Below are 50828 nucleotides of genomic sequence, written 5' to 3' on the forward strand. Positions count from 1 at the left end.
ATCATAAAGTTCATAATTTTTAATGATTGAAAAAATTTCATTATTTTTGTTTTGAAAATTTAAAATATTTTCATTTTTTAGATTATCTGTAGAAACTTCAATTTTTTTTATTTTCCAAAGAATTTTTTTAATATCAACAATATTGTTATTAAAATAATCTGCATTACTTTCTGAAATACCAAGGGTCCTTGATTTATGGACTTGGTTTATTTTTTGTTGTGTAAACAAATCCACAAAAATATTTTCATTAACTAAAGCTTTTGCTAAAGTTAAGCTTGATAAACCTGCGCCCAATATACAAACTCTCATAATTTAATTTTAACAATAAAAATTAGATGATACAAAGTGATTAAATTGATTCACATATGGATATTAAAAAAACAGCTAATTTATTTATTAATTTTACCATAAAACGTATTATAGAAATTTTTGGTATAATAATCTTTACAGCTGGGATATTTTTGGCAATATCTTTAATAAGTTATTCCCCTGACGATCCTAATTTTGTTTTTTCTGATAATACAAAAATAAATAATATTCTTGGTTTTCAGGGTGCTATTGTTTCAGATTTATTTTTTCAATCTATTGGCCTTGTCTCCTACTTATTTTCATTAACTTTAATAATCACTGGTATCAATATATTAAGATCAAAGGATTTTTTTTTAGTTATAGAAAATATTTTTTTTACAATAATTTACTCATTATTTGGATCTTTTTTTTTAGAATATTTTTACTCAAATTCATTCACACTTTATATAAATGGTAATGGAGGATTTGTTGGTTCTTATTTAGAACGATCCTTTTTAACTTCAATAGTACAGATTAATGAAATAATATTTTATTATGTATTAATAATCTTAAATTTAATTTTATTTTTGATTAGTATAAATTTTCATCCCTTGAGATTTTATAAAACGATCAAAAAAGCATCTGGTTTATTCGTGACAATAAATAAAAAAAATTACACAAATAAAAATGAAATAATTAAAGAATACATACCTCAAGAGCAAATTAAAAATCTCATTCAGGAAGATTTACCTTTTATAAAAGCTGAAAATAAAAATGATAATAAAATTAAATTTAAATTACCCAGTTTTGAATTACTAACAACTCCTGACAAAAAAGATAAAACTAAGAAAGATAAAAATGAAACTCAGGATCCTGAATTTTTAGAAAAAATTTTATTAGACTTTGGCGTTGATGGTAATATTAAAAAAGTTAGCCATGGACCTGTTGTAACACTAAATGAATTTGAACCTGCGGCAGGTGTAAAAGTTTCAAAAATAATTAATTTATCAGATGATATAGCAAGAAATACTAGTTCTGAGTCAGCAAGAATTGCAACTATACCAGGTAGCAATACAATTGGCATTGAGCTACCAAATAACTCTAGAGAAAATGTTTTTTTAAGTGAAATTCTAAATCATTCTGATTTTAAAAAAAGAGAAGTTAAGTTACCAATAGCATTAGGGAAAAGTATCTCTGGCAACCCTATTATTGGAGACTTATCTTCAATGCCACACCTACTGATTGCTGGAACAACTGGTTCTGGAAAATCTGTGTGTATAAATACAATTATTCTTTCACTTCTTTATCGACATACGCCAGACAAATGTAAATTTATTTTAATTGATCCAAAAATGTTAGAATTATCTACTTACGAAGGAATTCCACATTTACTATGCCCTGTAATTACAGAGGCAAAAAAAGCAGCGTCAGTTTTGGGATGGGTAGTTAAAGAAATGGAAAGTAGATACAGATTGATGACCAAAGAGGGTGTTAGAAATATTGACGGTTACAACACAAAACATAAGCTTCCTATGCCTTATATTGTTGTAGTCGTTGATGAAATGTCAGATTTGATGCTTGTAGCAGGTAAAGAAATTGAAAATTACATTCAAAAGTTATCTCAAATGGCGAGGGCAGCAGGTATTCATATAATAATGGCAACTCAAAGACCAAGTGTAGATGTAATTACTGGAACAATTAAAGCAAATTTTCCAACAAGAATTTCTTTCCAAGTTACATCCAAAATAGATAGCAGAACTATTCTTGGTGAACAGGGTGCAGAACAATTGTTAGGTAAAGGAGATATGCTATATATGTCTTCTGCCAATAGGATAGTAAGAATTCACGCACCATTTGTTTCGGATAATGAAATTGAAAAAATTAACAATTTTTTGAGATCACAAGCAGAGCCTGATTATGTGGATGAAATACTAAATTTTGCAGATGAAAGAGAAATTGGAGATAATCAAAGTCAGGGTGAAAAAGATGAACTATACGAGCAAGCTTTAGATATTATAAGATCTGAAGGTAAAGCATCTACTTCATTTTTACAAAGAAAACTTCAAATCGGATATAATAGAGCAGCAAGAATTATCGATATGATGGAAGCAGATGGAATTGTAAGTAAAGCAAATCATGTTGGTAAAAGAGATGTACTTTAATGCTACGATATTTCTTAATTTTTTTTATATTTATTTTTAATTCTAACTCTAAAGCTGAATTTAAAAATAAAATAATCAAAAATTTAAAAATTACAAATAATCTAGATTTTAAATTTGAACAAAATATAAATGGAAAAATTGAAAATGGAAATTGTACAATTGAATATCCAAAGAAAATATTTTGTGAATATGCAAGAAGCAACAACAAAATTTTAGTATCAAATGGAAAGTCTTTAGTAGTAAAGACAAGAACAAGTTATTATAGATATCCACTTGAAAAAACTCCCCTAAATTTTATTCTTGATAAAAATTTTTTAATAAAAAAAATCAACGATCTTGAGGAAAGAATTATTGATAAAAAACTTATAAATTACACGATTCTAGATAAAGACACTGAACTTAAAATTTTTTTTGATGCTCAAAGCTATGATTTGGTTGGTTGGCAAAATACAGATATCTATCAAAATTTTAACATTACTTTTATATCGTCGATTAGAAAAAATAGAGTCCTCTCAAAAAATTTATTCAAAATTCCATCTCAAAACTAAATATTTAAAATTTCTGTTTTAAATATTTTCATCCCTCTTGAAATGTAATTATTCAAAGCATTTTTATGATCTAATGAACAAGTATGAACCCAAACACGATTTATATTATTTTGAAAAGATTTTTTTACGGCCTCTGACAATAAATAAGAGCCTAATTTTTTGTTTTGATATTCTTCTAATATTCCAAAATAAGCAATTTCAGTTTCTTTTTTTTCTAAATGAAAAATTAATTCAAAAAAGCCTACAAGATCATCCTTAAATTTAAACACATATGTTTTAACTTTTTCAGATGAAACATAACTAATCCATTTTTCTTCTGACCAAGACAATCTGTCTTTCCATTTGTGTTTTTTTCCAATTGTTTTATAAAAAAATTTATTTAATTGAAAATTATCTGGATCAATTAAACTTAAAGAATAATCTTCTGAGGGCTTATAACCTTCTTTAAGATCTTGAAGTGAGTTTATTTCTAAATAATTTCTTTTAACTTCCTTAGTCACTCAACCATTTTTCCTACTCGTTCACCTCCAAATAGATGAAAGTGTAAATGAGGTACTTCCTGTCCGCCATGATCACTGATATTTGCTAAAGCTCTGTAACCCTTACCTGCTTCTGTTGAAATACCAAGCTTTTTTGCAACTATATTAATGCCTTTTAATAATCCAACCATCTCTTCTGGAGAAGCATTAAGACTAAAATCATCTAAGTCAATATATTTCCCTTTAGGAATAACTAAAGCATGAATTTTTTTTTGTGGATTAATGTCATGAAATGACAAAACAAAATCATCTTCATAAATTTTATTACAAGGAATCTCACCACGTAAAATTTTTGCAAAAATATTATTATTGTCATAACTCATTTTTTTCTTTTTTCTAACTCTGACATTATATCTTCAATTTTTATATCATTTGCTTCAAGATACATTAGTAAGTGATAAAAAACATCTGCAGCTTCGTGAATTTTATTAGAATTTTCATCGACAGCCTCGATCAATTCATTAACTTCCTCTAAAACTTTTTCCTTGCTTAGTGATTTGTCAGTAAGCAGCTTATTAGTGTACGAACCTTCAACAGGTGAAGATTTTCTCTCTCGTGCAAGGTTGATTAAGTTTTCTAATGTGTTAAGCATATTAAATTCTAACAGGAATTCCTTTTGAATCCAAATACTCCTTAGCTTCTTTTACAGAATGTTTGCCATAGTGAAATATTGATGCTGCTAAAACTGCGCTTGCATTTCCTAATTTGATTCCATCTACTAAATGATCTAGATTTCCTACTCCGCCTGAAGCGATAACTGGAATATTTACTATAGAAGATATCTTAGACATAAGTTCTATATCATAACCAACTTGGGTGCCATCCCGATCCATAGAAGTAACTAGAAGCTCGCCTGCACCACTATCTTCCATTTTATTTGCAAATTCTATGGCATCAATTCTGGTATTGTTTCTTCCACCATGAGTAAATATTTCCCATTTGTCCCCATTTTTTTTAGCGTCTATTGCTACCACAATACATTGTGAGCCAAATTTTTTAGAGCTTTCTAATACTACCTCCGAATTTTGAACTGCGGCGGTATTGATTGATACTTTGTCTGCTCCACAATTTAAAAGTTTGTTTATATCATCAACACTTCTGACACCACCTCCTACTGTTAAAGGCACAAAACAGTTCTTAGAGGTTCTTTCAACTACATCATAAATAGTATCTCTATTTTCATTTGAAGCAGTAATATCTAAAAAGCAAATTTCATCTGCACCACCATCTGAATAAATTTTTGCTTGTTCGACGGGATCACCTGCATCCTGAAGATCAACAAAGTTAATTCCTTTTACAACACGTCCATTTTTCACGTCTAAACATGGTATAATTCTGTTTTTAAGCATCTAATTCCTTCACTAATTCGTCTAATTTAATATCACCATCATAGATAGCTTTTCCAACTATAATACCTTCTATGTTATTATTATTTAATTCTTTGGCCTTTTTAATGTCATTAATTGAAGAAACTCCGCCAGATATAATTACTGGGCAATTAGAAGTATCTGCAACCTTTGCTGTCTCTTCGAAATTGGGACTTTGCTTCATTCCATCTCTATTAATATCCGTATAAATCAATCTACTTGCACCAAAATCATTTACCTCTTTTAAATAATCTAGAGCTAATTTGTTTGAATTTTCTTTCCAACCAAAGACTGAAAGATATCCATTTTTAGCATCCAAACCTAATGCAATTTTATTTGGAAATTTTTCACAAGCTTCTTTTAAAAAATTTTTATCTTTTATAGCAGCGCTCCCTAAAATAACTTTTTCAACACCAGCATCAGTATATTTCTTAATACTTTCGAAGTTCCTTACTCCTCCACCAATTTCAATTTTAAGATCAAATTTAGCAACTATTTCGTGAATAATATCCAAATTAACTGTTTCACCAGTTAAAGCTCCATCTAAATCAACTATATGTAAGTTTTGAAAACCATGATCCTTATATTTACCCGCTTGTTCAACTGGAGATATTTCGTATTCAGTTTTGTTATCAAAATCTCCTTTAACTAACCTCACACACTTTTTATCTTTAATATCTATTGCTGGGAATATTTTCATTTATTTTTATAAATTTATAAAATTATCAATTATTTTAAGACCAATCTTGTCACTTTTTTCTGGATGAAATTGAGTTCCAAAGATGTTTTCTTTCTCAACTGAACAAACAATATTTGATGAATACTCTGTAGTTGCTGAAATTACACTTTTATCTTCTGGTACGAATTCATAACTATGAACAAAATACATGTGAGATTTATTTTCAATACCTTTAAAAATCTTACTATCTTTCGTCATACTAATTTCGTTCCAGCCAATATGGGGAAGTTTGTACTTTCCATTTTGATTATCAATTTTTGATACCTTGCCTGATATCCAGCCTAAACCATTAGTTTCTGTTTCTTCATATCCGATATCTGCAAACATTTGAAGTCCAACGCAAATTCCAAGAAGTGGTTTTTTATTGATATTGGTAAACTTGTTTAAAGTCTCTACCAGACCACTTATGTTATTAAGTGCATCAACACAACTTTTAAACGAACCCTGTCCTGGTAAAACTACTTTATCAGAAGATTTAATCTTACTTAAATCTGAAGTTACTTCAATATTTACCTTATTTTTAGCAACCTCTTTAAAAGAGTTTATTACCGAGCTTATATTGCCCGAATTATAATCAACAATTGTGACGTTCATTAAACTTATAATGAGCCTTTAGTTGATGGAATAGTTTTTTTGTTTCTTGGATCCATCTCTAATGCAGCTCTTAATGATCTTGCTAATGCTTTATAACAAGACTCAATTATGTGGTGACTATTATCACCATAAATATTTTCAACGTGCATTGTAATTCCAGCTGATTGAGAAAACGCTTGAAACCATTCTTTAAATAATTCTGTGTCCATCTCGCCAAGTTTCTCGACTTTTAATTTTACTTTCCAAATCAAATAAGGTCTATTTGAAACATCAATAGCAACTCTTGTTAATGTTTCATCCATTGGAATAACTGCGTGCGCATATCTTTTTATTCCTACAAATTTTTTAGCAGCTTTTTTTAAAGCCTCACCTATTGCAATACCTGTGTCTTCAGTAGTGTGGTGAAGATCAATATGAGTATCCCCTTTTGCTTTAACTTTTAAATCAATCAACGAATGCTTTGATAGCTGCTCAAGCATGTGATCTAAGAAACCTATACCAGTGTCAATTTGGTATTTACCTTTACCATCAATATTAACTTCAACATTGATGCTAGTTTCTTTTGTTTTTCGAGATACTTTTCCTTTTCTAGCCATATATTTTTAATGGTATACATACATAATCCCACTATATCAATATCAGTCTGAACACTTGAAGTATCAAAAATAGTTACCATTTATTAGGTATGACAACAATTGTACTAGTTAGAAAAAATAATGAAGTAGTAGTTGCTGGTGATGGACAAGTAAGTATGGGAAATACTGTTGTTAAGAGTACTGCTTCAAAAGTTAGAAAAATTGAAAAAAGAGATGTAGTGGCAGGATTTGCAGGATCAACTGCTGATGCTTTAACACTATTTGAAAGACTAGAAGGGAAATTAGAAAAACATGCTGGTAACTTGTCAAGAGCTGCCGTTGAATTAGCAAAGGATTGGAGAACTGATAAATATTTAAGAAGATTAGAAGCATTGATGGCTGTTGGAGATAAAGACAATAGCTATATTATTTCTGGAACAGGAGACGTGCTAGAGCCTGAAGGAGATGTAATTGGAATTGGTTCAGGTGGAAATTACGCCTTAGCAGCTGGGAAAGTTTTAATGGAAGGCAATATGTCTGCAGAAGAAGTTGCTAAAAAAGCAATCAAAGTTGCAGCCGATATATGTGTATTCACAAACGAGAATGTAAAAATAGAAAAAATTTAATGGATAATTCAAACGTAACACAGCTACACCCAAAGGATAAAAATCAAAAAGAAGAAGCATCTTTAGTAAGCTCTTTGTCTCCTCGGGAAATAGTTTCAGAACTAGATAGGTTTGTTGTTGGACAAAACAAAGCAAAAAAGGCCGTTGCGGTTGCTTTAAGAAATAGATGGAGAAGACAAGCTCTTAAAGGTGAAATGAAGAATGAAGTTCTTCCCAAAAATATTTTAATGATTGGACCAACTGGAGTTGGTAAAACTGAAATTTCAAGAAGACTATCAAAACTTGCAGAAGCTCCCTTTGTTAAAGTGGAAGCCACTAGATTTACAGAAGTTGGTTACGTCGGAAGAGATGTGGAACAAATCGTAAGAGATTTAATTGAAATAGCAATCTCAATGGAAAAAGTAAAAAAAAGAAAAGAAGTTTTTGCAAAAGCTCAAAAAGCTGCAGAGGAAAAAGTTTTAGATGCTTTGGTAGGAAAAAAAGCAAGTTTAGCAACAAGGGAAAGTTTCAGAAAAAGACTTAGAAATGGTGATTTGGATGATAACGAGATTGAAATAGCAGTTAGTGATACTGGTTCAGGTGGTGCATCTTTTGAAATCCCAGGCATGCCAGGTGCAAATGTTGGCATGATTAACATCGGTGAAATGATTGGAAAATCAATGGGCAATAAAGAGAAAAAGAAAAAAATGACAGTCAAAGAATCCCATGAAATTTTAATTAATGATGAATCTGATAAATTAATAGAACAGGATAAGATTATTAAAGCCGCAAAGCTATCAACTGAAAACAATGGAATAGTTTTTCTTGATGAAATTGATAAAATTTCAGCAAGAACTGACAGGGTAGGTGGAGATGTTTCTAGAGAAGGTGTGCAAAGAGATTTATTGCCTTTGATTGAAGGAACAACTGTTAATACTAAACACGGCCCAATTAAAACAGATCATATTTTATTTATTGCATCAGGTGCTTTCCAACTTGCAAAACCCTCTGATCTGCTTCCTGAATTACAAGGGAGATTGCCGATTAGGGTTGAACTTGAAGCTTTAACTAGTGAGGATTTTAAAAGAATATTAAGAGAACCTGATTTTAGTTTAATCAAACAGTATGTGGCTCTTTTAAAAACGGAAAATGTTGATCTTGAATTTTCAGATGATGGTATAGACGCTATCGCCAATATCGCATCAGAAGTAAATGCTACAGTAGAAAATATTGGAGCCAGAAGATTACATACCATCATTGAGAAAATCTTAGATGAAATTAGCTTTACTGCAACAGATCGTGCTGGGGAAAAAATAGTTATCAACAAAGAATATATTAATAAAAATTTAGATAATTTAGTTAAAGACACTGACCTTTCAAAATTTATCCTTTAACTATTATAAATACCCCAATTCTTTCATTTCGGTTTCATAAAATTTTTCAATTTTATTTACAATTTTGGGGTCTAATTTTCTCTCCCAATTATTTTCTGCACCCAAGTTAAAAAAGGGGATTTTTTCACCAGTATTTTTATTTGTTTTGCTTTCTATGAAGCCCTCCTCTTTCTCTAAATTTTTCATATTATTAAAACTTGTAGTTTTTAAAACGTTCTCAAATTTACTTTGATTAATTTCAAATTTAATTTTTTTCAAGTCATGAATAAATATTAAAATTTTTTTAAATGTTTCTTCTTTATTATTAATTAAATCTTCATACTTTATTAATAAATACTTTCCAATTTTTTCAAAAGATTTCCAGCTTTTAAAATTACTGCCCCAAGATCCTAAATAAACTTTGGTTCTATCAGATGTATTATTGCTATTAAGATTTCCTCCAATTTGAATGTTATTAATCATTCTTTTTAAAGATTCGTCAATTGTAATTGTGTCATGATGTGCATAAGAGGTTACAACGTTTCTAGGATCTCTTACAATATATATTGCCCCTAAAGTATTATTTAAATCAGTAAATGGATTCTTGTTTATATTAAAAAGATAACTATGAGTTTTTAAAAATTGAATAGAACTCTTCTTATTAATACTTGCTTGAGCTTTTATATAATTTTTTATCACATCATTATCATTTGATAGGTCTACTCCTATATTTTCAAATAATTCAGAATTAGGAAATTGTTTAATATTTTTAATTATTTCAAAATTAAAAATACCGTCATTCGAAAAAAAATATGATGAAAGTAAAGCCCTAACTAAAGTATTTCCAGATTTAGGATAAGATGCAAGCCAAATAAACATAATTTATATCTTGAGATATTATTTTACTTTTTTTAAATATATATAAAAAGCTCCTGATCCACCATCCTCTATTTTAGCTTCTTCAATTTGCAAAATCATTTTTTTTAGACTTTTGTTATTTAATATAAATTCTGGAACAGAATATTTTAATATGCTTAAATCTTTTGAAACATATGGATTTTTTTCATTTTGAGAATGCAATCCTTTACCGGTGACTACAGTTAATTTTCTGACATTTTCAATGTAGGATTTTTTAATAAATTCTTCGATTCTCTTATTTGCTTGTTCTAATGTATATCCATGTAGATCTATTAACCTAGTTTCAAAATGTGATTTTAGTTTAGTGTTATTGTCCTTATTTGGTAGTTTTTCTTTACCTAATATAAAATTTTTCCAGTCCTCTTTATCTTTATCTGAAATATCGTTACTCAATTATGTAAGTATGTTTACAAGCTGCCAATTAGGATTTGCAGATGTGGTATCTCTAGAAAATACCCATGTGTCATAAATTTTCTTTATTTTTTCAGGGTCACCAGAAACAATTTTTTTATCTTTATCTCTTATGCAAGTAATAACTTCGGCTATAAAATCTACAGTAACATTCAATATTCTGCCAATCTTTTTGTGCTCTTTTATTGTTGCTGAATTTACGCCTATGAAAGTGATTTCTGCAAAATGACCTCTAGAACTTCTCTCATTCAAAGCCTTGTTAAACTGATTATATATTTCATTATTTAAAAGCGATCTACTAGTTGTAATTTTATTATCATTATCACTAAAGTCTGTAATTACTGTTTCGTAAGCAATTTTTGCACCCTTTAAGAATTCTTTTTGAGCTTCATCATCAAAAACTTCCGCTGTCTTTTTGGGTTCATTAATCTTATTTATATTTTTTATAACCTCCTTAAACTGAGGGGCTGATTTACCCTCAAAGCCGGTTCTCTTACCCAAAATTCCCCTTAATCTCAAAAAAATAAATCCAGCTATCATAGCTAACAAAATTATATCTATGTATTCGAAGCTGTAATTCATGATCCTATACTAATTACTATGTTGATTAATTTCAACCAGCAATTTAGATTAAGGACAAATGAACTCAATATTTCTTGTTATAATTTTAATCCCAATTATTGAGATTTATCTATTAATTAAAATTGGCGGTCAAATAGGCGCATTAATTACAATTATATTAATTTTTACAACAGCAATAATAGGTGTTTATTACGCAAAATATGAAGGACTAAATACTCTTAAGTCTGGCTTTGAACAATTGAGAAGAAATGTGACGCCAACTTATGAAATGATCTCAGGAGCAGCAATTGCATTTGGAGCACTATTATTAATAATTCCTGGATTTGCAACAGATCTACTTGGTTTTTTAATTATTTTTCCAAAAAGTAGAAAATTTATTTTTAATCTATTTTTAAAAAAACAAGTGAACCAAGAAAATAAAAAAAACAATTTTATTGATGGAGAGTTTGAAGATATAGAAGAAGACGATGACAGAAAAATATAAAATCTTGGCTAAATATATTAAAGATCTTTCAAGTGAAACTCCTGACATCGAAACTTATTTGTATGTAAAAGAATATATTTCTAATTATAAGCTGGGTATAGATATTTCTAGTAAGGCTCTAAAAAACAAAATGATTGAAGTGAATACAAAAATAAAATTTGAAGATCAGGAAAAAAGTAAAAAAAAATCATATTTTGAAATAGTTTATTCAACAATTGTAAAAATAGACAACCAAATAAAAGATAAGGAAGAGCTGCAAAAAATAATTTTAGTTGATGTTCAGAATGATATTTATCTAGATTTGGAAAAATCTCTTTTAGATGTTTTACATAACTCAGGTTATCAAAATATTAAGTTTAGTAAAAAAGTAGATTTTGAAAGTTTATATCAAAAAAGGTTTAATTAAAAAAATTTTTCTTTAGATCTTTCTTTAAATATTGTTCGTGTTTATTTAACTCAACTTCTGTGGGTTTCACAACTCTTTTGTAATAAAACAACTTTTTATCATCTTTTTTTTGATGTAGCTGACTATTCTCTTGGAAATTTAAAGTTGGTTCTTTTTGATCAATCAAATTAATATAAACTTTTGAAAGTAAATCACAATCTATTAGGGCCGTGTGAGTAACTCTTCTAGAATTATCTATTCTAAATCTCTTACACAAAGCATCCAAATTAATTTGTGATCCTGGAAATTTTTCTCTAGCTAAGGCCAGAGTGTCTACAACTTCATTATCAATTTTTGGTTTTCCTAATAATTTAAGTTCATTATTTAAGTGTGATAGATCAAACTCAGAATTATGAATTATAAGTCTTTTATTATAAATAAATTCTAAAAATTTTTCTGCTACTTCATTAAATTTCTTTTGTTTAGACAAAAAATTATCCCCATATCCATGGACCTTAAAAGCTTCTTCGGATACTTTCCTTTCTGGATTTAAATAACAATGAAACCTATTTTTTGTTGGTATTAAATCATCAAGTTCTATACATCCTATTTCAACTATTCTATGACCATCTTTTACAGATATTCCTGTTGTCTCGGTATCTAAAACTACTTCTTTCATTAGTTTAATTTTTTTTGAATATCTCTAATACTAATATTAATTGTTTTTTTGGTAAAATCATTTTTAATAATAAAATCAGACTTCCTTATTTTGTATTGTGATGAAAATTGAATTTTTTGAAATTTATTAAATAACTTTTTATTAAAATTTCTTCTTTTCTTTAATTTTTTTAAGATATCTGATTTTTTAGAGTCTATAAATATTAAGATATCCCCTTTTTTATTAAGTTTGTTTTCTAAGAGCAGAGGAATGTCTAGCACTACAAATTTTTTATTTTTATTTTTATTTAAAAATAATTTCATTTGATTCCGAACCTCTAAGTGAACAATATTAATAATTTTTTTTAAATTATTTTTGTTACTTAATATTGCTACGCTTACTTCGTTTTTATCTATTGGAAATTTAGATATATATCTTGGTAATTTTTTTTTTAATTTATTAAAAATTTTTTTATTTTTTTTATAAATTTTTGATACTTCACTATCTGCATTAAATACTGGATATCCAAAATTCTTTGCTACATAACTTTTTCCCGAACCTATATCTCCTAAAATTCCAATTCTTATCATCAATCTAATAATTTAATTACTTCTTCATCAATAATTGGACTGACGCCTGTCCACATTTTAAAAGCTAAATGAGCTTGCCATAAAAACATCATTTTGCCATTCATTGTCCTGTTTCCTCTCATTCTAGCATCTTTAAGAAAATTTGTTTCTTTAGGATTGTAAATTAAATCATAAAACAAGACATCTTTTTTGTTATTATAATCACTAAAATCAAAATTTAATTTTTCATCTTTTGTCAGACCCACACTTGTTGTATTTATTATTAAATCACATAATTCACTTTTTTTTTCCCAATCTATAATTTCGATTGTATCTTTTTTCATTTGATAAATGCCAAGGGCTTTATCCCAGAATTTTTTTAACTCTTCCGCCTTACTCCGTGTTCTGTTAGACAAATAAATCTTTTCTGCTCCATCCACTTTTATTAAAGTAGATAAAATTGAAGGCGCGACACCTCCTGCTCCGATAATTAAAATTTTTTTATCTTTACAATCCCAGTCATTTTCTTCCAAGCTTATTTCAAAGCCCTGTTGATCTGTATTATATCCAACGACCTTGTCATTTTCTTTTACTAATGTATTTACGGATTTAGTAAATTGAACTTCATATGGGGCTGTATCTATAAAATTAAAGATTTCCCTTTTAAAAGGAACGGTCACATTAACTCCTTTAACTTCATCATTCTTAATTTGTTCAACAATTTTTTTTAAATCCTTTTTCTCTACTTTTTTTTTTTCATAAATTGAGTCAAGAAATCTATATTTTTTAAACCAATAATTGTGCAACAATGGAGATAAAGAATGTGCTATTGGATTCCCAATTACCAAATATTTATTCATAATTTTTTAAATAATCTTTAATTTTGTCAATAGGAAGGCCCATAATTGTATTCTCGTTTCCTTCAATTTTTGAGAACAAATGTCTGCCCTCACCTTCAATTTGATAAACATTATAAGCATATAGTGCTTCGTCGGATATTTTGGTTAAATAATTCTTTAACTCATCTTCAGTAAAATTTTTCATAGTTAATTTTGCCTTATCAGTATAGTTCCAAATCATTGATCCATTTTTTGATATGCAAACAGAACTGATTAACAAATGTGATTTACCATTAAGTTTTCTTAATATTTGCATTGCCTCTTCTCTGTTTTCTGGCTTGGATATTAGTTCCCCCTCCAAATCTATCACGCTATCTGCTCCTAAAACTATTTCATCAGTTTTTTTCATACTAACAGTGTTTGCTTTCAATTCGGCCAGGTTTTTTGAAATTATTTCTGAGCTTGCTTGTTCTTTTAACAGGCTTTCTTTAATAGGATCTTCGTCTACATTTGATGGCTCAACAACACATTCTATATCGTTTTTGTCTAAAATATCTTTTCTAACATTGCTTTTAGATGCAAGAATGATTTTATTTTGCATTATTTAAATATATTTCATGAATTTTAATTATTGAAGCAGCAGTTTCTTCAACAGATTTTCTTGTTACATCTATAAGTGGCCATTTATATTTTTGAAACGTTTTTTTGGCTTCAAGCACCTCTTTTTTGATATTTTCTAAATCTGTGTATTGTATATTTTCTGTTTCTCTTAATGAATTCATCCTATTTTTTCTCAAGTCAGCCAGCCTTTCTGGTTCCGTGCTTAATCCTACCACACAAGCCACTTTGGGATTTTTTTTTAAAGTTTCGGGTAATGAATTTTCGTTTACTAAAGGAATGTTTGATGTTTTAAATCCTTTGTTAGCTAAATAAATAGATGTGGGTGTTTTGCTAGTCCTGCTTACACCAACAAGAACAATATCGGATTTATGTACTTCATTTATTAAATTCCCGTCGTCATGATTCATTGTAAACTGAATTGCTTCTATTCTATCGTAATATTCTTCATTTAATATATGCTGACCGCTTGGTTCATGGGTTGCTTTTTGATTAAGAATTTTTGAAAAATTTAAAATTAAGTTTCCAAGGACACCAAAGCAAGGGATTTTTTTATCTTCGCTTACATTGGCCAAATATTTGGCCAAATTATTATCTACAATAGTATATAAAATTATTGCATTTTTATTTTTTTCTGCATCTTCCAAGATTCTTAAAATTTGGTTTTCTGTTCTTGTAAAAGAATAAGGGTGAACTTTATATTCTATATTTAAAAATTGAGCCTTAAGAGCTAAAAAAATTCTATCTAAAGTTTCGCCAGTTGAATCAGAAATTAAATATATTTGGTATGTATTGTTCATGAAAAAATTGTTAATAAATTTGTATTATTTTAATTAAATTACACAATTTAAAATTATTTAAATTAACCTTGTAAAAACTGTTATTTATTAACATTAATAATAAATAGAGCAAAACAATCCACAAAAATTAACATGATAAAAAAAGCTTCATTTTAAACAATTTTAATCACATAAGATGTTAGTAAAATGTGAATATAATGTTTATAAAAATTAATCACCTTTATTCACAAGATATATTACAACTACAATAATTAATAATATTTATTTATGAAACCTTTAAACAAAATAATAATCAACAAGGACACTTCCTTTAATCCTATATGGATTATGAGACAAGCTGGAAGATATCTACCTGAATTTAGAGAAATTAGAAAAGAAAATCCTGATTTTATTAATTTATGTTTAAATGAAAATTTGTCTTCAGAAATAACGTTACAACCCTTAAAAAGATTTGATTTAGACGCTGCAATAATATTTTCAGATATTTTAATGCTTCCTTATGGATTAGGTCAAAAAGTAGAATTTGAAAAAAACTTTGGGCCAAAATTAGGGGAACTAAATCTAAGTGAAATTGCTAGGACTGATGAAATTGACTTTGTAGAGAAAATACACCGTGTTTATAGAGCATTAAAAAAAGTTAGCTCAGACTCTATTTTAAATGACAAAAACACCATTGGATTTGTTGGAGCCCCATGGACTTTATTAGTTTATATGATTAATCAACAGTCTCCTAAAAAAAATTTGAAAAAAGATTTTTTTAAAGATGATTTTTTAATAAACAGAATTTTATTAATTATTGAAAAATTTTTAAAGGTTCATATTAAAAATCAAGTCGACAACGGTGCGAATGTAATTCAAATTTTTGATAGTTGGGCAGGTTTATTAGAGGAAAAAGATTTACCTAATTATGTTTATTCTCCGACTCTAAATTTAGTAAATTATGTAAAATCTTTAAATGTGCCAGTTATATGTTTTCCCAGAGAAATTAAAAATTATAAAGAGTTTTGCGATATTGTTAAACCCGATGCTGTTAGTATTGACTATAATGTTGATCCAAAAAAAATACTTAGAGATATAAGGATACCTATACAAGGAGGCTTAGACCCAAAAATTTTGTTAACAGATAAAGAAACATTAAAAAAAGAAGCCTTTAATTATTTAGAAATTTTTCGAGATCACCCGTATATATTTAATCTCGGCCATGGTATTTTGCCTGAAACAAATCCAGAAATGGTTGAAAATTTAATTAAAATTGTAAAAGATTTTAAATGATTGAAAAAAATCACCCACCTATAAAATACGGCAACACAGGAGTTCTTATAGTTAATTTAGGCACACCTGATTCTACTAATTGGTTTGATATAAGAAAATATTTAAAAGAATTTCTTTCTGATAGAAGGGTCATCGAAGTAAATCCTTTAATTTGGCAGATAATTCTGAATTTGTTTATTTTAAATTTTAGACCCTCTAAAACTTCTAAGGCATATAAAGAAATTTGGATGAAGGATGAAAATATATCTCCACTTCTTTATTATACAAAAAAGCAAAGTAAGAAAATTTCAAATTCACTTTCAAAAGAAAATATTGTCATAGATTTTGCTATGAGGTATGGAAATCCGAGCATTAAGAGCAAAATTCATAAATTGCATAAAATGGGCTGCGAAAATTTGGTGATACTTCCTCTCTACCCCCAATATGCAGCAGCTACAACAGCAACAGTTTGTGATGAGGTATACAGAACTTTAATGAAAATGAGGTGGCAACCGTCCTTAAAAATAATTCCTCATTACGAATCTGATCCTCTTTATATTGATGCGCTTGTAAATTCGATTAATAAAAAAATTAATGAAATCAGCTGGAAACCAGATCTAATCATAGCTTCTTATCATGGGATACCAAAAAAATATTTTGATAAAGGTGATCCTTATCATTGTTATTGTCATAAAACGACAAGACTAATTTCGGAAAAATTTAGTTTAGTTAAAATTAAAACTACATTTCAGTCAAGATTTGGTCCACAAGAATGGCTTCAACCATACACTGACAAGACTTTAGAAAATTTGCCTAAAGAAGGTGTTAAAAATGTCCTTACAATTTGTCCAGGGTTTGCATCTGATTGTGTAGAAACTTTAGAGGAAATACAAATTCAAGCTAAAGAAAGTTTTTTAAATTCAGGAGGAGAAAATTTTGATATGGTTCCCTGTTTAAATGATAATAGTGATCATATAATTTTATTAAAATCCTTAATTGAAAGAAATATCTAATATATGAATTCGTATTTATTATTTAAATCTTTACATTTAATCGCTGTTGTTTCTTGGATGGCAGGCCTTTTATATCTTCCTAGAATTTTTGTTTACCATGTTGAAAATAAAGAAAAAAAAGAAGCAACCGATATTTTTGAGGTGATGGAAAAGAGATTATTTTTTTATATTATGCGTCCTGCAATGATCTTTACTTGGGTTTTCGGATTAGTATTAATCTATCTAAACGGAATAGAAATATTCTCTCAATTATGGTTTCAAATAAAGATTGTCTTAGTAATATTATTATCAGCATATAATGATTATTTAGGAAAATGTCTTGTTGGTCTAAAAAATTCTACAAATACAAGATCTGCAAAATTTTTTAGGATAATTAATGAAATACCTACGGTTATCTTAATTATCGTTGTATTTTTAGCTATTTTTAAGCCAATCTGGGGTTGAAATAACATAACCAGCATATATATTATACTCATCTGATAAGCCCTTATCAAAAAAACAATCATGAATATTCAAGAACTAAAACTAAAATCATCTGAACAGCTCATTACTCAAGCAGAAGAGCTTGGTATAGAAAATGCCAGTACATTAAGAAAGCAAGAGATACTTTTTGCTATTCTTAAGAAAGTTGCTGAAAAAGAGGAAATTACTGGCGTAGGTGTTTTACAATTATTACAAGACGGTTTTGGTTTTCTTAGAGCAATGGAATCAAATTATTTACCGGGACCAGATGATATTTATGTGAGTCCAAGTCAAATTAGAAAATTTGGTTTAAGAACTGGAGATACAGTTGAAGGACCAGTAAGAGCTCCTAAAGAAGGAGAAAGATATTTTGCATTATTACAGGTTAGTAAAATAAATTTTGAGGAACCAGAAAAAGCTAGACACAAAATTGCATTTGATAATTTGACGCCACTATATCCAGATAAACAATTAGTGATGGAAGTTGAAACTACAAAAGTTGAAAAAAAACAAGATTTAACGCCAAGACTTATTGATCTGGTCAGCCCAATCGGAAAGGGACAAAGATCTATAATTATTTCTCCACCTAAAGCTGGTAAGACAATGATTTTGCAAAGTATTGCAAACTCAATAGCTAAAAATTATCCAGAGTGTTACTTGATGGTATTGCTGATTGATGAGCGTCCAGAAGAAGTAACTGACATGCAAAGAACTGTAAAAGGTGAAGTAATTAGCTCTACTTTTGACGAACCAGCTCAGAGGCACGTAGCAGTGGCTGAAATGGTCATTGAAAAAGCTAAAAGACTAACTGAACATAAAAAAGATGTTATTATTTTGCTAGATTCTATAACACGATTAGGACGAGCTTATAACGCTGTAATACCAAGTTCAGGTAAAGTTTTAACAGGAGGTGTTGATGCAAATGCACTTCAGAGACCTAAAAGGTTTTTTGGTGCAGCAAGAAATATTGAAGAAGGAGGTTCATTAACGATTATTTCTACAGCTTTAATTGATACTGGTAGTAGAATGGATGAAGTAATATTTGAAGAATTCAAAGGGACAGGTAATAGTGAAACAATACTAGATAGAAAAATTGCAGATAAAAGAATTTATCCAGCAATTGACATAACAAAATCAGGCACAAGAAGAGAAGAATTATTATTTGACAAAAATGATTTACAAAAAATGAATGTGCTTAGAAGAATAATTGCTCCAATGGGAACCATGGACGCCATAGAGTTTATTAACTCAAAATTAAAAGATACAAAAAATAATGCTGAGTTTTTTAACTCGATGAATAAACCAGCTTAAAAGAATTTTTCATTACAATTTTAAGTTTTACAGAGACATAAATTTGAAGATATAATCTTTAAATGACAATTTATGCTTTATCGAGTGGTCCTGGTATATCAGGTGTAGCTGTAATAAGACTTTCAGGACAAGACACTTCAAAAGTAATTCAACTTTTAACTGGTAAGGAGCCACCAAAGCCGAGAGTAGCAACATTAAGAAAAATCAATAAAATCAACACTTCTGAGCTAATTGATGAGGGACTAATCCTTTGGTTTCCAGGCCCTGAGAGCTACACAGGCGAAGATATGGCTGAAATACAAGTTCATGGCAGCAAAGCTGTTGTGGATGCGCTGCACTCCGCTCTTTCAGATATAGAAAATTGTAGATTAGCTGAGCCAGGTGAATTTACAAAACTAGCATTTCAAAATGGTAAAATAAATTTACTTAAAGCAGAAAGTATTGCTGATTTGATTTCTTCAGAAACAGAAATTCAAAGACAACAAGCAATAAAAATCATGAATGGAAAATCATCTGATCAATTTAATTTTCTTAGAGAAAAACTTTTAAAAATTTTATCACATGTTGAGGCAAAAATTGATTTTCCAGAGGAAGATCTGCCTAATAATATTTTAGATGAAATCAAAAACAATTCAGATGAAGTAATAAATAAAATTAAAAAAATATTAAACGACCAAAAAGTTGGAGAAAGAATTAGAGAAGGTTTTAAAATTGCTATCTTAGGACCAACTAATGCTGGAAAATCTAGCTTGATGAATCATTTATCTAATCGTGATGTCGCAATCGTTTCTGAAATTGCAGGCACAACTAGAGACGTGATTGAAACCCATTTAAATATAGACGGTTATCCAGTTATAATCTCTGATACAGCCGGAATAAGAGATTCTCAAGATGAGATAGAAAAAAAAGGAATTAAATTATCTCTAAATAGAGCTGAGGAAGCAGATTTAAAGCTTGTTGTGGTTGATGCAAAAAGCCTTGATTTTTCTGATGTTTTGAAGGGATTATTAGATGAGCATGCAATTTTAGTTATAAATAAATCTGATCTTTTAGAAAAAGATATTGATCCAGAAATTAAAAAAACAAATCATGTTTTAATTTCTATTAAAGAAAATAAAAACATTGAAGAATTAATATTAAAAATAAAAAATAATTTAAAAAATAAATTTCTTACAAGTGATGATATTTTAATTACAAGAGAGAGACACAGACAACATTTGCAACAGTGTTTGGATCATCTAAATAACTTTAATCAAAAAAAAGAAATCGAAGATTTTGATAAAGCTGCAGAAGATTTAAGATTAGCTACTAGACATTTAGGTATGATAGTTGGAAAAGTTGATGTAGAGGAGATATTAGGTAGTATTTTCAACGATTTTTGTATCGGCAAGTAATACCCTATTTTGCTGGTTTTTTGCACTTTTTTTATCAAAAAACGTTGATAAATAATGCTTATTTACAAAAAATTAAGCCTATCTTGTAAATTATATAATCACATATAGATTTGGATTATGAAAAATGATTTGTCATTTGATGTAGTTGTAATTGGAGGAGGCCATGCTGGATGTGAAGCTGCAGCAGCTTCTGCACGTCTTGGAGTGAACACTGCCCTATTTACTCATAAAATAGAAACTATCGGTGAGATGTCATGTAACCCGGCAATAGGAGGCTTGGGTAAAGGTCATTTGGTTAGAGAAATAGATGCCCTTGATGGTGTTATGGGAGATGTAGCAGACAAATCAGGTATACAATTTAGATTATTAAATAGAAGTAGAGGGCCTGCAGTCAGAGGACCAAGAACCCAATCAGATAGATCGCTTTATCGTAAATATATGCAAGAAAAATTGCTAAACTATTGTAATTTAAGCATTTTTTCTGATCCAGTTATAAAGTTTATTTTTAATAAAAATTCAATAAGTGGATTTGAAACTAAAGAAGGAAAGAAAGTGCTATCGAATAAGATAATACTTACAACAGGGACTTTTTTGAATGGTTTGATACATATAGGTGATGAAAGAACTCCAGCAGGTAGATACGACGAAAAACCTTCTACAGGTTTGAGTGAACAATTAGCAAAATATAATTTTAAAATTGGAAGATTAAAAACTGGAACTCCACCAAGACTAGATGCAAGAACAATCAATTTTGAAAACTTAGAGGAACAATTTGCAGATGATGATCCTTATTTTTTTTCATTCTTAACTAAAAAAAATTTGAACAAACAAGTGTCCTGCCGAATGACATACACAAATGTGAAGGTTCATAAAATTATAGAAAAGAATTTATCTAAGAGTGCTATGTACTCAGGTAGTATAAAAGGAGTGGGACCAAGATATTGTCCATCTATAGAAGATAAGATAGTAAAATTTGCAGATAAAGTTCGTCACCAAATATTTTTAGAACCAGAAGGTCTAAATGATCACACAATTTACCCAAATGGCATCTCCACATCACTCCCAGCCAATGTGCAACAAGAAATATGTAATAATATCAATGGTTTAGAGAATGTTACTATATTGAGACCAGGATATGCAATAGAATATGATTATATAGATCCACGTGAACTATTCCTAACCCTTGAAACCAAGAAGATAAGCAATCTTTATCTTGCTGGCCAAATTAACGGTACAACAGGATATGAGGAAGCTGCTGCTCAAGGCCTTATAGCAGGAGTAAATGCTGCCTTATCTGTTAAAAAATTAGAACCATTTATACTTGATAGATCTGACGCCTATATTGGAGTAATGATAGATGATTTAGTGACAAAAGGAGTAGCTGAGCCATATCGAATGTTTACATCAAGAGCAGAATATCGATTAAGTTTGAGATCTGATAATGCTGATCAAAGATTAACTGCGAAGGGAATTGACATTGGTTTAATAGGTGATGAAAGAAAAGATGTATATTTGAGTAAATTTGATCAAATTAGACAAATAAATCTAAAAATGAATGAATCTAAAATATCACCATCTAAAGCAGAGAAATTTGGAATAAAAATAGCAAAAGATGGAATATTGAGATCATCTAGCGAAGTTTTAACTCAAAAAGGGGTAAATATGAGTAAAATTAGGGAAATATGGTCCGATATACCCTTCTTTAGCAAAGAAATTGATGAACAGGTAGAAATAAATTCTCATTATAGGGGGTATTTAAAGAAGCAAAAAGCAGATATTTTAGCATTTAAGAGGGACGAAAACCTTATTATTCCAGATAAAATCAATTATGACGGGCTATCAGGTTTATCTAATGAGGTAAAAGCAAAATTTAAAGAAATAAAGCCCAAAACAATGGGTCAAGCTCTAAGAATTGACGGAATAACCCCTGCCGCTGTATATATTTTGTTGTCACATGTCAAAAGAAAGTCTATTAAGCATATAGCTTAATGGATCAGGAAATTTTAAATTCTTATTCAAGAATCAATCACTTAAATGTTCCACGTGAAACATTTTTGGACTTTGAAAACTATATATCTATGGTTCTTGAAAAAAATAAAAAAATCAACATAATTAGCCAAAATACTGCATCAAAAAAAGCCATAATTGACCGTCATATTATAGATTCTGCACAAATAATTGATTTCGTTGACTTAAATAGCAATACAACCACAGATATAGGTTCAGGAGGGGGCATGCCAGGTATAATCGTGGCAATTATACTAAAAAATATGAAAAATAATATGAATGTGCACCTGTATGAAAAAAGTTATCATAAAAGCCATTTTTTAAAGGAAGTTTCAAAAAAATTAAATTTAAACACAAAAGTTTTTCAAAAAAATATTTTTGAAATTAAAAATATAGAAACAGGAACGATAATGTCCAGAGCATTTAAACCAATGCCAGTAGTTTTAGAATTAGTATATGAAAATTTTTCAAAATATAAAAATTTAATTTTTTTTATGGGGAAGAGTGGAAAAAAAATTTTTGAAAATTCCAAAAAAAATTGGGAGCTGGAGTATAGAGAAAAGAAAAGTTTAACAAGTGAAGATTCATTTTTAATAAATATTAAAAAAATTAAAAAAAAAAATTAAATGCAAATTATTTCAGTAATAAATCAAAAGGGTGGGGTTGGAAAAACTACTACAGTGATAAATCTTGCAGCAGGTTTATCTCAAATAGATAAAAAAATTTTAGTAATTGACCTAGATCCACAAGGTAATGCTACCACAGGTCTAGGATTATCGAATATGGATAACTCGAGTGATACAATTTATGGGGTTTTGAATGGAACTAGAGAAATTAGTGACGTGATTAAAAAAACACAGTTTGAAAATTTAGATATTATAACATCTAATGTGGATTTATCGGGCTTAGAAGTAGAGACAGCTGATGACAGCAATAGGGCATTTATACTAAAGACTAAATTAACCGCGTATTTAAACGATTCTAGAAGATTATATGATTATGTCTTGATCGATTGCCCACCTTCGTTAAGCTTGTTGACAGTAATGGCACTTGTAAGTTCAAACTCTTTATTGGTACCACTTCAGACTGAATTTTTTGCATTGGAAGGGTTAACACAGCTAATGAAAACAATCGAAAGGATAAAAGTAAGTTTAAATCCAGATTTGAAAATCAGGGGTATACTTTTAACTATGTACGACAAAAGAAATAAGCTTTCATCACAAGTTGAGAAAGAAGCACGGGATTATTTTAATGAAAAAGTTTATTCAACAGTGATACCAAGAAATGTAAGATTATCTGAAGCCCCATCTCATGGAATGCCAGTTTTGATTTATGATAAAACTTGTCCAGGAAGTAAATCATATTTTAGTTTTACTGATGAATTTATAAATCAAGAATCAACATTAGGAAGTGCAGCTTAATGGATAAAGTTAAGAAAGGGTTAGGAAGAGGATTATCTTCATTGATAGGAGAAACAAAAGTAGAGTCTCAAAAAAATCAAGTATCAATTAGTGATTTAGTGCCAAATAAATATCAACCAAGGAAAATATTTGACGAAGCTAGTTTAGAAGATCTAACCAATTCGATTAAAGAAAGAGGAATGATACAGCCTATAATTGTTAGAAATTCAAATGATAACAGATCAAAGTTTGAAATAATTGCTGGTGAAAGAAGATGGTTGGCGGCGCAAAGAGCCGGTCTGCATGTAGTTCCAGTAGTAATCACAGAAGCAGATGATTTAAAATCTCTGGAGTTTGCAATTGTCGAAAATGTTCAAAGACATGATTTAAATCCTCTAGAGGAAGCTCAAGGATATAAAAGATTAATTGATGAATTTTCATATGATCAAGAAAAAGTCTCAAAATTTATTGGTAAAAGCAGAAGTCATATAACTAATTCTTTAAGGCTTTTAACGCTACCTGATGATGTTATAAAATTAATTGAAACTCAAAAATTAACTGCTGGTCATGCTAAAATTTTGGTAGGTTTAAGTAATGCTAGTTTTGTAGCATCAAAAATTATTGAAAAAAAACTTTCTGTAAGACAAGCAGAAAATTTTGTAAAAATTTTTAAAAATAAAAAAAATACATTACGATCATCCAAGGATACAAACATTATTGCATTAGAATTATCTATATCAAACAAAATTGGTTTGAACGTAGATATACAGAATAATAAAAGAAACAAAGGTAAAATCTCATTCGAATATAAAGACTTAGATCAATTAAATAAAATTATTGATATAATTAAATCTTATTATTAGTATCAGTCAAAGGTATTTCTAGAATGAAATCAATAACAACCTGAAGTGAATTGCTCAAATTTTTTTTAATCTGAAGCTCTATATCATTTAACTTGTAAATTAATTTTTTTAAATTTTCAGGTTTCCAAAGCATAATTTGTTTTCTAGTAATTTCTTTATCTTTCCAAAATATTGGTGGTTTTGCAGCTGATATTGTTTTTTCAATATTTTTATTTTTACTGAAATCATTTGATAAAATTAAAATTTTTTTACTTTTATTTAAAAAAGTTCTAATTATTAAAATACAGTCCTCATTACTGAAATTATTTTCGTTTAATATGTTAGATATTTTTTTTGGCTCTTTAGCTAAACAATTATCTACCAACTCAGATATACTATGATTTTCTATTAAATTAGTTAATTTTGATAAATACTCTGTAGATATTTTTTTTCCACCTTTGCAGTACAACTCAATTTTTTCTAATTCATTGAATAGTGTTGCTCTATCACCGTTTGATCTACTAATAATTAAATTAATGTCTGACCGGGAAATACTTATTTTTTTTTCTCTTAAAAAATTTGATGCTATCTTAGACAGTGTTTGCTCGTTATCTTGATAAAATGGTACACAGATGAATTCTTTACTCTTCTCAAAAAAGGATCTTAGTTTAGATTTTTTATCTAGAATATCTGCATTTAAAATAATAATTGTATCTTCCAGCCGTTTTAAAGTAAAATTTTCAATAATTTTCAATATTTTTTCTGAAGTTCTTTTAATAATTACCACTCTCTCATTTTCAAAAAGAGATTTTGTAAGTACTTTATCAAAAAAATTATCTGAATTTTCTAAAATTTCCTTTTCCTCATAATTATAAATTTCTTTATTATGTTTTTTTAAACTTTTAAAATATTGGTTTTTCTCACCGTCATTTTTTCCATAAAATAATATTATGTTAGCTGTGTTTATTTTGATTTTATTCAATTCAAATGATTTAATTATCATTAATAGTCATCAATTTTTTAATTAATTTATCTATAGCTGATCTTACGAAATTTTCTCTAATTTTCTTTTCATAATTTCTTTGTTCGTATGAATTTGAATTTTTTTGAATATTAAAACTCTCATTTATATTTATAGAATATTCCTTGTCTTTAAAATTAATTTTAAAATTAAATATTCCATCGAGTTTATAATTTGTTGCAATCCCTTTTGCATCTTTTGTTAATACCATTTTTTTGTAATCAGTTTTTATGTCAACATTAAAAACATTCCCTGAATTATCATTGGAAAATAATTTAATTTGATTTTTAAGCAGATTATTCATTTCCAAATTACCTTCTACAGAAACGACATTTATTTTTAAATCTTGTGTTTTTGTATTTTTATATACTGCTGTGTAGCCACAACCATATATAAAAATTAGTAAAATAAATATTGCAGTCTTTTTCATTAAATTAAATTATTATATTCAATAGTTTATTCTTGATATATATTTTTTTCTTTATTGGTTTATTATCTAAGTATTTAAATATTTTTTGATCACTTTTAATTAGTTTTAGTAAATTTTCCTCTTCAATTTCTGGCTTTGTTTGAACTATACCCCTTTTTTTTCCATTAATTTGAATAACAATATTTACAAAATTTTCAATCAGCATAGTTTCGTCAAATGAAGGCCAACTTATTTTATTTATATTTAATAATTTCAGACATTCATTAGATAAATGAGGAGTAACAGGCATTGATGCTATTAGAATTTTTTTATAATTTTCAACCAAAGTATCTTTTTTATAATTTTTATTTAATTGTTTTGAAAAAAAAGTATGCATTTCATGCAAGTTAGCAATAATTTTATTATAACTAAAACTCTCCAGGTTATCAGTTATTTTTTTTAAAAATTTGTTAGTATATTTTGTAATTTCATCATCAAAATCACTTTCATTATTTTTTTTTATTTCATCCAAAATTTTAGAATTTAAGTTCCATAATTTTTGAATAAATTTAAATGAAGAAGCAATTCCTTCCTCGGACCACTGAACATCTTTTTCTGGTGGACTGTCAGATAAGATAAATAATCTAGCTGCATCTGCTCCATAGTTTGAAATTATATTTTCTGGATCAATTGTATTTTTTTTTGATTTTGACATTGATTCTGAAGGACCAATTTTAATTGCTTTTGATTTATCTTTTGCAAGATATTTTTTACCTTCAATCGTAATGATTTCCTCGGGACTGACCCAATTATTATCTGGATCTTTATAAGTTTCGTGACAAACCATTCCTTGTGTAAAAAGACCGTTAAATGGCTCACTAATATCAAAATTCTTATTGTTATAAGAAATTGCTCTCATAAAAAATCTTGAATACAGTAAATGCAAAATTGCATGTTCAACACCTCCAATATACTGATCTACAGGCATCCAATAATCGGTTTCAGTCTTATCAAAACCATAATTTTCATTATGAGGAGAACAAAATCTTAAATAATACCAAGATGAACATACAAAGGTGTCCAATGTATCGGTTTCTCTTGTATATTTTTTTCCGTCAATAGTAATTTCTTTCCAATCTTTTTGATTATCTAATGGATTTCCTTTTACATTAAGATCAATATTTTCAGGTAACTTCACTGGTAACATCGATTTAGGAACCGGATGTGCATTAGAATTTTCATCATAGATAATAGGAATTGGACAACCCCAATACCTCTGTCTTGAAACACCCCAATCTTTAAGTCTATAATTAGTTTTCTTTTTTCCTAATTTTTTTTCTTCTAAAATTTTTATAGTTTCATTAATAGAATCGTTTGGTACCTTTAGTCCATTAAGAAAATCAGAGTTAATTAATATCCCAGGTCCCGCATAAGCTTCATTACTTACATTAAAATCATCATTTTCATCCTTAGGCTTAACTACAGTTTTAATTTTAAGTTTATATTTTTTTGCAAAATCAAAATCTCTCTGATCATGTGCTGGACATCCGAATACTGCCCCAAATCCATAATCCATTAATACAAAGTTCGCAAAATAAACTGGCATTTTTTCATTTTGATTCAATGGATTTACCGCCATAAGATTAGTTTTAAAACCAATTTTTTCTCCAACAGCAATTGCCTCTTCGGTTGTCCCTGTTTTAGAGCACTCGTCTTTAAATTTTAAAAAATCTTGATCTTTTTCAAAGTGTTTAGAAATTTCATGATCAACGGATAATGCTAAAAATGAAAATCCAAATAAAGTATCTGGTCTTGTGGTAAAAACTTTAACATCTTTTATAGGTAAATTACCCTCTATTTTAAAGCTTATTTCACATCCAAAGGATTTTCCAATCCAATTTTTTTGCATTGTCTTAACTTTATTGGGCCAAGAATCTAATGTTTCTAAGCCGTCTAATAAATCTTGAGAAAATTTTGAAATGTCTAGAAACCATTGATTTAATTTTTTTCTTTCAACGACAGCTCCTGAACGCCATCCTTTTCCATCAATTACTTGTTCATTCGCTAATACAGTTTGGTCAACTGGATCCCAATTTACATAATTTTCTTTTCTATAAACCAACTTTTTTTCAAGTAATTCTAAAAAAAACATCTGTTGATGTTTATAGTAATCTTCAGAGCACGTTGAGATTTCTCTGTCCCAGTCAATAGAAAGTCCAAGCTTTTTAAGCTGAGCTTTCATTTTTGAAATATTTGACTCAGTCCAAGTTTTAGGGTCTAAATTATTTTGCCTTGCAGCATTTTCTGCTGGCATCCCAAAAGAGTCCCATCCCATTGGATGAAGTACATTATAACCTTGTAAATCTTTATATCGCGCAAGAACATCACCTATTGTATAATTTCTTACATGACCCATGTGAATTTTTCCAGAAGGATAGGGAAACATCTCTAGGCAATAAAATTTCTTTTTATTTTGATTAACTTTTGTGGAAAATGTTTTTTCATTTTCCCAAATTTTTTGCCACTTTTCTTCTATCTCTTTAAAATTGTATCTTTCCACAGCCAATTAGTCTAAATTATTAATATTATTTAATCTTTAGTTAAATCTTTTAGATCTGGATATTTATAGTCGATAGATTTATCATTTTTATATATTGTTGCTCTACCTAGAATTTCTTTTTTTAACTCTGTTACTAAATTACCACTGACTTTAGAAATATTACAGTTCATAAAATTATTAGTGCATTGTCTATTAAATATTTTTATATCTAAAGCATCAGATCTTATTTCATTTGTAAGAAATCTAATTGAAATTTTCAAACTTTCGTTTGGAGAACTATTTTCTGAGTACCAATCAGTTATAATAATTCCTCCGCTGTAATTAACGGAAGATAAAGGCATAAAATCAATTACATCCAAAGAAGCTCTCCATAATTCATTTGAACTTGCAAAATCAAAAGTACCACCGCCTATTCCTGTTTTTATGGAGTCATTTAATCTAAAACCTCGACCTTCTTTAAGGTTTTGCTCAACTCTTTTTTTTGGATCAGCTGGAAATTTTCTCGCATCGCCTCCAGGCAATTTCCCGTTACATGCATTTAAAAAAATTGAAATTAAGGCTAAAAAACACACTATTTTGATAGTTTTAAGAGGCTGAATCATGATATATTTATGAGCGATTTGTATAACATAACCTCAATTTTATCAAAATATATGAAAAAAAGACCAACTGATGCAAAAATGCAACACTTTTATAAATATTTAATAAAATTTTAAAAATGTGAGAAAAATAAAGCTTTATTTCGATATATATGCTCTGTTTATTATTAATAATAACAAATTACAAAGGAGTAATTAATATGAACATTAAAAAAGTAGGATTGACTGCTTTAGCAGCATCACTTGTTTCAGTATCAGCTCACGCTGGTGCAGTTTCAGTTGCTGGTGGAGCTTCAATTAATGCAGAAGGTTACAGCGGTGAAAACTTAAACGCTGGTACAACTTTCTCTATGGGAAACCAATTAACATTCACAGGTTCTGGTGAGTTAGATAACGGAATGAACGTTTCAATATCTTTCGTATTAGACCAAGGTGATGACACTGCTATCGCATCAGGTCCATTTGACAGTCACTCAGTAACTGTTTCATCTGACGAAATGGGTACATTAGTATTCTCTGGTGAAGGTGGAAGTTCTGCTACAACAGCTATGGACGCGTCTGCAGCTGGTAACATATGGGATACGTTTGATGGCGCAAGAGGTACAATCGTAACTGCGGTTGCACAATCAGACTCTGGACCAGGAAACAATTCGTTCCTATATACATTACCTTCAATGGTTGATGGACTAGGTATTGATCTGTCATACAAACCACAAGGTTCAAGTGCTGAGTCTGCAACTGGTTATGGTGTTAGCTACACAGGAATTGACGGCTTAACGGCTAAATATTCTTCAACTGATATCGAAACTGGTGTATCAGGTACATCTGGTGACCACACTGCATGGCATTTATCATATGTATATGGTCCTGTAACTGCAACAGCTACAAACAGTGAATACGATGTAGGAACTGCTTCAAGCGACCAAGAGCTATCTTCATTTGCTATCTCATACACAATATCTGATGAACTATCAGTTACTTATGGTGAAGATACAATTGAAAAAGGTGGTGACCCAACAGATGCTGAGTACAGTGTAATTTCAGCTTCTTACACAGCTGGTGGTATGACTTTATCAGCTTCAATGAAAGAAGCAGAAAACGTAAATCACACTACTGCGTCTAACGAAGACTTCGAATACTGGTCTTTAGGTGCATCATTTGCGTTCTAATTTAATTTAGATCAAATATTTAAAAAGGGCCCCTTTTTAGGGGCCTTTTTTTTACTCAAAATAAGAAATTCCAGCAAATTCTGAACTGTTTAAAAGTTTAAGTTTGTTAATGTTTTCTTTAGATATACCGCCTAAAGCTACAACTTTTTTTTTTGTTAAATTAGATATTAATTTAAATTTATTTATTCCCAAATAATTTTTATTTTTTTTAAAAACAGAGGATATAAAAATTTTACTTACTCTCTGTTTTTCTTTAATCTTTATTTCTTTAATATTATGAGCTGAACCAATTACGTTAAATTTTTTTTTAAATGAAAATGATAGATGTTTTGTGGATTTGTTGAAAGAGGGGAGATAAGCACCATCCAAATCTAATTTCATTGCAAGTTTTATATTATTGGATAAATAAAATTTTATTCCCTTTTTTTGACAATATTTTTTTAATTTTAAAATAAACTCTTTATTTAGTGTTTCTAAATTATAATTTCTATAAATAACAGCAGTCTGTTTATTTAGCTTGTCGATATTATTTGTATCAAATTTATTAATAAAGTAATATTTTCTATTCATATTTGTATGCACAGTACTGTAAAAAATCTATTAGACATTGAAAGCAATATTAAAATTCATTTAGATGAACTTAAAATTAATAAAATTCCAAAAATTATAGCAGTTTCAAAAACTTTTAAAATTGATAAAATTTTACCTCTTATAGACCATGGTCATATGGATTTTGGTGAAAATAAAGTCCAAGAAGCAATTGAGAAATGGTCAGAAATTAAAAAAAACAACTCATCAATTAAATTACATATGATTGGTAAGTTACAAACTAATAAAGTTAAATTTGCTGTTAAGTTATTTGATTATATTCACTCTGTTGATAGTGAAAAACTTGCAAAGAAAATTGCTGAAGAACAAAATAAATTAAACAAAAAAATAAAAATATTTTTACAAGTTAATATTGGTGAAGAAAACCAAAAATCAGGTATTAATAAAAATGATGTGAGACATCTGGTTTCTTATTGTAAAGAAATTGGATTGGATTTGATTGGTTTAATGTGTATTCCTCCAATTAACGTTGATCCAGAAAATTATTTTAAAGAAATGAGCATCTTAAATGAATCTCTTGGTTTTTCTGATTTAAGTATGGGAATGTCTTCAGATTTTCTTATAGCTGCAAAATATTTATCAACTTTTGTGAGAGTTGGTTCAAGTATTTTTGGTCAAAGATCTTAAATAATTTTTATTTTTGAATTTTTTCTAATTAATTTAAGCATAATTAAAAAATCTTTTTCTCTCAAAGCAACGCATCCAGCTGTTGGTTTATAATCTTTAGTTAAATGAATGAAAATACAACTACCTCGCCCAGGTATAGGTCTTTTAAAGTTATACTTAATTGGAATTAGTAAATCATATTTAGTGTCTCTTCTTGTTAATTTCTCACTTCTTATATTTTTTTTAATTTTGCAAAGTTTATTATATTTTTTAGGAAAACTACTGTCGTCACACCAAGCCATATTTTTTTTAATTTCAATACATTTTAGCAAAGTGGATGGTTTTTTTTTTCGATCTTTTCTGTAATAAAGATTTTCAATTCCAAAGGTTCCTTTTGGTGTTTTTTTATCTCCCTCTTTTTTTTTAACTCTTGAACCATTTTTTCCAATAGAACACCTAAACCTAAACTCATCAACTTGAAGAGTGTGTTTATTTTTTACTAAAATTGTCATATTCTACATTTGTGAGCGTAAAGAATTTAATAATTTATAAGTTTAATCCATTATATCATATCCTTAAAGAAATTGGTTCAGATTTAAACTTTAATATAAACTCTGAGGATAATGAAAATTCTTTAAATGATAAGATAAAAAATCTTGATTATTATTTAGTATTATCTAATAAAAAATATTCAGATATTAGAAACCAATTTTTATTAGACAATCTTCCGATTAATATATTCAAATTGATTGAAAAAATAAATATTGAATTTTTAAAACAACAATTCAATAGCCAATCTGAATTTAAAATAAATCAATATACAATAAATCTAAATTCAAGAGAATTGATGTTGAATGATTTAAAACTTAAATTAACAGAAAAAGAAATCAACACAATTATTTATGTATCAAAGTCAAACAAACCGGTTAGCATTAATGAATTACAAGAAAAGGTTTGGAGTTATCAGTCTGATATGGAAACTCATACTGTTGAGACCCATGTCTATAGATTGAGAAAAAAAATTCTAGGTAAATTTAGTGATAATCAATTTATAATTAGTAAAAAAGATGGTTACCAAATCAAATAGGAAAAATCCAATGGCCAAAGATTTATTTACTAAAAAATATAAGCCAAAAATAGTTAAGCCAAAAAAAGGCAAGGGAAGTTTTAAAAGAAAGAAAAGTTGAATTTAAAGTCTTGCACCAATTTGTTGAATAACTTTGGATGACATTTCAGTACCTTTTTCAAGGCACCCTTTAGTAGAAAATTTGTTGATGTACCCATGTAAAAATCCTGCAGCAAAGAGATCACCTGCACCTGTAAGATCAATAACTTTTAAATTTTTTTGTATACCACTTTCCACTACCTCATCACCATTTACCACAACTGCACCTTTTTCTCCTCTAGTTATAATTATTAATTTATTAAGCTGTTTTGAAAAATTTATAACCTCATCAAAATTTTTTGCTTCAATTAATGAACTAATTTCTTGTTCATTAGCAAAAGTTATGTCGAGCTTGCTTTTAACTAAGTTTAAAAAATGAGGTTTGTGTCTATCTACACAAAATAAATCAGATAGTGACATAGCAACTTTGTTTGCGTTATTTATAGCTTTATCAAATGCTTTTTTGGGCTCCCCTTCATCCCACAAATATCCCTCTAAAAATATTATATCACTTGATTTAATCACATCAGAATCAATGTCTTTATCATTAATCTTTCCAGCTGTTCCTAAGAATGTACACATTGTCCTCTCTGAGTCAGGGGTAACTAATATTAAACATGTTCCAGTTGGTAAATCTTCTCTCTTTTTGGAATAAAAATAATCTACATTTTCTTTTTTTAAACCTTCTTCATATCTGCTGCCAAACTCATCATCAGAAACTTTACCTATAAAACCCACTTTATTTCCAAGTTGAGATAATCCAACGATAGAGTTTGCAATAGACCCACCAGAAACTGTTTTTTCAATTTTAAGACTAGTTAATAAATTTTTAAATTCTTTTTCATCAAAAAATAATTTCATAGTGCTTTTTGTGAGATTATTTTTATTAATAAAATTATCATCAACTTTGCATATTACATCTACTATTGCGTTTCCTATTCCTAAAATTTTCATATTAAGCCTTTTTGGTAATAACAGGTTTTTTTCTATTTGGGTAGCAAGTAGTGCATATTTCACAAGTTAAACCATAGCAACTTCTTGCTTTGCAATATTCTCTACCATAAAAAATTATTTGAAGATGGAGTTTTGACCAGAATTTTTTTGGAAAAATCCTTTTCAAATCTTTTTCTGTCTCAATTACACTTTTTCCATTTGTTAAACCCCATCTTTGCGCTAATCTATGAATGTGAGTATCAACAGCAAAAGCTGGATATCCAAAACCCTGGGACATTACTACACTAGCAGTCTTATGGCCTACACCAGGTAGGTTTTCAAGATCCTCAAAGTTTTTAGGCACTTTTCCATTATGCTTTTCTAAAAGTTGTTTTGACATAAAAAAAATACTTTTTGCTTTAATTCTAAAAATACCAATTTTTTGAATTAATTTTTCAATTCTTTTTCTTCCTAATTTTACAAAATGTTCTGGCTTAAAGTATTTTGGATATATATCTTTAGTTACATTATTAACATTTACGTCAGTACATTGAGCCGAAAGAAGTACAGAAATTAATAATGTAAAGGTATTTTTACTTTTTAAAGGAACCGGTGCTTTAGGATAAATTCTATTTAAAGTTTTAATTATAATTTTTGCTTTTTGTTTTTCATTCATTATGAAAAATTAAGCAAATCTCTCATAGAATATAAACCTGGTCTTTTTTTCATTAACCATTTAGAAGCTGTCAAAGCTCCATCAGAGTATAATGCTCTATCAAAAGCTTCGTGGTTTAAAGTAATTATTTCTTTTCCACTTGAGAATTTTACTTCATGTTCTCCTATAATTTCACCTTTTCTGATTGAATTAAAATTTATTTTTTTTCCATATGGAAAAGATTTTTTATTTAAATATTTTTTACCAATCAAATTATATAAGTTTTTATTTTTTCCATCTGCTATTCCTTTTCCAAGCATCAAGGCTGTACCTGATGGATAGTCTTTTTTGTGTTTATGGTGTATTTCAAATATTTTACTTAGGTATTGATCATTTAATGATTTAGATGCGATTTCAGTTAGATACATTAATAAATTTACACCCAAGCTCATATTACCAGCCTTTAAAATAGGTATCTTTTTTGAATATTTTTTAATTAGATTTTCCTGACTTCTATTAAAACCAGTTGTGCCAATAACAACTTTTTTTTTAAGTTTTGATGCAATTTTTAGTATTTCAAGGGTACATTTTGGAACTGTAAAATCTATTATTATATCTGCTTTTTTAAAAGCATTTTCTGAATTAAGTTCTGGTCTAATTCCATTAATTTTTTTTTTTATTAATCTATTTTCAGTTAAAACTGTTAATTTAAAATTTTTATTATTTTTTGATGATCTAATAAGTTGTTGACCCATTCTTCCCATGCAACCAGATATTCCTAAATTTATTTTTTTCATTTTAAAGATATCCTAATTCTACCATTTCATTTTTAAATTTTAAATTTATTTCATCAACAATATTTTTATCTAATTGAGACTTCCAATCTGAATTAGGACCAGAATTAAAAAATTTTGTTCCTTGTCCTTGTTCTGTAAATAAACCTTTTTCTTCAAGTTTTTGTAGTGCTTGAAAAGAAGTTGAGTTTATTGCATTATTTATTTTTTCGTCCTCAAATTTACAATTTGTCAATTTTTCCATAAATTTTGTAATTTTGAAAAATTCTCTTTGAGGGTTTTCAAGTAAATCTTCATATTTTACAATTAAATAATTTTGAATTTTGTTTTTCCATGAGAGGTAATTAACGCGCCATGAACTTATCAAAGTAGGCACTTTATTCGCTCTATTTTTATATTTGTCCGATTTATTTATTCCAAGCCAAATATTTTCATTTGTAATAAAATTTCTTGCTTCATTAAAATCTTTCATTCCAAAGTGATGTTTAATTGATAACAAGACTGTTCTTGGATCTCTAACTATATAAATTGCACCTAGTGAATTTGAATTATCCGTGAATTCAAAATTATCCATTTTACAAAGTACATGATGAGTTTTTAATAATTTAATCTCATTATTAAGGTTAATTCTGTCTTGTGCATTTTTCCAATTTTCAAGAATTTTTTTTGGATTTTGAATATCATCAACTAAACCTTCAAATTGCTCTTTACGAGGAAATTGTTGAATTTTATGTAGTGTAGAAAAATCGTTTATGCCCTTCTCACTGTATAAAATAGATGCAAGAAAAGCTCTTACCCAAGTATTTCCACTTTTAGGATAAGATGCCAGCCATATAATCATTAAGTGTAATAAATTTAGTTTATGATTTTATTTCATAATACATTAATTTTTCCAGAAATCTTTTGCTTTTTGAAAAAACTTTTTAATACTTGGATTTGACTTATCATTTTCAATTTCTCTAAATTGTTCTAATAATTCTTTTTGTTTTTTATTTAAATAAACTGGCACTTCCGTCTTTACTTGAACATACAAATCACCAAAATCACCTCTTCTCATAAACGGCATTCCTTTACCTTTTAATCTAAATTGTTTGCCATTTTGAGTTCCATCAGGAATTTTAATTTTAGCTTTACCTCCATCGATTGTTGGAATTTCTATGGTAGTTCCTAAGGCTGCATCAGCTAAAGAAAGAGGGAATTCAAAAAATAAATTTTCATCTGATCTTTTAAATAAATCATGTGAGTGAACATTAATAAACAAATATAAATCACCTGTTGCCCCACCTCTTGATCCCGCCTCACCTTTTCCAGCTAGCCTAATTCTTGTTCCATCATCAACACCCTTAGGTATTGTTACAGATATTTTCTTGGATGCTTGTTTTTTACCTTGCCCATTACAATCGTTGCAAGGATTGGTAATTTCTTCACCATTTCCGTTACATTGAGGACATGTTTGTTGAACAGTAAAGAAACCTTGGTTAGATCTTATTCTTCCATTACCACCACAATACGAGCACCTATCAGGAGAATAACCTGGTTTAGAACCATTTCCTTTACATGTCCCACATTGCTCTGTCGTTGAAAATTTTATATCTTGTTTTTTTCCACTATAAGCTTCTTCTAGAGAAATTGATAAATCATATCTTAAGTCAGAACCTCTATTATTTGATCGTCTACTTCTTGATCTACCTCCTCCACCAAAATCTCCAAAGAAATCCTCAAAAATATCTGAAAAGTCTGCTCCACTAAAACCACCAAAACCTCCACCTGGTCTTCCACCACCATTTTCAAACGCTGCATGACCAAAGTTATCATAGTTTTGTTTTTTCTCTTTGTCTGAAAGTATCCCGTAGGCTTCACTGGCTTCTTTAAATTTTTCTTCAGCCTTCGTGTCTCCTGGATTTTTATCTGGATGATATTTAACTGCTAACTTTCTGTATGCGGATTTTAATTCTTCGGGGCTTGCGCTTTTGTTTACGCCTAGGACATCGTAATAGTCTCTTTTAGCCATCAAATTACCCCAGACAATTAAATGTCAGTTTAAGCGCTTTTTTCTTTATTTTCGTCCTTGACTTCTTCGAAATCAGCATCAACAACATTTTCGTCTTTTTTACCTGCATCATCTCCACCATCATCTTTACCGGACTCTGGTTTTGCACTTTGTTGTGATTTATAGATCGCCTCTCCAAGTTTCATTGAAGCTTGAACTAAAGTTTCTGTTTTTTTCTTGATATCTTCAATATCCTCACCTTTTAAAGCTTCCTTTACGGCAGATGACGCATCTTCAATTGCTTTTTTCTCTGCATCAGAAATTTTTGATCCATGCTCTTTTAAATTCTTTTCAGTGGAGTGAATTAAAGTATCTGCTTGGTTTCTAACATCAACAGACTCTCTTTTCTTTTTATCAGCTTCTTTATTAGCCTCAGCATCTTTAACCATTTTTTCAATTTCTTCATCACTCAATCCACCTGAGGCTTGAATTTGAATTTTTTGTTCTTTACCAGTTCCTTTATCTTTTGCAGAAACATTAACAATACCATTTGCATCAATATCAAATGTAACTTCAATTTGAGGTACCCCTCTTGGTGCTGGTGCAATACCTACTAATTCAAAATTTCCTAAAGCTTTGTTATCAGCAGCCATTTCTCTTTCACCTTGTAGAACTCTAATAGATACAGCTGGCTGATTATCTTCTGCAGTTGAAAACACCTGACTTTTCTTAGTTGGTATTGTTGTGTTTTTATCAATCAGTTTTGTAGATACTCCCCCAAGTGTTTCGATACCAAGTGATAGTGGAGTTACATCTAATAGAAGTACATCTTTAACATCACCTTGTAATACACCAGCCTGAATAGCAGCACCCATTGCAACTACTTCATCAGGGTTTACACTTTTGTTAGGATCTTTTCCAAAAAAGTTTTTAACTTCCTCTAATACTTTTGGCATTCTAGTCATACCACCTACCATAACTACTTCATCAACTTCACTAGCAGTGATTCCTGCATCTTTTAATGCAGTTTTACATGGAGGCATAGTTCTCGCAATTAAGTCCTCAACTAAAGCCTCAAGTTTTGCTCTAGTCATTTTTAAATTAATATGTTTTGGACCTGTTTTATCTGCAGTTATGAATGGTAAATTAATATCCGTTTGTTCAGCAGATGATAATTCTATTTTTGCTTTTTCAGCAGCTTCTTTTAATCTTTGTAAAGCAAGTTTATCTGATTTAAGATCAATTCCATTATCTTTCTTAAATTCGGAAATTAAGTAATCAACAACAGCATTATCAAAATCTTCACCACCTAAGAAAGTATCACCATTAGTTGATTTAACTTCAAATACGCCATCTCCCAATTCTAAGATAGACACATCAAATGTTCCTCCGCCTAAATCATATACAGCAATTTTTTTATTTTGTTTTTTATCTAAGCCATAAGCTAGAGACGCAGCTGTTGGTTCATTGATAATTCTTAAAACTTCTAATCCAGCAATTTTTCCTGCATCTTTTGTAGCCTGTCTTTGTGCATCATTAAAGTACGCTGGTACAGTTATTACAGCTTTTGTTACAGCTTGACCTAAATATTTTTCTGCTGTTTCTTTCATTTTTTGTAAAATGAATGCAGATATTTGAGAAGGTGAATATTTTTCCCCTTTAGCTTCAATCCAAGCATCACCTTTTTCAGAATTGACTATTTTAAAAGGTGCAGCTTCTATATCTTTTTTTACTGTTGGGTCGTTAAAGTTTCTTCCAATTAATCTTTTTACCGCAAAGATAGTATTTTCTGGATTTGTAACAGCTTGTCTTTTTGCTGGTTGTCCAATTAATTTTTCGTTTTCATCTGTAAATGCTACAACTGATGGAGTAGTTCTTGCTCCCTCAGCATTTTCTAAAACTTTAGCCTGTGTCCCTTCCATTATAGCAACACATGAATTTGTAGTTCCTAAGTCTATTCCAATAATTTTACTCATAATATTAATATCTCTCTCTCGTCATATAGGGTTTAAATGTGAAACTACAAGTTGATCTCATAATTATTTATTTTCTGGATTTTCCTGATTTTCCTCAGTTTTTTCCTCTTTAATTGTAACTTTTTTTGACACTCCTACTAATGAGGGTCTAAGTAATCTGTCTTTTATAGTAAAGCCTTTTTGAATTTCCTGAATTATTGTTCCAGGTTCTTTCGTATCGTCCTCAATTTCCATCATTGCTTGATGAAAGTTTGGATCTAGTTTTTTGTTAAGGCTATCAATTGGTTTAATGTTATTTTTTTCAAATATTGAGATTAAATCTTTTTTAATAATATCTAAATGCTCTAGCGTTTTTTTTAATGCTTCAGTTTCTTTTAATTTATCGTCGCTTTCAAGAACATGTTTGGATCGATCTAAGTTATCAATCAAATTTAATGCTTCTTTTGCAAAACTATAACCACCATATTCAAAAGCATCTTCTTTTTCTTTTTCAAATCTTCTTCTTTGATTTTCCATTTCAGCAAAAGTTCTTGCCACTTTATCTTCTAGTTCAGCAATTTTTTCTTCTGGAGTTAGCTCTTTAACTTCTTCCTCAGCTTCTTGCTTTATTTCTTGTTTATTTTCTTCTGCTAGATTTTCTTCAGGTTTCTCATTTTCTTTTACAGTATCTTCGTTTTGATCTGCAGAAGTGTTATTTTGGATTTCCTCTTTTTCCATAGTCTCTTATATGGTAAGCATTTTCTTAATTTCTAGATGTATAAACAAAAAATTAATAAATTATTAATAGGCACTAATAACAAGGGTAAATTACGTGAAATCAAGAGTTTATTGCCCAAAAAAATTAAAATTTATTCTACATCTACATTCAATCTTAGAAGCCCTGTTGAAAATGGTAAGACTTTTAGAGAAAACTCACTGATCAAATCTAAATATTTTTCAAAAAAGACAGGATTGTTGTGTTTAGCTGACGACTCTGGTTTGGAAATAGATTTTTTAAATAAAAGTCCTGGAATTTATTCTGCAAGGTGGGGAGGAAAGTATGGGGACTTTAGTAAAGCCATAAAAAGAGTTTATAGAGAATTAAATAAAAAAGACAAAAATTGGAAAAACAAAAAAATAAAAGCAAGATTTATTTGTGCACTTTCTATTTCATACTTAAATAAAAAAATTGCTTGTGTCATAGGTAAAGTTGAAGGTCATATTTCACATGAAGCAAAAGGAAAAAATGGATTTGGTTATGATCCAATTTTTATTCCTTTAAGAAAAAGAAAAACCTTTGGACAAATGAAGCCATCTCAAAAGTATAAAATGGATCATAGATATCAAGCTTTTAAAAAAATTAGAAAATTTCTATAAGTTTTTGATCCTCAATTTTATAAAAATTAAGTCTATGATTAATTTTATTATTTTTAATATCAAAAATTCCTATTTTTCCTTTGAATGAATTTTTTTTCTTAAAAATTTTATTTAAGTTTTCTATTTTTGAATTCATTGATAAATAATAAACTAAGCCAATAAGGTCATAACTTAATAAAGACAAATGAGTTGGATCTTCGTTAAATGCGTTATAGTACTTTATTTTGTAGCTATCAAAATTTTCTTTATTTATTGATGGATAATATAAAGGTTGGATATCAGTTTCATTTAACAAACTTTCATCAAACCATTGATTTAAAGTTATAAAATATTTATTTTTTGGAAGGACGTCAGTATATAAAAGTGATGTAGATACACTTTTTAGACTTTCATCAAAATCTGCAATTACAACAGCGTCAAAATTTAAACCACCTAAACTGTATCTTTTTTCAAGTCTTTTTATTTTTTTATCTTTATTTGGATCATTTGAATTTTTTATTCTTTTTATTTCGTCCTCTAAATTTTGCTTTCTTATTCTGTAGTTAGTAATTTCTTCTATTTGTTTTGTTAGTTTTGTAGGCTCTATATTATATTCGTAATCTTTATAAATTTTAATTTTTGAATTTTTCATTCCTCTTTTAACTTCAAATTCATAATCTTGGATTGGTGTTAAAAAAATAGTTCTTTGTATTTGATTAGTTTCTAAAAATTTTTTTATTGTATTAAATTGTGATGTAGAATTAATTCCAGCGGAGATTACATTTTTTGGAAGATCTAAAGTTTTATTTGTTAATGATAAAAAAGTTAAATCCTTCATTTCATCTAAATAAGTTAAACTTTCATAGAACACAGGGCCTACAACAATTTTTATCCCCATTTCACTTAATTCAAATGCTGATTTTAAAGTTTGGTTAGCTTTAGTTGCTGTATCTTTTGGATAAATTTCTATCAGATCATTATCAATATCTTTGACTGCTAATCCAACTGCTTTAATGATTGATTCTCCAATCTCCTTATTTTCTCCTGTCATAGGCACCAATAATCCTATTTTGATTTTTTCTTTAGCATTAACATTTGGAAAAAATAGAAAGTAAAAACTTAATATAATAAAATAAATAATTTTAATTAATTTGATCATTTTGATGCTAGTATAATATTTTTTAAGCTAAATTATGATCATAAAACCACAATTTAAATTAAAAGAATACGAAAATGGTCTTTATTTAGTGTCAACTCCTTTAGGAAATCTAAAAGATATAACTTTAAGAGCAATTGAAATTTTGCAGCGGTCTCATTATATTTTATGTGAAGACATTCGTGTTTCAAAAACCCTTTTAGATAAATATCAAATAAAATCAAAATTAATTTCAAATCATAAATTTAATGAAAAAAAAAATGTAGTAAAAATCATAGAGTATCTTAAATCTGAAAAAATAGTTTCTTTGATATCAGATGCTGGTACGCCTAGTATTTCTGATCCTGGTTCAATTTTAGTTAATGAGTGTATTAATAACGAGATTAAAATATTTCCCATTCCTGGACCTTCGGCTGTTGCCGCAGCTGTTTCAATTAGTGGTTTTTCAGATAAATTTTTGTTTTGTGGTTTTTTGCCAGATAAAAAACAGCAATTATCTAATGAATTAAAAAAATTCTCAGAATTTGAAAATTCCTTAGTTTTTTTTATTTCCCCAAAAAAAATTAATAAAATTATACCAGAAATAAAAAAGAATTTTACAGGAAGAAAGATAGTTTTTTGTAGGGAAATAACAAAAATGTACGAAGAATATATTAGAAAAAATGTAGATGAATTGGAACTATTTGAAAAAGAACCAAAAGGTGAGCTTACAGTTGTTATTTCTGAAAAAAAACTAAATAAAAATTTATCTGAAAAATTAACTGAATCAGATATGAATATGATTAAAAAAATGATTCATAAATTGTCTACAAAAGAAATTACAGATATTTTAAGTCAAAGCACTAATGTATCTAAAAAAGAAATATACAATTATTGTTTAGAACTAAAAAAATGAAAAATAAAATATTAATTTTTGTTTTAATAAGTTTTATTTTAACTGGATGTGTTGGGGTAGGTTCTAAAGGTCTTTTTGGAACTGGTGTTTCTGTTGCATTAGATCCTAGAACAGTGGGCACTCAAATAGATGATTCTATAATGCAAAAAACTATTAGTGCTAAAATATTAGCTAAAGATAAAAAATATCTTATTTCAGTTAAAACAAAAGTTTTAGATGGTCGAATTTTTATAACTGGAAAAGTAGATAGCCCAGAAGAAAAATTATTAATAACAAAACTAGCCTGGGAAACGAAAGGTGCTAGATCTGTAAGAAATGATATCAAAATTAAAGAAGAATTTAATTTTAAACAGTCCGCAAAAGACGTTTTAATTACCTCTCAACTTAGAACAGCTATAATTGTTAATAAAAATATTAAGGCAACTAACTATCAAATAGATACCTATAAAAAGAAAATCTATATTTATGGAATTGCTTTAACTTCAGAAGAAAAGGATTTAGTTATAAGTGAAGCAAAAGAAATACTTGATGTCGAAGATGTAATTGCCAGTATTATTCTTGTTGAAGATTTAAGAATTCAAAGAGAATAATTATTTTTTGTAATCAATCACTTGAGAAGAATAAGCAGCAATCGATGCTAAATTAAGTATTTCAGAAGTTGATGATCTTAAAGGTGCAATTTCTATCGGAAGCCCAAGTCCAATTAATAATGGTCCAATCACTTTTGTTTCACCTATAGTTTTCATCAATTTGTAAGAAATTGCTGCACTATGTTGTCCAGGCATTATTAAAATATTTGCTTTACCAACTATCTTTGCAAAAGGATAAAGTTCCTCATACTCTGGATTAAGAGCAACATCAGGCTGCATATCTCCATCAAATTCAAAGTCTACTTTTCTTTCTTTTAATATCTCAACCGCGTTTCGAATATGTTTTGTTCTACTAGTAAGAGGTTGTCCAAATGTAGAGTGGGATACAAAAGCAACTTTAGGATCAAATCCAAAAAGTCTAACTACTCTTGCTGTAGATATCGCCATTTCAGCCATTTGTTCAGAAGTTGGATATTCATGGACACTTGTATCACCAACAAAAATAGTTCTCCCTTTATGAACGATCATGTTTAAACCAAACATAATCTCACCTTTTCTTACATCAACAACTTGCTTAATTTTTTCAAATGAAGCACCAAATCGTCTTGTATTGCCTGTTACAGCACCATCAGCATCACCGCAGGCAACCATACTAGTAGCCCAGACAACCCTATCATTTCTAATCATTCTGTCACAATCTCGTTCTAATAAACCTTGTTCTCTTTGCAATTTTTCAAATAAATGTTTTACGTATCTTTTTCTTTTTTCTTCATCTTTTGAATTAACAATCTCAATGTCAAAATTTTCACTGTAACCAATATTTTTAATCTGTTCTTTAATTTTACTTTCTTTACCAACCAAGATTGGAATACCTAATTTTGAATTTTTGAATGCTATAGCTGCTTTTAAAGTATTTTCATCTTCACCATCTGCAAAAACTATTCTTTTCTGATTTTTCTTAATAAATGAATTAATACCCTGCATGATGGTAACGGTTGGGTCTAGTCTTTGTTTTAGTTGATCTTTATAAACTTCAAAATCATCTATATTTTTTCTAGCTGATCCACTATCTATGGCTGCTTTTGCTACAGCCGCTGGTATTACACTAATTAATCTTGGATCAAATGTAGATGGAATAATATAATCTTTTCCATAATGAGGTCTTTCTCCACCCATAGCTGCAACAACTTCATCAGGAACATCTTCTCTTGCAAGCTTTGCTATTGCATTAGCTGCAGCAACCTTCATTTCTTCATTTATCGTTTTAGATCTCACATCTAAAGCTCCTCTAAAGATATAAGGAAATCCAATTAAATTATTTACTTGATTAGGGTAGTCTGATCTCCCTGTTGCAACAATTGCATCATTTCTAACCTCATTAATTTCCTCTGGGGTAATTTCTGGATCAGGATTAGCACAAGCAAATATAATTGGTTTTTTTGCCATAGATTTAACCATTTCTTTTTTTAGAACACCTTTTGCAGATAATCCTAAAAAAACATCTGCACCTTTAACAGCATCCTTTAAAGTTCTATGTTTAGTTTTAACTGCATATCTGGATTTCCATTGATCAATTCCCTCAGTTCTTCCTTCGTAAATAACGCCCTTTCTATCTAGCATTATTATATTTTCAGATTTTACTCCTGAATTTTTAAATAACTCAGTACAAGCTTGTGCTGAAGCTCCTGCACCATTTACTACAACTTTAATTTTTTTAATTGATTTACCACAAATATCTAAAGCATTAATTAATGCTGCAGTTGTTATAATTGCTGTTCCATGTTGATCATCATGAAAAACAGGAATATCCAAAATTTCTTTTAATTTTTGTTCTATTATAAAACAATCTGGGGCTGCTATGTCTTCTAAATTTATTCCACCAAAACTAGGTGCAAAATTTTTAATTGAATTTATGATTTCGTCTGAATCTGCGCAATCAATCTCTAAATCTATTGAGTCGATATCCGCAAATCTTTTAAATAATACGGCCTTTCCTTCCATCACAGGCTTTGATGCAAGAGCACCTAAATTTCCCATTCCTAATATTGCCGAACCATTACTTATTACAGCAACAAGGTTTCCTTTACTCGTGTAATCATAAGCTGCTTCTGGATTTTCACTTATCTTTTTTACAGGAGCAGCAACTCCTGGAGAATAAGCTAAAGCGAGATCTCGCTTAGTTGTCATATTTTTTGAAGAGTTAATCTCAATCTTGCCAGGTTTTTTGTCTTTATGAAAATCTAAAGCTTCTTTATCTGTATAATGATCAATTTTTGTTTTTTTCATTTCTGATAACAATAAGTGTACAATTGGGGTAAAATTAAGACTAATATGATTTATGAACTTACTTAAGTCAACAGGCACATTTGGTTTTTATACTATCATTAGCAGATTGCTGGGTTATTTAAGAGATATTTTAATAGCAATTTTTCTAGGAACAGGGATGTTGGCTGATGCTTTTTTTGTAGCATTTAGAATTCCAAATACTTTTAGAAGATTGTTTGCTGAAGGCACTTTTAATGCAGCATTCGTTCCAAGTTATTCATCAGAAATTACTAAGGGAAAAAAACAATCAAACAAATTTGCTAACGATATTTTTAATCTCCTTTTTTTAGGGTTGTTGATTTTAACAATAATAATTGAAATTTTCATGCCAGCATTTGTTTCTATTATTGCACCAGGATTTGTGGGTGATTTAGAAAAAATGGAGTTAGCAATTAATTTAACAAGAATTACTTTTCCTTTTTTATTTTTTATTTGTTTAGCCTCATTTTTTTCTGCAATCTTAAATTCACACAATAAATTTGCAGCTGCTGCTGCAGCGCCAATAATATTAAATATTGTTTTAATTTTAGTATTGTTTTTTTCTAAATCTTTAGGTGATCAATTAGTTTATTATTTGTCCTATGGTGTTTCTTTAGCTGGTTTTTTACAATTAATATTTTTATATAAATACGTATCAAAATATTACTCACTTAAATTTAGTTTTGAATTAAAAGTAAGTAACAAAGTTAAATTTTTTTTAAAAAAACTTTTACCAAGTATTTTTTCATCAGGTGTCACTCAAATTAATATTTTAATTGGTACAATAATTGCATCATTTCAAGCAAGTGCAGTTTCTTACTTATATTATGCTGATAGAATTTATCAAATTAACCTAGCTATAGCTGGTATCGCGATTGGCGTTGTAATACTTCCTCAGCTGTCAAAACATATTCAATCTAGAAAAAAAAATAAGATTTTGCTTATACAAAATAAAGCTCTTGAATTAAGTTTATTCTTAAGTCTTCCAGCAACTATCGCTTTAATCATAGGATCAGAACAAATTATTTCAGCTTTATTTGGCTATGGGTCTTTCAATGAAAATTCGGTGAGCAATTCAAGCTTAGCTTTATATTATTTTGCATTAGGTCTGCCTGCTTTTGCATTAATAAAAGTTTTTTCAAGTTTTTTCTTTGCAAACCATGATACCAAAACTCCATTTTATATTTCTTTGATCTCAGTATTGGTTAATATTTTTATTAGTTTGTATTTTTTTAGTGAAATTGGTTTTATAATAATTCCAATAGCTACATCTATTTCATCTTGGTTTAATTCAATATTGCTATTTTTATTTTTAAAAAATCGACAATTATTTTATTTTAATCAAATATTTTTTGTTAAATTTATTAAAATAATTTTTGCATCAATTATGATGGGTTTATTTTTTAACTTTATGTTAAATTATTTCCAGAATGAATTAGCATTTAATCAATCAATTAAATCTTTTTATTTAGTTTTATCTGTTATATTAGGGTTATTGTTTTATTTAATTGTGTCTTATTTCATCAAAGCTTTTCAAATGAATGATATTAAATTAAAGTATTAATTTTATGGGTAAAAAAATATTTTCTGGCGTTCAGCCTACAGGTAATCTTCATCTTGGAAATTATTTAGGTGCCATAAAAAACTTTGTAGACTTAAATAACGATAAAGATAATAAATGTATTTTTTGCGTAGTTGATCTGCATGCCATTACAGTAAAGCAAGATCCTAAAGAATTAAAAAATAATATACGGGAAACTGTTGCAACTTTTGTAGCAAGCGGAATAGATCCAAAAAAAAGTATAATTTTTAATCAATCTAGTGTGGCTGCACATGCAGAAGGAGCATGGATATTAAGCTGTGTTGCTAGAATGGGCTGGTTGAATAGAATGACACAATTTAAGGAGAAAGCTGGCAAAGATAAAGAGAAAGCCAGCGTAGGACTGTACTCTTATCCAGTTTTAATGGCAGCTGATATTCTCTTATATGATGCTACTCATGTTCCAGTAGGTGATGATCAAAAGCAACATTTGGAGTTATGTAGAGATATAGCTCAAAAATTTAATAATGATTTTGAAGTAGAAAATTTTCTTCAAGTTCCTGAACCTTTAATTCAAAAAGAATTTTCAAGAATAATGAGTTTAAAAGATGGTTCAAAAAAAATGAGTAAATCAGAGTTATCAGATTTGAGTAGAATAAATTTAACAGATGATAAAGATCAAATAATAAACAAAATCAAAAAAGCAAAAACAGATCCTTTGCCTATGCCACAAGATATAAAGGAGCTTGATGAAAGATTAGAGGCAAACAATCTTTTAGGAATTTATTCAAGCTTGACAAACTCAACATTAGAAAACTCAGTAAAAAATTTTGCAGGTAAAAATTTTTCTGAATTTAAAGAACAATTAGCCGAAAAACTTGTGAATAAAATTGAACCTATTTCTAATGAGATAAAAAAACTTTTAGGAGATAAAAGTTATTTAGATAAAATTCTTCTAGATGGAGTTGAAAAAGCTAATTTTATTGCATCCAAAAAGATTAAAAGAATTAAAGAAATAGTAGGTTTTTAATAAAAATTTATTATCAAGTTTTAATTTTTAAAATATTCATTATATATAATTTATGTTCGTTCAAACAGAAGTAACACCAAATCCAAACTCTTTGAAATTTCTTCCTGGGAAGAAAGTTTCAAACAGTGGTCCTTATGAAATTACAAATAAAGAGGACATACAAAATGAATTAGTGAGAAATATTCTGTCAATAAATGGTGTTGAGGGTATTTTTTTAGGTCAAGATTTTATTTCAGTAAATAAGAACGAAAAAATTAAGTGGGACGAAATAAAACATATTGTAATTTCTTTAATAAATGATTTTTACGCAGATGGTAAAGAGTTTGTAATTGATGAAAACATAAAAGAAGAAGATTTAGATTTGAGTGAAATCGAATCAAAAATTGTAAAAATTTTAGAAGAAAAAATAAGACCTGCTGTTGCTAGAGACGGTGGGGATATAAAATTTAAAGAATTTAAAGATGGAGTTGTCAAAGTACAATTACAAGGGAGTTGTTCAGGATGTCCTAGCTCAACAATGACTTTAAAACAAGGTGTTCAAAATCTTTTATGTCATTATTTGCCAGAGGTAAAAGAGGTTGTTGCTATACAATAATTAATTATGAGAAAATTTAAAAAATCAGGTTTTTTAAAAAACAAAAGCTTTAATATAGTTTCACGGTTTTTTTTAAGTTCTTTTATTATAATTTCATTCTTTTATGCAGCGCCGATAATTATCAATTTTACAGATAAAAATTTTAATAACAAAGAATTTACCAACAATTCAAAAAACATTTTAAAAAATACTTTAAATAAAGATAAATTAATTGAGGAAGATTCAACAGCAGATGCTGATGAGAGGGATTTATTATATGACATTTTAGAAGAAAATAATTCTGAAATTAATCTAGTTAGATACACAACATCTGAGATTGATTCATTATTTAAAGAAGTAAATTATAATCTAAAAGATGTAAGAGATTCAAAATTAGTGAAACCAATAGACATTGGTCTACTACCAAATGAAATTAAAAACATAGCTAACACTAAAAAAAGAAAAGATATGTTTATTAAAATTGTTCTCCCTTTAATAGTTAAAGAAAATAATAAAATTAGAGTTGATCGAAAAAGGTTATTCACAATTTTAAATAAGAATAGCAATACTGAAATTGAAAAGAAATGGTTAGAAAAAAAATATAAACAATATGGTGTAAGAAAAAATGATTTATCCACTTTAAAAGTAAGAATGGATGAAATACCAGTTTCATTAGCAATAGCTCAAGCTGCAAAAGAGACTGGTTGGGGCACTTCAAGATTTGCATTAAAGGGAAACGCTTTATTTGGACAATGGACTTGGTCTGGAGAAGGATTAAAACCTAAAAATGCTGACGAGGGGAAAGATCATAAAGTTATGAAATTTCATAGTTTACAACTTTCTGTAAGAGCGTATTTAAGAAATTTAAATACTCATTCAACGTACAGAAATTTGAGAAAAGCTAGAACAGAACTTAGAAATCAAAACAAATCTCTTGATAGTTTAATCTTGTCTAATCATTTGGACAAATATGCAGAAACAGGGAGTCAATACATAGAAGTTTTAAAAAAAATTATTGAACAGAACAACTTAAAAGATTTTGATGAGGCAAGACTCTTGCCTTCAAGCAAAGATTTAGAAAGTTTAATTTAATTTTCTTTTATAGGGAATTGAACACCAAACCATCTCCATTTTCCGTTATCATTTAGAGAACAATTTATTCTACCTCTTCTTGGTTTGAATGGTTCTCTAAATTCAATCGTTAAAGAGTTGTTGGTAAAGCTTGTTTTTGATTTTTCCCAAATATCTCCCTCATTAGAATAACAATTGATATTAGATAAATTTTTTTGTTCTTTGAAAAATTCGACTTTAAAACTTGGAGGGTTTGTGTTTTCAAATAATTGTTTTTCCTCAGGAAGTATTCTTTTATATTCAAGTGGATAATAATTTATTATTGATCTAAATCTTTTTAATTCTCCATATTTTTCATTAATTGGAAACCTAGGTAATTCAAATTTATTTTTATTTAAATCAATTACACCAGAATGTTGACCAAAAGCATATTTAAAATTCTTAGATATATAATCTTTCATAAACTTAGAGTATTCACCAAATGGATATGAAAATAGATTAGGTACGTAACCAAGTTCTTTTAGGAAAATATTATTAGCTGTTTCAATATCTAAAATAAATTCTTCATTGCTTACATCTATGAGATATTCATGAGTATGAGAATGATGTCCTATATTTGCAAATTCATTCCTTTCAACCTCTTTAATTTGCTCCCAAGTCATGTAACCTCTTTTTCCTACTGGTTCAGTTGAAACAAATAAAATAAATGGAATTTTATTTTCTTTTAGATAAGGCCATGCTTCAGTATAAAAAGATTCAAAAGCATCATCGATAGTTATAAGAATTTCTTTTTTTTGTTTTGGTTTATTAAACTGTTCATCAAAATTATTTGGATTATGAAAATTAAAATTTGAGTTCTTAATAATATTTATATGTTCCTTAAATATATCCATTTTAATATTGGTTGAGGGGTACTTATTCTCATTAAAACGGTGATACATAATTGATAGAATTCCTTCATCATTGGAATAGTATTTGATATTATTTTCATCTGATTTAGAACTGATATTAGAAAATAAAATAATTATGAATAAACTGATAATTGATGTAGCCAGTGAAAAAATTTTTTTAATGATCATAACTAGTAATGATATTTATAATATTACTAAAGAG

At 28.5% G+C, this 50828-nt stretch carries 56 protein-coding genes and 1 pseudogene; 25 read left to right on the forward strand and 32 right to left on the reverse strand.

Annotated features, from left to right (window positions below):
- Positions 1 to 309 (reverse strand): annotated as a pseudogene (locus tag ACTT9Y_RS06560) (ubiquinone biosynthesis protein UbiB); the annotation flags it as partial.
- 56 nt (positions 310 to 365) lie between these two features.
- Between ACTT9Y_RS06560 and ACTT9Y_RS06565 the strand changes: the two are divergent.
- Positions 366 to 2450, forward strand: coding sequence for a DNA translocase FtsK 4TM domain-containing protein (locus tag ACTT9Y_RS06565; RefSeq protein ID WP_440933556.1), 2085 nt, complete (start codon positions 366 to 368; stop codon positions 2448 to 2450).
- Positions 2450 to 2998: a LolA family protein gene (locus ACTT9Y_RS06570; RefSeq protein WP_440933557.1), complete on the forward strand. Its 549-nt coding sequence runs from the start codon at positions 2450 to 2452 to the stop codon at positions 2996 to 2998. The genes ACTT9Y_RS06565 and ACTT9Y_RS06570 overlap by 1 nt, the downstream gene beginning before the upstream one ends.
- Here the strand turns inward: ACTT9Y_RS06570 and ACTT9Y_RS06575 are convergent.
- From ACTT9Y_RS06575 to hisB, 7 genes are read right to left on the reverse strand one after another with little or no spacing between them, the layout of a single operon-like run.
- Positions 2995 to 3498 (reverse strand): GNAT family N-acetyltransferase, encoded by a 504-nt coding sequence (locus tag ACTT9Y_RS06575; RefSeq protein WP_440933558.1) that lies wholly within the window; start codon positions 3496 to 3498, stop codon positions 2995 to 2997. The two genes, ACTT9Y_RS06570 and ACTT9Y_RS06575, sit on opposite strands and share 4 nt — an antisense overlap.
- Complete coding sequence (locus ACTT9Y_RS06580; protein ID WP_440933559.1) at positions 3495 to 3860, reverse strand: histidine triad nucleotide-binding protein; 366 nt, start codon at positions 3858 to 3860, stop codon at positions 3495 to 3497. The genes ACTT9Y_RS06575 and ACTT9Y_RS06580 overlap by 4 nt, the downstream gene beginning before the upstream one ends.
- Complete coding sequence (gene hisE, locus ACTT9Y_RS06585; protein ID WP_440933560.1) at positions 3857 to 4129, reverse strand: phosphoribosyl-ATP diphosphatase; 273 nt, start codon at positions 4127 to 4129, stop codon at positions 3857 to 3859. Before hisE ends, ACTT9Y_RS06580 begins: the two co-directional genes overlap by 4 nt.
- Position 4130: 1 nt before the next feature.
- A complete protein-coding gene (gene hisF / locus ACTT9Y_RS06590; RefSeq protein ID WP_440933561.1) occupies positions 4131 to 4886 on the reverse strand; it encodes an imidazole glycerol phosphate synthase subunit HisF in 756 nt (251 codons plus the stop codon).
- Positions 4879 to 5604, reverse strand: a complete 726-nt coding sequence (gene hisA / locus ACTT9Y_RS06595) for a 1-(5-phosphoribosyl)-5-[(5-phosphoribosylamino)methylideneamino]imidazole-4-carboxamide isomerase (RefSeq protein ID WP_440933562.1) — start codon at positions 5602 to 5604, stop codon at positions 4879 to 4881. The genes hisF and hisA overlap by 8 nt, the downstream gene beginning before the upstream one ends.
- A gap of 6 nt (positions 5605 to 5610) precedes the next feature.
- A complete protein-coding gene (gene hisH / locus ACTT9Y_RS06600; RefSeq protein WP_440933563.1) occupies positions 5611 to 6237 on the reverse strand; it encodes an imidazole glycerol phosphate synthase subunit HisH in 627 nt (208 codons plus the stop codon).
- A gap of 5 nt (positions 6238 to 6242) precedes the next feature.
- Positions 6243 to 6833, reverse strand: a complete 591-nt coding sequence (gene hisB, locus ACTT9Y_RS06605) for an imidazoleglycerol-phosphate dehydratase HisB (protein ID WP_440933564.1) — start codon at positions 6831 to 6833, stop codon at positions 6243 to 6245.
- A gap of 89 nt (positions 6834 to 6922) precedes the next feature.
- Here hisB and hslV point away from each other — a divergent pair, with 89 nt between their 5' ends.
- Both hslV and hslU read left to right on the forward strand, forming a co-directional pair.
- Positions 6923 to 7438, forward strand: a complete 516-nt coding sequence (gene hslV, locus ACTT9Y_RS06610) for an ATP-dependent protease subunit HslV (RefSeq protein ID WP_440933565.1) — start codon at positions 6923 to 6925, stop codon at positions 7436 to 7438.
- Positions 7438 to 8811 carry an ATP-dependent protease ATPase subunit HslU gene (gene hslU, locus ACTT9Y_RS06615; protein ID WP_440933566.1) on the forward strand — a complete coding sequence of 458 codons (1374 nt, stop codon included), beginning with the start codon at positions 7438 to 7440 and terminating at the stop codon, positions 8809 to 8811. Before hslV ends, hslU begins: the two co-directional genes overlap by 1 nt.
- 3 nt (positions 8812 to 8814) lie before the next feature.
- Here hslU and ACTT9Y_RS06620 read toward each other — a convergent pair whose 3' ends face one another.
- From ACTT9Y_RS06620 to ACTT9Y_RS06630, 3 genes are read right to left on the reverse strand one after another with little or no spacing between them, the layout of a single operon-like run.
- On the reverse strand, positions 8815 to 9669 hold the full coding sequence (locus ACTT9Y_RS06620; protein ID WP_440933567.1) for a sulfotransferase domain-containing protein: 855 nt from the start codon (positions 9667 to 9669) through the stop codon (positions 8815 to 8817).
- 18 nt (positions 9670 to 9687) lie between these two features.
- A complete protein-coding gene (locus ACTT9Y_RS06625; protein WP_440933568.1) occupies positions 9688 to 10101 on the reverse strand; it encodes a Smr/MutS family protein in 414 nt (137 codons plus the stop codon).
- Entirely contained in the window at positions 10102 to 10701 is a 600-nt protein-coding gene (locus ACTT9Y_RS06630) for a Tim44/TimA family putative adaptor protein (protein ID WP_440933569.1), read from the reverse strand. It lies immediately after the preceding gene.
- Positions 10702 to 10759: 58 nt separating this feature from the next.
- Between ACTT9Y_RS06630 and ACTT9Y_RS06635 the strand changes: the two genes are divergently transcribed.
- Together ACTT9Y_RS06635 and ACTT9Y_RS06640 are read left to right on the forward strand one after the other, a co-directional pair.
- Positions 10760 to 11185, forward strand: a complete 426-nt coding sequence (locus ACTT9Y_RS06635) for an FxsA family protein (protein WP_440933570.1) — start codon at positions 10760 to 10762, stop codon at positions 11183 to 11185.
- The gene (locus ACTT9Y_RS06640) at positions 11169 to 11591 is read left to right on the forward strand and encodes a protein-export chaperone SecB (RefSeq protein WP_440933571.1); all 423 of its coding nucleotides are present in this window, start codon (positions 11169 to 11171) and stop codon (positions 11589 to 11591) included. The genes ACTT9Y_RS06635 and ACTT9Y_RS06640 overlap by 17 nt, the downstream gene beginning before the upstream one ends.
- Here the strand turns inward: ACTT9Y_RS06640 and dnaQ are convergent.
- The 5 genes from dnaQ to ACTT9Y_RS06665 are packed head-to-tail and all read right to left on the reverse strand — an operon-like array spanning position 11584 to position 15054.
- A complete protein-coding gene (gene dnaQ, locus ACTT9Y_RS06645; protein ID WP_440933572.1) occupies positions 11584 to 12249 on the reverse strand; it encodes a DNA polymerase III subunit epsilon in 666 nt (221 codons plus the stop codon). The two genes, ACTT9Y_RS06640 and dnaQ, sit on opposite strands and share 8 nt — an antisense overlap.
- Positions 12249 to 12818: a dephospho-CoA kinase gene (gene coaE, locus ACTT9Y_RS06650; RefSeq protein WP_440933573.1), complete on the reverse strand. Its 570-nt coding sequence runs from the start codon at positions 12816 to 12818 to the stop codon at positions 12249 to 12251. Before coaE ends, dnaQ begins: the two co-directional genes overlap by 1 nt.
- Complete coding sequence (gene aroE / locus ACTT9Y_RS06655) at positions 12818 to 13657, reverse strand: shikimate dehydrogenase (protein ID WP_440933574.1); 840 nt, start codon at positions 13655 to 13657, stop codon at positions 12818 to 12820. The genes coaE and aroE overlap by 1 nt, the downstream gene beginning before the upstream one ends.
- Positions 13650 to 14237 (reverse strand): Maf family protein, encoded by a 588-nt coding sequence (locus tag ACTT9Y_RS06660; protein WP_440933575.1) that lies wholly within the window; start codon positions 14235 to 14237, stop codon positions 13650 to 13652. Before ACTT9Y_RS06660 ends, aroE begins: the two co-directional genes overlap by 8 nt.
- Entirely contained in the window at positions 14227 to 15054 is an 828-nt protein-coding gene (locus ACTT9Y_RS06665; protein ID WP_440933576.1) for a pyruvate, water dikinase regulatory protein, read from the reverse strand. Before ACTT9Y_RS06665 ends, ACTT9Y_RS06660 begins: the two co-directional genes overlap by 11 nt.
- 267 nt (positions 15055 to 15321) lie before the next feature.
- Here ACTT9Y_RS06665 and hemE point away from each other — a divergent pair, with 267 nt between their 5' ends.
- The 9 genes from hemE (at position 15322) to ACTT9Y_RS06710 (ending at position 24755) form a co-directional block, all read left to right on the forward strand.
- Positions 15322 to 16326: a uroporphyrinogen decarboxylase gene (hemE, locus tag ACTT9Y_RS06670; protein ID WP_440933577.1), complete on the forward strand. Its 1005-nt coding sequence runs from the start codon at positions 15322 to 15324 to the stop codon at positions 16324 to 16326.
- A complete protein-coding gene (hemH, locus tag ACTT9Y_RS06675; protein ID WP_440933578.1) occupies positions 16323 to 17318 on the forward strand; it encodes a ferrochelatase in 996 nt (331 codons plus the stop codon). The genes hemE and hemH overlap by 4 nt, the downstream gene beginning before the upstream one ends.
- 3 nt (positions 17319 to 17321) lie before the next feature.
- Positions 17322 to 17762: a protoporphyrinogen oxidase HemJ gene (hemJ, locus tag ACTT9Y_RS06680; protein ID WP_440933579.1), complete on the forward strand. Its 441-nt coding sequence runs from the start codon at positions 17322 to 17324 to the stop codon at positions 17760 to 17762.
- 60 nt (positions 17763 to 17822) lie between these two features.
- Positions 17823 to 19091, forward strand: coding sequence for a transcription termination factor Rho (gene rho, locus ACTT9Y_RS06685; RefSeq protein ID WP_440643944.1), 1269 nt, complete (start codon positions 17823 to 17825; stop codon positions 19089 to 19091).
- Positions 19092 to 19153: 62 nt separating this feature from the next.
- Complete coding sequence (gene mnmE, locus ACTT9Y_RS06690; RefSeq protein ID WP_440933580.1) at positions 19154 to 20485, forward strand: tRNA uridine-5-carboxymethylaminomethyl(34) synthesis GTPase MnmE; 1332 nt, start codon at positions 19154 to 19156, stop codon at positions 20483 to 20485.
- Positions 20486 to 20602: 117 nt separating this feature from the next.
- Positions 20603 to 22474, forward strand: coding sequence for a tRNA uridine-5-carboxymethylaminomethyl(34) synthesis enzyme MnmG (gene mnmG / locus ACTT9Y_RS06695; protein ID WP_440933581.1), 1872 nt, complete (start codon positions 20603 to 20605; stop codon positions 22472 to 22474).
- Positions 22474 to 23118: a 16S rRNA (guanine(527)-N(7))-methyltransferase RsmG gene (locus ACTT9Y_RS06700; RefSeq protein WP_440933582.1), complete on the forward strand. Its 645-nt coding sequence runs from the start codon at positions 22474 to 22476 to the stop codon at positions 23116 to 23118. The genes mnmG and ACTT9Y_RS06700 overlap by 1 nt, the downstream gene beginning before the upstream one ends.
- Positions 23119 to 23913: a ParA family protein gene (locus tag ACTT9Y_RS06705; RefSeq protein WP_440933583.1), complete on the forward strand. Its 795-nt coding sequence runs from the start codon at positions 23119 to 23121 to the stop codon at positions 23911 to 23913.
- Positions 23913 to 24755 (forward strand): ParB/RepB/Spo0J family partition protein, encoded by an 843-nt coding sequence (locus tag ACTT9Y_RS06710; protein ID WP_440933584.1) that lies wholly within the window; start codon positions 23913 to 23915, stop codon positions 24753 to 24755. Before ACTT9Y_RS06705 ends, ACTT9Y_RS06710 begins: the two co-directional genes overlap by 1 nt.
- On the opposite strand, the gene holA is transcribed toward ACTT9Y_RS06710, so the two are convergent.
- The 4 genes from holA to ACTT9Y_RS06730 are packed head-to-tail and all read right to left on the reverse strand — an operon-like array spanning position 24739 to position 29326.
- Entirely contained in the window at positions 24739 to 25737 is a 999-nt protein-coding gene (holA, locus tag ACTT9Y_RS06715) for a DNA polymerase III subunit delta (protein ID WP_440933585.1), read from the reverse strand. The two genes, ACTT9Y_RS06710 and holA, sit on opposite strands and share 17 nt — an antisense overlap.
- On the reverse strand, positions 25727 to 26185 hold the full coding sequence (locus ACTT9Y_RS06720) for a hypothetical protein (RefSeq protein WP_440933586.1): 459 nt from the start codon (positions 26183 to 26185) through the stop codon (positions 25727 to 25729). The genes holA and ACTT9Y_RS06720 overlap by 11 nt, the downstream gene beginning before the upstream one ends.
- A 4-nt stretch (positions 26186 to 26189) precedes the next feature.
- Positions 26190 to 28724, reverse strand: coding sequence for a leucine--tRNA ligase (leuS, locus tag ACTT9Y_RS06725; protein WP_440933587.1), 2535 nt, complete (start codon positions 28722 to 28724; stop codon positions 26190 to 26192).
- Positions 28725 to 28753: 29 nt separating this feature from the next.
- Positions 28754 to 29326, reverse strand: coding sequence for a DUF3576 domain-containing protein (locus tag ACTT9Y_RS06730; protein ID WP_440933588.1), 573 nt, complete (start codon positions 29324 to 29326; stop codon positions 28754 to 28756).
- A 197-nt stretch (positions 29327 to 29523) separates the two neighbouring features.
- Here ACTT9Y_RS06730 and ACTT9Y_RS06735 point away from each other — a divergent pair, with 197 nt between their 5' ends.
- The gene (locus ACTT9Y_RS06735) at positions 29524 to 30492 is read left to right on the forward strand and encodes a porin (protein ID WP_440933589.1); all 969 of its coding nucleotides are present in this window, start codon (positions 29524 to 29526) and stop codon (positions 30490 to 30492) included.
- A 51-nt stretch (positions 30493 to 30543) separates the two neighbouring features.
- Here the strand turns inward: ACTT9Y_RS06735 and ACTT9Y_RS06740 are convergent, their stop codons facing one another.
- On the reverse strand, positions 30544 to 31062 hold the full coding sequence (locus tag ACTT9Y_RS06740; protein WP_440933590.1) for a thiamine phosphate synthase: 519 nt from the start codon (positions 31060 to 31062) through the stop codon (positions 30544 to 30546).
- Positions 31063 to 31068: 6 nt separating this feature from the next.
- Here ACTT9Y_RS06740 and ACTT9Y_RS06745 point away from each other — a divergent pair, with 6 nt between their 5' ends.
- The gene (locus tag ACTT9Y_RS06745) at positions 31069 to 31728 is read left to right on the forward strand and encodes a YggS family pyridoxal phosphate-dependent enzyme (RefSeq protein WP_440933591.1); all 660 of its coding nucleotides are present in this window, start codon (positions 31069 to 31071) and stop codon (positions 31726 to 31728) included.
- Here ACTT9Y_RS06745 and ACTT9Y_RS06750 read toward each other — a convergent pair.
- A complete protein-coding gene (locus ACTT9Y_RS06750) occupies positions 31725 to 32219 on the reverse strand; it encodes a L,D-transpeptidase family protein (RefSeq protein WP_440933592.1) in 495 nt (164 codons plus the stop codon). The two genes, ACTT9Y_RS06745 and ACTT9Y_RS06750, sit on opposite strands and share 4 nt — an antisense overlap.
- Positions 32220 to 32230: 11 nt before the next feature.
- On the opposite strand from ACTT9Y_RS06750, the gene ACTT9Y_RS06755 reads away from it, so the two are divergent.
- The gene (locus ACTT9Y_RS06755) at positions 32231 to 32794 is read left to right on the forward strand and encodes a winged helix-turn-helix domain-containing protein (protein WP_440933593.1); all 564 of its coding nucleotides are present in this window, start codon (positions 32231 to 32233) and stop codon (positions 32792 to 32794) included.
- A 102-nt stretch (positions 32795 to 32896) separates the two neighbouring features.
- Here the strand turns inward: ACTT9Y_RS06755 and ACTT9Y_RS06760 are convergent, their stop codons facing one another.
- The 7 genes from ACTT9Y_RS06760 to grpE form a co-directional block, all read right to left on the reverse strand.
- On the reverse strand, positions 32897 to 33826 hold the full coding sequence (locus tag ACTT9Y_RS06760; RefSeq protein ID WP_440933594.1) for an adenosine kinase: 930 nt from the start codon (positions 33824 to 33826) through the stop codon (positions 32897 to 32899).
- A gap of 1 nt (position 33827) precedes the next feature.
- Positions 33828 to 34481, reverse strand: coding sequence for an endonuclease III (gene nth, locus ACTT9Y_RS06765; RefSeq protein ID WP_440933595.1), 654 nt, complete (start codon positions 34479 to 34481; stop codon positions 33828 to 33830).
- Positions 34481 to 35257 carry a 4-hydroxy-tetrahydrodipicolinate reductase gene (gene dapB, locus ACTT9Y_RS06770; protein WP_440933596.1) on the reverse strand — a complete coding sequence of 259 codons (777 nt, stop codon included), beginning with the start codon at positions 35255 to 35257 and terminating at the stop codon, positions 34481 to 34483. Before dapB ends, nth begins: the two co-directional genes overlap by 1 nt.
- 1 nt (position 35258) lies before the next feature.
- Positions 35259 to 36095 (reverse strand): sulfotransferase domain-containing protein, encoded by an 837-nt coding sequence (locus ACTT9Y_RS06775; RefSeq protein ID WP_440933597.1) that lies wholly within the window; start codon positions 36093 to 36095, stop codon positions 35259 to 35261.
- 42 nt (positions 36096 to 36137) lie between these two features.
- The gene (gene dnaJ / locus ACTT9Y_RS06780) at positions 36138 to 37265 is read right to left on the reverse strand and encodes a molecular chaperone DnaJ (RefSeq protein WP_440933598.1); all 1128 of its coding nucleotides are present in this window, start codon (positions 37263 to 37265) and stop codon (positions 36138 to 36140) included.
- A gap of 29 nt (positions 37266 to 37294) precedes the next feature.
- Positions 37295 to 39220, reverse strand: coding sequence for a molecular chaperone DnaK (dnaK, locus tag ACTT9Y_RS06785; RefSeq protein WP_440933599.1), 1926 nt, complete (start codon positions 39218 to 39220; stop codon positions 37295 to 37297).
- A 63-nt stretch (positions 39221 to 39283) separates the two neighbouring features.
- Positions 39284 to 39937 carry a nucleotide exchange factor GrpE gene (gene grpE, locus ACTT9Y_RS06790; protein WP_440933600.1) on the reverse strand — a complete coding sequence of 218 codons (654 nt, stop codon included), beginning with the start codon at positions 39935 to 39937 and terminating at the stop codon, positions 39284 to 39286.
- Positions 39938 to 39973: 36 nt separating this feature from the next.
- Between grpE and rdgB the strand changes: the two genes are divergently transcribed.
- Entirely contained in the window at positions 39974 to 40576 is a 603-nt protein-coding gene (gene rdgB / locus ACTT9Y_RS06795; protein ID WP_440933601.1) for an RdgB/HAM1 family non-canonical purine NTP pyrophosphatase, read from the forward strand.
- On the opposite strand, the gene ACTT9Y_RS06800 is transcribed toward rdgB, so the two are convergent.
- Positions 40560 to 41714, reverse strand: coding sequence for an ABC transporter substrate-binding protein (locus ACTT9Y_RS06800; RefSeq protein WP_440933602.1), 1155 nt, complete (start codon positions 41712 to 41714; stop codon positions 40560 to 40562). The two genes, rdgB and ACTT9Y_RS06800, sit on opposite strands and share 17 nt — an antisense overlap.
- A gap of 34 nt (positions 41715 to 41748) precedes the next feature.
- Here ACTT9Y_RS06800 and rsmI point away from each other — a divergent pair, with 34 nt between their 5' ends.
- Positions 41749 to 42606 (forward strand): 16S rRNA (cytidine(1402)-2'-O)-methyltransferase, encoded by an 858-nt coding sequence (gene rsmI, locus ACTT9Y_RS06805; RefSeq protein WP_440933603.1) that lies wholly within the window; start codon positions 41749 to 41751, stop codon positions 42604 to 42606.
- Positions 42603 to 43196, forward strand: coding sequence for a BON domain-containing protein (locus ACTT9Y_RS06810; RefSeq protein ID WP_440933604.1), 594 nt, complete (start codon positions 42603 to 42605; stop codon positions 43194 to 43196). The genes rsmI and ACTT9Y_RS06810 overlap by 4 nt, the downstream gene beginning before the upstream one ends.
- Here ACTT9Y_RS06810 and ACTT9Y_RS06815 read toward each other — a convergent pair whose 3' ends face one another.
- Positions 43197 to 45482: an NADP-dependent malic enzyme gene (locus ACTT9Y_RS06815; RefSeq protein ID WP_440933605.1), complete on the reverse strand. Its 2286-nt coding sequence runs from the start codon at positions 45480 to 45482 to the stop codon at positions 43197 to 43199.
- A 52-nt stretch (positions 45483 to 45534) separates the two neighbouring features.
- On the opposite strand from ACTT9Y_RS06815, the gene murJ reads away from it, so the two are divergent.
- The 4 genes from murJ to ACTT9Y_RS06835 are packed head-to-tail and all read left to right on the forward strand — an operon-like array spanning position 45535 to position 49736.
- Positions 45535 to 47064 (forward strand): murein biosynthesis integral membrane protein MurJ, encoded by a 1530-nt coding sequence (murJ, locus tag ACTT9Y_RS06820; RefSeq protein ID WP_440933606.1) that lies wholly within the window; start codon positions 45535 to 45537, stop codon positions 47062 to 47064.
- Positions 47065 to 47068: 4 nt separating this feature from the next.
- Positions 47069 to 48070 (forward strand): tryptophan--tRNA ligase, encoded by a 1002-nt coding sequence (gene trpS / locus ACTT9Y_RS06825; protein ID WP_440933607.1) that lies wholly within the window; start codon positions 47069 to 47071, stop codon positions 48068 to 48070.
- A 52-nt stretch (positions 48071 to 48122) separates the two neighbouring features.
- Complete coding sequence (locus ACTT9Y_RS06830) at positions 48123 to 48665, forward strand: NifU family protein (RefSeq protein WP_440933608.1); 543 nt, start codon at positions 48123 to 48125, stop codon at positions 48663 to 48665.
- 6 nt (positions 48666 to 48671) lie between these two features.
- The gene (locus ACTT9Y_RS06835; RefSeq protein WP_440933609.1) at positions 48672 to 49736 is read left to right on the forward strand and encodes a glucosaminidase domain-containing protein; all 1065 of its coding nucleotides are present in this window, start codon (positions 48672 to 48674) and stop codon (positions 49734 to 49736) included.
- Here ACTT9Y_RS06835 and ACTT9Y_RS06840 read toward each other — a convergent pair.
- A complete protein-coding gene (locus tag ACTT9Y_RS06840; RefSeq protein WP_440933610.1) occupies positions 49733 to 50794 on the reverse strand; it encodes a polysaccharide deacetylase family protein in 1062 nt (353 codons plus the stop codon). The genes ACTT9Y_RS06835 and ACTT9Y_RS06840 overlap by 4 nt on opposite strands.
- Positions 50795 to 50828: the final 34 nt, after the last annotated feature.

The sequence above is a fragment of the Candidatus Pelagibacter sp. genome, from assembly GCF_052049995.1.
Taxonomy (GTDB): domain Bacteria; phylum Pseudomonadota; class Alphaproteobacteria; order Pelagibacterales; family Pelagibacteraceae; genus Pelagibacter.

Excerpts from the sequence above, each read along its gene's own strand:
- ACTT9Y_RS06565 (WP_440933556.1), top strand. The coding sequence starts at position 366 with ATGGATATTAAAAAAACAGCTAATTTATTTATTAATTTTACCATAAAA.
- ACTT9Y_RS06570 (WP_440933557.1), top strand. The coding sequence starts at position 2,450 with ATGCTACGATATTTCTTAATTTTTTTTATATTTATTTTTAATTCTAAC.
- ACTT9Y_RS06580 (WP_440933559.1), bottom strand. The coding sequence starts at position 3,860 with ATGAGTTATGACAATAATAATATTTTTGCAAAAATTTTACGTGGTGAG.
- hisE (WP_440933560.1), bottom strand. The coding sequence starts at position 4,129 with ATGCTTAACACATTAGAAAACTTAATCAACCTTGCACGAGAGAGAAAA.
- hisF (WP_440933561.1), bottom strand. The coding sequence starts at position 4,886 with ATGCTTAAAAACAGAATTATACCATGTTTAGACGTGAAAAATGGACGT.
- hisA (WP_440933562.1), bottom strand. The coding sequence starts at position 5,604 with ATGAAAATATTCCCAGCAATAGATATTAAAGATAAAAAGTGTGTGAGG.
- hisH (WP_440933563.1), bottom strand. The coding sequence starts at position 6,237 with ATGAACGTCACAATTGTTGATTATAATTCGGGCAATATAAGCTCGGTA.
- hisB (WP_440933564.1), bottom strand. The coding sequence starts at position 6,833 with ATGGCTAGAAAAGGAAAAGTATCTCGAAAAACAAAAGAAACTAGCATC.
- hslV (WP_440933565.1), top strand. The coding sequence starts at position 6,923 with ATGACAACAATTGTACTAGTTAGAAAAAATAATGAAGTAGTAGTTGCT.
- hslU (WP_440933566.1), top strand. The coding sequence starts at position 7,438 with ATGGATAATTCAAACGTAACACAGCTACACCCAAAGGATAAAAATCAA.
- ACTT9Y_RS06620 (WP_440933567.1), bottom strand. The coding sequence starts at position 9,669 with ATGTTTATTTGGCTTGCATCTTATCCTAAATCTGGAAATACTTTAGTT.
- ACTT9Y_RS06630 (WP_440933569.1), bottom strand. The coding sequence starts at position 10,701 with ATGAATTACAGCTTCGAATACATAGATATAATTTTGTTAGCTATGATA.
- ACTT9Y_RS06635 (WP_440933570.1), top strand. The coding sequence starts at position 10,760 with ATGAACTCAATATTTCTTGTTATAATTTTAATCCCAATTATTGAGATT.
- ACTT9Y_RS06640 (WP_440933571.1), top strand. The coding sequence starts at position 11,169 with ATGACAGAAAAATATAAAATCTTGGCTAAATATATTAAAGATCTTTCA.
- dnaQ (WP_440933572.1), bottom strand. The coding sequence starts at position 12,249 with ATGAAAGAAGTAGTTTTAGATACCGAGACAACAGGAATATCTGTAAAA.
- coaE (WP_440933573.1), bottom strand. The coding sequence starts at position 12,818 with ATGATAAGAATTGGAATTTTAGGAGATATAGGTTCGGGAAAAAGTTAT.
- aroE (WP_440933574.1), bottom strand. The coding sequence starts at position 13,657 with ATGAATAAATATTTGGTAATTGGGAATCCAATAGCACATTCTTTATCT.
- ACTT9Y_RS06660 (WP_440933575.1), bottom strand. The coding sequence starts at position 14,237 with ATGCAAAATAAAATCATTCTTGCATCTAAAAGCAATGTTAGAAAAGAT.
- ACTT9Y_RS06665 (WP_440933576.1), bottom strand. The coding sequence starts at position 15,054 with ATGAACAATACATACCAAATATATTTAATTTCTGATTCAACTGGCGAA.
- hemE (WP_440933577.1), top strand. The coding sequence starts at position 15,322 with ATGAAACCTTTAAACAAAATAATAATCAACAAGGACACTTCCTTTAAT.
- hemH (WP_440933578.1), top strand. The coding sequence starts at position 16,323 with ATGATTGAAAAAAATCACCCACCTATAAAATACGGCAACACAGGAGTT.
- hemJ (WP_440933579.1), top strand. The coding sequence starts at position 17,322 with ATGAATTCGTATTTATTATTTAAATCTTTACATTTAATCGCTGTTGTT.
- rho (WP_440643944.1), top strand. The coding sequence starts at position 17,823 with ATGAATATTCAAGAACTAAAACTAAAATCATCTGAACAGCTCATTACT.
- mnmE (WP_440933580.1), top strand. The coding sequence starts at position 19,154 with ATGACAATTTATGCTTTATCGAGTGGTCCTGGTATATCAGGTGTAGCT.
- mnmG (WP_440933581.1), top strand. The coding sequence starts at position 20,603 with ATGAAAAATGATTTGTCATTTGATGTAGTTGTAATTGGAGGAGGCCAT.
- ACTT9Y_RS06700 (WP_440933582.1), top strand. The coding sequence starts at position 22,474 with ATGGATCAGGAAATTTTAAATTCTTATTCAAGAATCAATCACTTAAAT.
- ACTT9Y_RS06705 (WP_440933583.1), top strand. The coding sequence starts at position 23,119 with ATGCAAATTATTTCAGTAATAAATCAAAAGGGTGGGGTTGGAAAAACT.
- ACTT9Y_RS06710 (WP_440933584.1), top strand. The coding sequence starts at position 23,913 with ATGGATAAAGTTAAGAAAGGGTTAGGAAGAGGATTATCTTCATTGATA.
- holA (WP_440933585.1), bottom strand. The coding sequence starts at position 25,737 with ATGATAATTAAATCATTTGAATTGAATAAAATCAAAATAAACACAGCT.
- ACTT9Y_RS06720 (WP_440933586.1), bottom strand. The coding sequence starts at position 26,185 with ATGAAAAAGACTGCAATATTTATTTTACTAATTTTTATATATGGTTGT.
- ACTT9Y_RS06730 (WP_440933588.1), bottom strand. The coding sequence starts at position 29,326 with ATGATTCAGCCTCTTAAAACTATCAAAATAGTGTGTTTTTTAGCCTTA.
- ACTT9Y_RS06735 (WP_440933589.1), top strand. The coding sequence starts at position 29,524 with ATGAACATTAAAAAAGTAGGATTGACTGCTTTAGCAGCATCACTTGTT.
- ACTT9Y_RS06740 (WP_440933590.1), bottom strand. The coding sequence starts at position 31,062 with ATGAATAGAAAATATTACTTTATTAATAAATTTGATACAAATAATATC.
- ACTT9Y_RS06745 (WP_440933591.1), top strand. The coding sequence starts at position 31,069 with ATGCACAGTACTGTAAAAAATCTATTAGACATTGAAAGCAATATTAAA.
- ACTT9Y_RS06750 (WP_440933592.1), bottom strand. The coding sequence starts at position 32,219 with ATGACAATTTTAGTAAAAAATAAACACACTCTTCAAGTTGATGAGTTT.
- ACTT9Y_RS06760 (WP_440933594.1), bottom strand. The coding sequence starts at position 33,826 with ATGAAAATTTTAGGAATAGGAAACGCAATAGTAGATGTAATATGCAAA.
- nth (WP_440933595.1), bottom strand. The coding sequence starts at position 34,481 with ATGAATGAAAAACAAAAAGCAAAAATTATAATTAAAACTTTAAATAGA.
- dapB (WP_440933596.1), bottom strand. The coding sequence starts at position 35,257 with ATGAAAAAAATAAATTTAGGAATATCTGGTTGCATGGGAAGAATGGGT.
- ACTT9Y_RS06775 (WP_440933597.1), bottom strand. The coding sequence starts at position 36,095 with ATGATTATATGGCTGGCATCTTATCCTAAAAGTGGAAATACTTGGGTA.
- dnaJ (WP_440933598.1), bottom strand. The coding sequence starts at position 37,265 with ATGGCTAAAAGAGACTATTACGATGTCCTAGGCGTAAACAAAAGCGCA.
- dnaK (WP_440933599.1), bottom strand. The coding sequence starts at position 39,220 with ATGAGTAAAATTATTGGAATAGACTTAGGAACTACAAATTCATGTGTT.
- grpE (WP_440933600.1), bottom strand. The coding sequence starts at position 39,937 with ATGGAAAAAGAGGAAATCCAAAATAACACTTCTGCAGATCAAAACGAA.
- rdgB (WP_440933601.1), top strand. The coding sequence starts at position 39,974 with ATGTATAAACAAAAAATTAATAAATTATTAATAGGCACTAATAACAAG.
- ACTT9Y_RS06800 (WP_440933602.1), bottom strand. The coding sequence starts at position 41,714 with ATGATCAAATTAATTAAAATTATTTATTTTATTATATTAAGTTTTTAC.
- rsmI (WP_440933603.1), top strand. The coding sequence starts at position 41,749 with ATGATCATAAAACCACAATTTAAATTAAAAGAATACGAAAATGGTCTT.
- ACTT9Y_RS06810 (WP_440933604.1), top strand. The coding sequence starts at position 42,603 with ATGAAAAATAAAATATTAATTTTTGTTTTAATAAGTTTTATTTTAACT.
- ACTT9Y_RS06815 (WP_440933605.1), bottom strand. The coding sequence starts at position 45,482 with ATGAAAAAAACAAAAATTGATCATTATACAGATAAAGAAGCTTTAGAT.
- murJ (WP_440933606.1), top strand. The coding sequence starts at position 45,535 with ATGAACTTACTTAAGTCAACAGGCACATTTGGTTTTTATACTATCATT.
- trpS (WP_440933607.1), top strand. The coding sequence starts at position 47,069 with ATGGGTAAAAAAATATTTTCTGGCGTTCAGCCTACAGGTAATCTTCAT.
- ACTT9Y_RS06830 (WP_440933608.1), top strand. The coding sequence starts at position 48,123 with ATGTTCGTTCAAACAGAAGTAACACCAAATCCAAACTCTTTGAAATTT.
- ACTT9Y_RS06835 (WP_440933609.1), top strand. The coding sequence starts at position 48,672 with ATGAGAAAATTTAAAAAATCAGGTTTTTTAAAAAACAAAAGCTTTAAT.
- ACTT9Y_RS06840 (WP_440933610.1), bottom strand. The coding sequence starts at position 50,794 with ATGATCATTAAAAAAATTTTTTCACTGGCTACATCAATTATCAGTTTA.